61 protein-coding genes and 4 pseudogenes (1 of these 65 only partly in view) are annotated in these 54,065 nt (G+C 64.9%); 39 read left to right on the top strand and 26 right to left on the bottom strand.

Going from position 1 to position 54,065, the window contains the following annotated elements; all coding sequences use genetic code 11:
- From ASV56_RS17670 to ASV56_RS17640, 7 genes are all read right to left on the bottom strand, one after another.
- Positions 1–901, bottom strand: the 5' portion of a protein-coding gene (locus ASV56_RS17670) for a hypothetical protein (RefSeq protein WP_062563260.1). The gene continues 8 nt to the left of window position 1, outside the view; 901 of the gene's 909 nt are visible here — the first part of the coding sequence; its start codon is at positions 899–901; the stop codon falls past the left edge of the window.
- Positions 898–2,751, bottom strand: a complete 1,854-nt coding sequence (locus tag ASV56_RS17665; protein WP_082724901.1) for a hypothetical protein — start codon at positions 2,749–2,751, stop codon at positions 898–900. The genes ASV56_RS17670 and ASV56_RS17665 overlap by 4 nt, the downstream gene beginning before the upstream one ends.
- The gene (locus tag ASV56_RS17660; protein ID WP_253880137.1) at positions 2,751–3,734 is read right to left on the bottom strand and encodes a PD-(D/E)XK motif protein; all 984 of its coding nucleotides are present in this window, start codon (positions 3,732–3,734) and stop codon (positions 2,751–2,753) included. The genes ASV56_RS17665 and ASV56_RS17660 overlap by 1 nt, the downstream gene beginning before the upstream one ends.
- 19 nt (positions 3,735–3,753) lie before the next feature.
- Entirely contained in the window at positions 3,754–6,363 is a 2,610-nt protein-coding gene (locus tag ASV56_RS17655) for a Z1 domain-containing protein (protein ID WP_216635409.1), read from the bottom strand.
- Positions 6,364–6,500: 137 nt separating this feature from the next.
- Entirely contained in the window at positions 6,501–6,878 is a 378-nt protein-coding gene (locus ASV56_RS17650; RefSeq protein ID WP_062563257.1) for a hypothetical protein, read from the bottom strand.
- Positions 6,875–8,200 carry a recombinase family protein gene (locus ASV56_RS17645; protein ID WP_062563256.1) on the bottom strand — a complete coding sequence of 442 codons (1,326 nt, stop codon included), beginning with the start codon at positions 8,198–8,200 and terminating at the stop codon, positions 6,875–6,877. The genes ASV56_RS17650 and ASV56_RS17645 overlap by 4 nt, the downstream gene beginning before the upstream one ends.
- A complete protein-coding gene (locus ASV56_RS17640) occupies positions 8,197–8,652 on the bottom strand; it encodes a DUF2924 domain-containing protein (protein ID WP_062563255.1) in 456 nt (151 codons plus the stop codon). Before ASV56_RS17640 ends, ASV56_RS17645 begins: the two co-directional genes overlap by 4 nt.
- 337 nt (positions 8,653–8,989) lie before the next feature.
- Here ASV56_RS17640 and ASV56_RS17635 point away from each other — a divergent pair, with 337 nt between their 5' ends.
- The 3 genes from ASV56_RS17635 to ASV56_RS17625 all read left to right on the top strand — a co-directional run bounded on the left by ASV56_RS17635 (position 8,990) and on the right by ASV56_RS17625 (position 12,322).
- Positions 8,990–11,179 carry a hypothetical protein gene (locus ASV56_RS17635; protein ID WP_062563254.1) on the top strand — a complete coding sequence of 730 codons (2,190 nt, stop codon included), beginning with the start codon at positions 8,990–8,992 and terminating at the stop codon, positions 11,177–11,179.
- An 89-nt stretch (positions 11,180–11,268) separates the two neighbouring features.
- Positions 11,269–11,508 carry a hypothetical protein gene (locus ASV56_RS17630; RefSeq protein ID WP_062563253.1) on the top strand — a complete coding sequence of 80 codons (240 nt, stop codon included), beginning with the start codon at positions 11,269–11,271 and terminating at the stop codon, positions 11,506–11,508.
- Between the two features lie 97 nt (positions 11,509–11,605).
- Positions 11,606–12,322, top strand: coding sequence for an RNA polymerase sigma factor (locus tag ASV56_RS17625; protein WP_062563252.1), 717 nt, complete (start codon positions 11,606–11,608; stop codon positions 12,320–12,322).
- Here the strand turns inward: ASV56_RS17625 and ASV56_RS17620 are convergent.
- Both ASV56_RS17620 and ASV56_RS17615 read right to left on the bottom strand, forming a co-directional pair.
- Complete coding sequence (locus ASV56_RS17620; RefSeq protein ID WP_011748362.1) at positions 12,310–12,744, bottom strand: type II toxin-antitoxin system VapC family toxin; 435 nt, start codon at positions 12,742–12,744, stop codon at positions 12,310–12,312. The genes ASV56_RS17625 and ASV56_RS17620 overlap by 13 nt on opposite strands.
- Complete coding sequence (locus ASV56_RS17615; RefSeq protein ID WP_018000085.1) at positions 12,741–12,980, bottom strand: FitA-like ribbon-helix-helix domain-containing protein; 240 nt, start codon at positions 12,978–12,980, stop codon at positions 12,741–12,743. Before ASV56_RS17615 ends, ASV56_RS17620 begins: the two co-directional genes overlap by 4 nt.
- A 123-nt stretch (positions 12,981–13,103) precedes the next feature.
- Here ASV56_RS17615 and ASV56_RS17610 point away from each other — a divergent pair, with 123 nt between their 5' ends.
- The 11 genes from ASV56_RS17610 to ASV56_RS17560 all read left to right on the top strand — a co-directional run bounded on the left by ASV56_RS17610 (position 13,104) and on the right by ASV56_RS17560 (position 22,256).
- Positions 13,104–13,304 (top strand): hypothetical protein, encoded by a 201-nt coding sequence (locus tag ASV56_RS17610; RefSeq protein ID WP_062563251.1) that lies wholly within the window; start codon positions 13,104–13,106, stop codon positions 13,302–13,304.
- Positions 13,301–15,526 carry an AAA family ATPase gene (locus tag ASV56_RS17605; RefSeq protein ID WP_062563250.1) on the top strand — a complete coding sequence of 742 codons (2,226 nt, stop codon included), beginning with the start codon at positions 13,301–13,303 and terminating at the stop codon, positions 15,524–15,526. Before ASV56_RS17610 ends, ASV56_RS17605 begins: the two co-directional genes overlap by 4 nt.
- A 342-nt stretch (positions 15,527–15,868) precedes the next feature.
- The gene (locus tag ASV56_RS17600) at positions 15,869–16,069 is read left to right on the top strand and encodes a hypothetical protein (protein WP_062563249.1); all 201 of its coding nucleotides are present in this window, start codon (positions 15,869–15,871) and stop codon (positions 16,067–16,069) included.
- Positions 16,062–16,439: a DUF6362 family protein gene (locus ASV56_RS17595; RefSeq protein WP_062563248.1), complete on the top strand. Its 378-nt coding sequence runs from the start codon at positions 16,062–16,064 to the stop codon at positions 16,437–16,439. Before ASV56_RS17600 ends, ASV56_RS17595 begins: the two co-directional genes overlap by 8 nt.
- A 139-nt stretch (positions 16,440–16,578) precedes the next feature.
- On the top strand, positions 16,579–16,935 hold the full coding sequence (locus ASV56_RS17590; protein ID WP_062563247.1) for an HNH endonuclease: 357 nt from the start codon (positions 16,579–16,581) through the stop codon (positions 16,933–16,935).
- Between the two features lie 103 nt (positions 16,936–17,038).
- Positions 17,039–18,415, top strand: coding sequence for a site-specific DNA-methyltransferase (locus ASV56_RS17585; protein WP_062563246.1), 1,377 nt, complete (start codon positions 17,039–17,041; stop codon positions 18,413–18,415).
- Positions 18,412–18,657, top strand: coding sequence for a DUF7220 family protein (locus ASV56_RS17580; protein WP_062563245.1), 246 nt, complete (start codon positions 18,412–18,414; stop codon positions 18,655–18,657). The genes ASV56_RS17585 and ASV56_RS17580 overlap by 4 nt, the downstream gene beginning before the upstream one ends.
- Before the next feature lie 51 nt (positions 18,658–18,708).
- Positions 18,709–19,179 carry a phage terminase small subunit P27 family gene (locus tag ASV56_RS17575; protein ID WP_062563244.1) on the top strand — a complete coding sequence of 157 codons (471 nt, stop codon included), beginning with the start codon at positions 18,709–18,711 and terminating at the stop codon, positions 19,177–19,179.
- Positions 19,163–20,161 (top strand): terminase large subunit, encoded by a 999-nt coding sequence (locus ASV56_RS17570; protein WP_082724899.1) that lies wholly within the window; start codon positions 19,163–19,165, stop codon positions 20,159–20,161. Before ASV56_RS17575 ends, ASV56_RS17570 begins: the two co-directional genes overlap by 17 nt.
- A gap of 31 nt (positions 20,162–20,192) precedes the next feature.
- Positions 20,193–20,933: a terminase TerL endonuclease subunit gene (locus tag ASV56_RS17565; protein ID WP_062563242.1), complete on the top strand. Its 741-nt coding sequence runs from the start codon at positions 20,193–20,195 to the stop codon at positions 20,931–20,933.
- Positions 20,934–21,125: 192 nt separating this feature from the next.
- Entirely contained in the window at positions 21,126–22,256 is a 1,131-nt protein-coding gene (locus tag ASV56_RS17560; protein ID WP_216635408.1) for a phage portal protein, read from the top strand.
- 30 nt (positions 22,257–22,286) lie between these two features.
- Here ASV56_RS17560 and ASV56_RS23045 read toward each other — a convergent pair whose 3' ends face one another.
- The gene (locus ASV56_RS23045) at positions 22,287–22,730 is read right to left on the bottom strand and encodes a hypothetical protein (protein ID WP_082724897.1); all 444 of its coding nucleotides are present in this window, start codon (positions 22,728–22,730) and stop codon (positions 22,287–22,289) included.
- 149 nt (positions 22,731–22,879) lie between these two features.
- Here ASV56_RS23045 and ASV56_RS17555 point away from each other — a divergent pair, with 149 nt between their 5' ends.
- The 8 genes from ASV56_RS17555 (at position 22,880) to ASV56_RS17520 (ending at position 27,961) form a co-directional block, all read left to right on the top strand.
- On the top strand, positions 22,880–23,746 hold the full coding sequence (locus tag ASV56_RS17555) for a head maturation protease, ClpP-related (RefSeq protein WP_062563241.1): 867 nt from the start codon (positions 22,880–22,882) through the stop codon (positions 23,744–23,746).
- Between the two features lie 10 nt (positions 23,747–23,756).
- Positions 23,757–25,043 (top strand): phage major capsid protein, encoded by a 1,287-nt coding sequence (locus ASV56_RS17550; RefSeq protein ID WP_062563240.1) that lies wholly within the window; start codon positions 23,757–23,759, stop codon positions 25,041–25,043.
- A gap of 80 nt (positions 25,044–25,123) precedes the next feature.
- Complete coding sequence (locus ASV56_RS17545; protein ID WP_018000068.1) at positions 25,124–25,564, top strand: hypothetical protein; 441 nt, start codon at positions 25,124–25,126, stop codon at positions 25,562–25,564.
- A 68-nt stretch (positions 25,565–25,632) separates the two neighbouring features.
- Positions 25,633–26,172: a head-tail connector protein gene (locus tag ASV56_RS17540; RefSeq protein WP_062563239.1), complete on the top strand. Its 540-nt coding sequence runs from the start codon at positions 25,633–25,635 to the stop codon at positions 26,170–26,172.
- Between the two features lie 2 nt (positions 26,173–26,174).
- On the top strand, positions 26,175–26,495 hold the full coding sequence (locus ASV56_RS17535) for a phage head closure protein (RefSeq protein WP_036744610.1): 321 nt from the start codon (positions 26,175–26,177) through the stop codon (positions 26,493–26,495).
- 25 nt (positions 26,496–26,520) lie between these two features.
- A complete protein-coding gene (locus tag ASV56_RS17530; RefSeq protein ID WP_062563374.1) occupies positions 26,521–26,796 on the top strand; it encodes a DUF6127 family protein in 276 nt (91 codons plus the stop codon).
- 73 nt (positions 26,797–26,869) lie between these two features.
- Positions 26,870–27,544 (top strand): YcbK family protein, encoded by a 675-nt coding sequence (locus tag ASV56_RS17525; protein ID WP_062563238.1) that lies wholly within the window; start codon positions 26,870–26,872, stop codon positions 27,542–27,544.
- Between the two features lie 162 nt (positions 27,545–27,706).
- Positions 27,707–27,961, top strand: coding sequence for a hypothetical protein (locus ASV56_RS17520; protein WP_062563237.1), 255 nt, complete (start codon positions 27,707–27,709; stop codon positions 27,959–27,961).
- 161 nt (positions 27,962–28,122) lie between these two features.
- Here the strand turns inward: ASV56_RS17520 and ASV56_RS24835 are convergent, their stop codons facing one another.
- The 4 genes from ASV56_RS24835 to ASV56_RS17505 form a co-directional block, all read right to left on the bottom strand.
- Positions 28,123–28,257, bottom strand: coding sequence for a hypothetical protein (locus ASV56_RS24835; protein WP_088623886.1), 135 nt, complete (start codon positions 28,255–28,257; stop codon positions 28,123–28,125).
- 107 nt (positions 28,258–28,364) lie between these two features.
- Positions 28,365–29,993 carry a chaperonin GroEL gene (gene groL, locus ASV56_RS17515; protein ID WP_062563236.1) on the bottom strand — a complete coding sequence of 543 codons (1,629 nt, stop codon included), beginning with the start codon at positions 29,991–29,993 and terminating at the stop codon, positions 28,365–28,367.
- Between the two features lie 44 nt (positions 29,994–30,037).
- Positions 30,038–30,325 (bottom strand): co-chaperone GroES, encoded by a 288-nt coding sequence (locus ASV56_RS17510; RefSeq protein WP_062563235.1) that lies wholly within the window; start codon positions 30,323–30,325, stop codon positions 30,038–30,040.
- Positions 30,326–30,457: 132 nt separating this feature from the next.
- Complete coding sequence (locus tag ASV56_RS17505; RefSeq protein WP_062563234.1) at positions 30,458–30,694, bottom strand: hypothetical protein; 237 nt, start codon at positions 30,692–30,694, stop codon at positions 30,458–30,460.
- Positions 30,695–30,844: 150 nt separating this feature from the next.
- On the opposite strand from ASV56_RS17505, the gene ASV56_RS17500 reads away from it, so the two are divergent.
- Positions 30,845–31,579, top strand: coding sequence for a Crp/Fnr family transcriptional regulator (locus ASV56_RS17500; protein WP_062563233.1), 735 nt, complete (start codon positions 30,845–30,847; stop codon positions 31,577–31,579).
- Positions 31,580–31,637: 58 nt separating this feature from the next.
- Here the strand turns inward: ASV56_RS17500 and ASV56_RS17495 are convergent, their stop codons facing one another.
- From ASV56_RS17495 to ASV56_RS17485, 3 genes are all read right to left on the bottom strand, one after another.
- Positions 31,638–31,826, bottom strand: a complete 189-nt coding sequence (locus tag ASV56_RS17495; RefSeq protein ID WP_062563232.1) for a hypothetical protein — start codon at positions 31,824–31,826, stop codon at positions 31,638–31,640.
- Between the two features lie 212 nt (positions 31,827–32,038).
- Entirely contained in the window at positions 32,039–32,452 is a 414-nt protein-coding gene (locus ASV56_RS17490; protein WP_253880135.1) for a hypothetical protein, read from the bottom strand.
- Entirely contained in the window at positions 32,449–32,874 is a 426-nt protein-coding gene (locus ASV56_RS17485) for a hypothetical protein (RefSeq protein ID WP_062563230.1), read from the bottom strand. The genes ASV56_RS17490 and ASV56_RS17485 overlap by 4 nt, the downstream gene beginning before the upstream one ends.
- Before the next feature lie 278 nt (positions 32,875–33,152).
- On the opposite strand from ASV56_RS17485, the gene ASV56_RS23035 reads away from it, so the two are divergent.
- The 8 genes from ASV56_RS23035 to ASV56_RS17455 all read left to right on the top strand — a co-directional run bounded on the left by ASV56_RS23035 (position 33,153) and on the right by ASV56_RS17455 (position 38,200).
- Entirely contained in the window at positions 33,153–33,461 is a 309-nt protein-coding gene (locus tag ASV56_RS23035) for a hypothetical protein (protein WP_082724895.1), read from the top strand.
- The gene (locus ASV56_RS17480) at positions 33,458–33,844 is read left to right on the top strand and encodes a hypothetical protein (RefSeq protein ID WP_062563229.1); all 387 of its coding nucleotides are present in this window, start codon (positions 33,458–33,460) and stop codon (positions 33,842–33,844) included. The genes ASV56_RS23035 and ASV56_RS17480 overlap by 4 nt, the downstream gene beginning before the upstream one ends.
- Positions 33,841–34,314, top strand: coding sequence for a hypothetical protein (locus ASV56_RS17475; protein WP_253880134.1), 474 nt, complete (start codon positions 33,841–33,843; stop codon positions 34,312–34,314). Before ASV56_RS17480 ends, ASV56_RS17475 begins: the two co-directional genes overlap by 4 nt.
- A 200-nt stretch (positions 34,315–34,514) precedes the next feature.
- Positions 34,515–35,297 (top strand): hypothetical protein, encoded by a 783-nt coding sequence (locus tag ASV56_RS17470; RefSeq protein ID WP_062563227.1) that lies wholly within the window; start codon positions 34,515–34,517, stop codon positions 35,295–35,297.
- 34 nt (positions 35,298–35,331) lie between these two features.
- On the top strand, positions 35,332–36,138 hold the full coding sequence (locus ASV56_RS17465) for a transglutaminase-like domain-containing protein (RefSeq protein ID WP_062563373.1): 807 nt from the start codon (positions 35,332–35,334) through the stop codon (positions 36,136–36,138).
- A 90-nt stretch (positions 36,139–36,228) separates the two neighbouring features.
- The gene (locus ASV56_RS23750) at positions 36,229–36,408 is read left to right on the top strand and encodes a hypothetical protein (protein ID WP_100526073.1); all 180 of its coding nucleotides are present in this window, start codon (positions 36,229–36,231) and stop codon (positions 36,406–36,408) included.
- 77 nt (positions 36,409–36,485) lie between these two features.
- Positions 36,486–37,019 (top strand): hypothetical protein, encoded by a 534-nt coding sequence (locus tag ASV56_RS17460; protein WP_062563226.1) that lies wholly within the window; start codon positions 36,486–36,488, stop codon positions 37,017–37,019.
- Positions 37,020–37,276: 257 nt separating this feature from the next.
- Positions 37,277–38,200, top strand: coding sequence for a transglutaminase family protein (locus ASV56_RS17455; RefSeq protein WP_074970957.1), 924 nt, complete (start codon positions 37,277–37,279; stop codon positions 38,198–38,200).
- A 414-nt stretch (positions 38,201–38,614) separates the two neighbouring features.
- Here ASV56_RS17455 and ASV56_RS17450 read toward each other — a convergent pair whose 3' ends face one another.
- Positions 38,615–39,328 (bottom strand): phage tail tip fiber protein, encoded by a 714-nt coding sequence (locus ASV56_RS17450; protein ID WP_062563224.1) that lies wholly within the window; start codon positions 39,326–39,328, stop codon positions 38,615–38,617.
- A 38-nt stretch (positions 39,329–39,366) separates the two neighbouring features.
- Positions 39,367–41,856, bottom strand: coding sequence for a hypothetical protein (locus ASV56_RS17445; protein ID WP_156429222.1), 2,490 nt, complete (start codon positions 41,854–41,856; stop codon positions 39,367–39,369).
- Positions 41,857–42,155: 299 nt separating this feature from the next.
- On the opposite strand from ASV56_RS17445, the gene ASV56_RS23030 reads away from it, so the two are divergent.
- Positions 42,156–42,524 (top strand): hypothetical protein, encoded by a 369-nt coding sequence (locus ASV56_RS23030; RefSeq protein ID WP_082724894.1) that lies wholly within the window; start codon positions 42,156–42,158, stop codon positions 42,522–42,524.
- Positions 42,525–42,536: 12 nt separating this feature from the next.
- On the opposite strand, the gene ASV56_RS17440 is transcribed toward ASV56_RS23030, so the two are convergent.
- Positions 42,537–42,809 (bottom strand): hypothetical protein, encoded by a 273-nt coding sequence (locus ASV56_RS17440; protein WP_062563222.1) that lies wholly within the window; start codon positions 42,807–42,809, stop codon positions 42,537–42,539.
- 60 nt (positions 42,810–42,869) lie between these two features.
- Positions 42,870–43,088 carry a hypothetical protein gene (locus ASV56_RS17435; protein ID WP_062563221.1) on the bottom strand — a complete coding sequence of 73 codons (219 nt, stop codon included), beginning with the start codon at positions 43,086–43,088 and terminating at the stop codon, positions 42,870–42,872.
- 130 nt (positions 43,089–43,218) lie between these two features.
- On the opposite strand from ASV56_RS17435, the gene ASV56_RS17430 reads away from it, so the two are divergent.
- On the top strand, positions 43,219–43,476 hold the full coding sequence (locus ASV56_RS17430) for a ribbon-helix-helix domain-containing protein (protein WP_062563220.1): 258 nt from the start codon (positions 43,219–43,221) through the stop codon (positions 43,474–43,476).
- 90 nt (positions 43,477–43,566) lie between these two features.
- Here the strand turns inward: ASV56_RS17430 and ASV56_RS24590 are convergent.
- Positions 43,567–43,749, bottom strand: a pseudogene (locus ASV56_RS24590) (IS110 family transposase); the annotation flags it as partial.
- Between the two features lie 40 nt (positions 43,750–43,789).
- Positions 43,790–44,282: pseudogene (locus tag ASV56_RS23020) on the bottom strand (transposase); the annotation flags it as partial.
- Between the two features lie 264 nt (positions 44,283–44,546).
- Between ASV56_RS23020 and osmF the strand changes: the two are divergent.
- Genes osmF through ASV56_RS17405 form a run of 4 tightly spaced genes read left to right on the top strand, consistent with a single transcriptional unit; the run spans position 44,547 to position 48,278 of the window.
- Complete coding sequence (gene osmF, locus ASV56_RS17420; protein ID WP_062563218.1) at positions 44,547–45,452, top strand: glycine betaine ABC transporter substrate-binding protein OsmF; 906 nt, start codon at positions 44,547–44,549, stop codon at positions 45,450–45,452.
- A 2-nt stretch (positions 45,453–45,454) separates the two neighbouring features.
- Positions 45,455–46,606 (top strand): ABC transporter permease, encoded by a 1,152-nt coding sequence (locus tag ASV56_RS17415; RefSeq protein ID WP_062563217.1) that lies wholly within the window; start codon positions 45,455–45,457, stop codon positions 46,604–46,606.
- On the top strand, positions 46,603–47,535 hold the full coding sequence (locus tag ASV56_RS17410) for an ABC transporter ATP-binding protein (protein WP_062563216.1): 933 nt from the start codon (positions 46,603–46,605) through the stop codon (positions 47,533–47,535). The genes ASV56_RS17415 and ASV56_RS17410 overlap by 4 nt, the downstream gene beginning before the upstream one ends.
- Positions 47,532–48,278 (top strand): ABC transporter permease, encoded by a 747-nt coding sequence (locus tag ASV56_RS17405; protein ID WP_062563215.1) that lies wholly within the window; start codon positions 47,532–47,534, stop codon positions 48,276–48,278. The genes ASV56_RS17410 and ASV56_RS17405 overlap by 4 nt, the downstream gene beginning before the upstream one ends.
- A 343-nt stretch (positions 48,279–48,621) precedes the next feature.
- Here ASV56_RS17405 and ASV56_RS17400 read toward each other — a convergent pair whose 3' ends face one another.
- From ASV56_RS17400 to ASV56_RS17390, 3 genes and pseudogenes are all read right to left on the bottom strand, one after another.
- Complete coding sequence (locus ASV56_RS17400) at positions 48,622–50,721, bottom strand: OmpA family protein (protein WP_062563214.1); 2,100 nt, start codon at positions 50,719–50,721, stop codon at positions 48,622–48,624.
- A gap of 165 nt (positions 50,722–50,886) precedes the next feature.
- Positions 50,887–51,287 (bottom strand): annotated as a pseudogene (locus ASV56_RS23015) (IS5 family transposase); the annotation flags it as partial.
- Positions 51,286–51,717: a hypothetical protein gene (locus ASV56_RS17390; RefSeq protein ID WP_156429221.1), complete on the bottom strand. Its 432-nt coding sequence runs from the start codon at positions 51,715–51,717 to the stop codon at positions 51,286–51,288. The gene ASV56_RS17390 and the pseudogene ASV56_RS23015, both read right to left, overlap by 2 nt.
- A 47-nt stretch (positions 51,718–51,764) precedes the next feature.
- Between ASV56_RS17390 and ASV56_RS23010 the strand changes: the two are divergent.
- A pseudogene (locus tag ASV56_RS23010) lies at positions 51,765–52,572 on the top strand (IS5 family transposase).
- Between the two features lie 339 nt (positions 52,573–52,911).
- A protein-coding gene (locus tag ASV56_RS17370; RefSeq protein ID WP_156429039.1) for an IS3 family transposase occupies positions 52,912–54,014 on the top strand; the annotation gives its coding sequence in 2 pieces (ribosomal slippage) (positions 52,912–53,173 and positions 53,173–54,014; 1,104 coding nt in all).
- Positions 54,015–54,065 lie beyond the last annotated feature (51 nt).

The raw sequence follows: 54,065 nt of genomic DNA, 5'->3' as shown, positions 1-54,065 counted from the left end.
CAAGCCCCGGCTCGGCGAGCGCAAGCATGGTGGAGCGGAACACGCCCGGACGGCTTTCCAGGACGGAACGGATGAAGGCCGCGTCCTTGCCGGGCCATGCCTTGCGCAGCCATGTCGCGGCCTGGGCGCCGAGCGACCCGGGCTCCGCTGCATCCATCATCGTCTCGGCTTCGGGGTCGGCAAGAAAACGCTCGCAGATCTGACTCATGACATCGCCAAGCAGGAACTGGATCGTGGCCGGGTCCTCGTCCTCGATCCGCTGAAGGGTCTCGCTGGACTTCGCGTTAAGGTAAAGGCGAACCGCTCCATGGAAATCTCGCGTCCAGTCCCCCGGCGACCAGTGCAGGTGCCACGGCGCAGCACCGGCAATTCCGCCACCGAGCATCTGTGCGAGGTCCACCGTCTCGATGGGGAAGCGCGGCTCTTCGCCCTCGAGCCTGACCCGAACGCTCTCCGACCAGAGCCGGTCACCAGGATGGACGGGTGACAGCGCCGAGGCCTCTGCGGGGGCATTCGCCAATAGGAACTCCGTCTGCAGATCGAGGATCATCGAAAGCCGGCGCCCCTCGACGGTCTGAACGAACTCCCAAGACGTGTCGTCCGGTCGGAGCTCCCGGCGCGTGCGGGAGAGGATCAGGCGTGGCAGCCTGCCTTGACCCGTCCCGATCCTAACCGAGGCGGCCAAGGCGAGCTGATCGACGGGAATGCCGAGATCGGACGCTGCCAAGTCGTAGTTCAGGCGAATCGTCCTGCGAACTCGGATGTCGGTCGCGCTGTCCCAGTGAGGAAGGAACTCGCCCGACGCGGACCATTCGACACCGTCCAGCGAAATCTCCCATGCCGACGCTTCCACGGCCGCCTCGGAAAGCGTGAGGAACGGAAACGCGACCCGGCGGTTCATGCGGCGGCCTCCGGGATGACATCCGCATCCGCCGTCACCGCGCAGTCATCCGGCACACGGACACGGATCTCGAACCATCCCTCCCGGCCGCCGAGATCGAGCGTGTTGCCGGTGGTTTCCGCCTCTCCGTCCAGCCACCTGACGGACAGAACGTCAGGCCTGCCGACGGTGTCGTCGGCCGATCCGAGCGTAGCCCCTTCCACGGCGACAGAAGCCGAGGCAATCAGCTTCGCGCCGCTTCGCCGCGTGTCCTGCGTTACCTCCGTCAGGAAGACGGCAATCCGCCCGGCATCGCCCGCTTCGAGACGCTGGAAGACGGGACGACTTGCCCGCACCCTCGATGGGCGCCCACCGCCGGAACCTCCGAAACCTCGCCGCCGACCGGCACCGTCGCCCCCGACGTTTTCGAGCACCGCCCCGAGACGCCCGGCAAGGCGGGCGAGCGGAGGGCCGGATCCGTCCCCCGGCCTAGGGGAGACCGGCACCATGCCCATCTCGGCGGCGATTTCCCTCAGGCGCTTCAGCGCGATGTTGACGTAGCGCTTCTCGTTGCCTCGCGGCAGGTTGTCGGGAACCCAGTCGTCATGGGCAGGCGGTTCGGAATCCGCGAAGGCCTGCTCCACCTCGTCCTCGTCACTGGCGATGAACACGCCCGCCCATTCCAGCCTGGCGTCGGGGAACGGATTGCCCTCGAGATACTTCACGACGAGTTCGACAGGCCGCATCAGCGCAATGTGGTGCATCTGCTCGGGGACAAGCCGAACGTCCTCATCTTCAGTCAGGTGACGCCTAGGCAACCGCAGGCCCTTCTCGATCGCGAGCGTGCCGAGGAACTTCTGTGGCCTCTGGGACTCGATCCGCCGAATATCGTTGCCCGTGCGGGCCCGCGCAGCGCTCATCGCCTTGCACAACAGATCGAACGGGGCGAAGTCCTCAGGCGTCGGAACGGGAATTTCCCGATCCCCCACCATCACCCTGCAGGCGAACCGGTGCTTCGCGGGAGCCTCGCGCATCATCCGCGGCCAGAAATTCCAGAGAAGAGTCTCGATTACGCGGTTTCCGGTCGCCGTCAGATCGTCCTCGTCGGTCTGGAATCCGAGGATCATTATCGACGTCCCCGACCGGCCGGAGCTGCGTTCCGGCAGGCCGAGACTCCCTGCCAGCGTAGAGGCGGCAGCACCCATCACCGGATCGGCGATTCCGTCCTCCGGATCCCTGACGCCCCACCAGTGACGGCCCGTGAAACGCCGCCGCATTCCGTTTTCCGGCTTCTCGAACGAGCGGCCGACATGGCACGCCATGAGCCGCCGTCCCTCGGGTCCTTCACCGAAGGGCAACGTATCGACGATGATGGTGCTGCAGGAGCTGGCACGGTAGAGTGCCACCTTGCCGAAGCCGTAGGTGCCCCCTCCCTGTTCGGTATCCCGTGCGGTGCCTATGTTGCGCAGGAAATCGATGAAATTGGTCCGTTCGGTTCCGACCGGTATGCGGTCCGACCGTGTCGGGCCGCCAAGGCCCACTGTGCCGAAGTCGCAGATCTCGAGAACCACCGCATGTTCGGCCGTGAGAAAGGTCGAGATCGTGGCGGAAGACCCCGGTTCATCCGGGATCTGGGAAAGGATGAAGCTGCGAAGGACGCCGCGCTGGGCATCCGAAAGTGTCCGCAGCCTGATCGTGATCTCGGGCCCGACGCCCGATTGCGCGGCGTCGGCGATGTTCTGGACCGCTTCCCGGATAACCGTCTGCAACGGATCGAGCGTTGGCGCACCGAGCAGACGTCGGAAGTTGTCGCCGATGTTTCCGGTCGAACCGTAGGGCTCGGAATGGAGCTCGAGCGGGCTCAAGGTCATCAAGACAATTCCTGAAGGAGTGAGACGAATTCCGCTGGCGGGCATTCTGCGTCGGAGGCATGCCCGAGATCGATCCTGTAGGTCGCATCGACGATACCTGCAGGGATCATTCCTCCGATAAAGCTCGAAGGCGCTATCCGGGGAAGACCTGGGCCGACACGATAGAGGCGTTCTGCCTCCGCCCTGAATGCGAAACGGTTCCATGCGGCGTCATGCACATCCGTGCAGCCGACGGCCGCGAACAGTGCCCGCAGTCCCGCGGGGTCGTCGGCCCGCAGCAAAGCCCTGTCTCCGAGCGAAGCCACGGTGAGAAGCCCGCCCTCGACCGCTTCGAGGATCAGATGCGCAAGGTGCAGCGATCCGCCCGCAGGCGGTTCCAGCTGATCGATGCCGTTGATGGTGACCTCGCAGGCCCCTACGCCGAGCGATGCCTTGACCTCCAGCGAGACGTCTCTCGCCCGGAAGTCGTGTCGGTCTCCGGCCGGCCCGCGCCAGCAGCGCCAGGCTGACGGCGAGTTGTCCAAGAGCCGGTTCAACACGACCAGCTCGGCCACGAGGCCGACAACCCGCGATCTGTCCATCTCGCTCCCTGTCGGCGGGACGAGCAGTTCGCGGAAGTCATCGAGCGCACCTGCCACCGCCACGACCCCGTCCTTCCGGTCGGCCAGACGGCGGACGATGTCATCCACGACCTCGCCGAATACGGCTTCGAGATCCGGCGACTTGCAGATGACGTCGAGAAACCGGATCGCGCGTTGCCTTTGCGTGAGTGTCGTAACGGCGATCTTCAAGGCATTGCCCGTCTCGAGGGCACCGATCTTCTCGCCCGCCGCAAGCGGCACCAGCAGCCGCGCCTCTCCGCCGGAACCGACGGCCAGCCGAACGGGCCCCGCCTTCGTAGTTGCGCCAAGAGGCAACGAGGGTATGCCGAGACCATCTCCTTGGATGTGACCTGCCCGAAGGACGTTCCAGCGTCCCTGCACCGGGCTCTCCTGCTCGGGTCTAGACACCTGCTGCCTCCGTCTGCGCGGCCTCCTCTTCCTCGATCGCGGCAACTTCCTCGGCCGACAGCGGCTGCAGTTCTACCGAGACGAAGCTCCCGCCTTCCGTGACCGATCCGGGGAAGACGATCCCGATGCCGAGCACGTCATGCACGGCATCGAGCGGCACTCTCGCCTTGCTTTCGCGCTCGGGGCGCGAGTCCCGCGCGATGGGATAGAGCAGGAGAAGTGGAACCTGTCCCAAAGCGTCCAGCCTCGCCGCCTTAAGTTCATCCCACGTTCCGTTGCCTCCGACATCGTCGCCACAGTCAAAAACCACATCGCGTCTCGACATCAGCGCTTTGATGTCCGCGATCCCGTTTGTGTCCTTCAACCGCGCGCGGTTGACCGTCATGACAGCACCGATCGTACCAAGAGGAGTTTCTGAATCGCGACCGCGGCTGGACTCGACGATACCGACGTTCCATCGAGACAGGCGCGGATCGGCCCCGTCGACGAAAGGCAGCAACATTGCGGGCAGAAGATCGGCCTGGGTGGGCTCGACGAAATAGGCCTCAAGGAATCTGCGGACCGACGACTTCGGTACGTTGCGCCAGAGCTTGCGGTCCGCCGTTTCCCGATCACGCAGGCCAAGCGCCTCGATACGGCTGACCAGTTCGCTGCCTGCTGCCCAGTTCCTCTCGAGCAGTCCCCCGTCAGTGTGAACGAAACGGAACGTCTGGCGGTGGGTTCCCCAATAGCTGACCGCGCAGCGCCTCGCGGCACGCATCTTGTTTGCCGCCGTAATCGCCATACCGGGGATTGCCCTGATCCGGACCGCAAGGTCCATCGGCGTTAGGTCGCGAAGCCGATACTGTTCGATGTCGTCCCTGATTTCCTGCTCGACGGAGGCAAGTTGCCTGAACCTCAGCTTCAGGCCGCGCGGCATCCAGATCCGCGGAAGATCCTCGTAACCGGGCCGGTAGCCGAACCACCGTCCCATCTGGAGGAGCGTGTCATACTGGTTCGCCGTTCGCAGGAAATAGCTGACCATCAGGCCTTCGAGGGTCAGGCCCCGAGCGAGGATGGAGCCGCCCACCACGATATAGGTTCTTGCCTTGCCGGAATAGTCGATCCTGTCGTCGCTTGCGCCGTTCTCAACCGGGAACTCGATCGCTTCAAGTACTTCCGGCAGATACTGGAAGACCTCTTCCAAGGTGACCGGATTGGCATCAGTCAGGTCGTCCGGCAGTCGTCCCTGTTCCTCGTCCCAGACCCGACCGAGCTGGGAACCGATGTCGGATGCCTGATCGACCAGATCCCCGCGGTGCACGTCGACCCAGCCTTCGATCAGTGCCGCGACCCGCTCGTGCGCACGAACGTAGGCCGACGTATGCACCAGCATCGTCATGTGCTGGTCCCCATGTCCGCGGGCGCGCCGAGCGGCGCAGCACGCGAGGAAGTAGAGGATGGCGGCCTCGAGGCTCGGCGTCATGGCAGGCTGGAAGGCGTCGCGCTCCTTCCTGCTGCGCGGCTGCAGCCCCGCCTCGTCCTCATCCGGCACGTCGCGGATCATGTCGAGCCCTTCCTCGTCGGGCCGCACGTCCTCCGGATCGATGGGCGTCTTCCCGAACAGACGCTCTGTGCCGAAGTACCGATCGGGCTTCGGCAGTGCCGTGATGAAATCCCGTGGATAGAGATCGTCGAGCTCCTGGCCGTCGACACGGTATGGGTTGATCAGCACATTCGCGAAGGGTGTGGCAGTGTAGCCGACGTAGGTAACCGAAGGGAGCAGACCGAGAAGCTCGCGGATGCGCTGGTTGATGGCCGTCATGTCGAGCTCGCCCCGCGCCGAGTTGACGCTTGCCTGGTCGCATTCGTCGTCGATGACCAGAACCCGGAGCTGCTGCAACACAGCCGGCAATGTCTCCCTGATGGCCTTACGCAATTCTCCAAGGGGCGAGACGTTCTTCTTGATGACGGCCAGCTGCGCCTTGTCGGAATGGGAGAGGAAACCGCCCTGAGGCGGTGCCCGGAAATCCCTGTCCACCTCGTTCGACGTCAGGACTTGCCAGTTCAGGGGATTGCGTCGCACCAGGTCGGAATACAACCTGAGCTGGGTCTGGTGGCGCAGCTTGTTCGTGAGACCGGCGAGGACGATCACGGTGTCGTAGCCAGCATCGAGCGCCTTCGCGATAACGGCCGTCATGTTGGCCGTTTTGCCCGACTGGACGTGGCCTACGACCAGTCCGCGACACGAGAACTGGTTCCTCGCTGGATCCCGCGGGTTCTCGAGAAGAGAGACCACCTCGTTCGAGGCGTCATCGATGCCGCGCACGTCGTCCTTGTGCCACTTCTTCTCGTTGAGAAGGAAGGACTTCACGGCAGGCCAGTGCAGGTCCGACGGCCTTGGGCCGAAGTACCATTTCGGCCGTTTCCTGATCACCGAATGGCTGTGGAGTATCTCGATCTGTTCGAACTCGCGGGCGACGATGGCAGCGGCTTCGTCGATTTCAGCAGACAGATGAGCCGCAAGCCCCGGGGAAAGGAGGTCGAGTTCGGCGCGAACAGCAGCAACCGCGCTTTCGAGATTGCCATGCCGAGGCAGCGCCTGGCGAATGCGTTCAATCAATCCATCAACCTGAGGCCCCGGCACAATGCCCTCCCGATCACCATACGAGCAATCTCCAGAAGAACTGGATCAAGCCCAAGCAATCACGCGATGATTTCGGGATCAAGTCGAAGATTGGACTGGAAGTGCCGAAAATGTCAGAAAGACTCCAGCTGCCTCTCCCATTCCTCCGGGAACCCGACCATCAGTCGGGCCAGCGTCACGTCCGGCCCTTGCTGCCCTTCCAGAATTGCCTCGACGATGTCCGGCGCGAGCAGCGTCAGGCGCAGGACGCGGGTGAGGTAGGACGGGGCGATGCCTTCCTGCGCGGCGAGGTCGGCAATGGTCGCGTGCCGACCGATGTCGATCATCCGCTTCCAGCGGAACGCGCGGGCCAGCGCCTTGACTAGAGCGTCGTCGGGGCGCCGGGGCGGCGCGATGCCTTCGGGCAGGTGCATCTCCTTTCGCCCGCCGCGCTTCGCGAGCCGGAACGGGACGCGCAGGGTGACGGTGTCGGCGGAGGCGGAGCGGGTCATGCGGCCTCTCCGATTTCGCCCGCGAGCATCTCGCGCGCGAGGCCGCCTAGGCCGTCGATGCGCAGGCGCAGGTCGAAGCCGTCAGGGCCGATGTCGATCCGCTCGACAAGCAGCGCTACGATGCGCGCCTGCTCGGCCGGGAAGAGTGCGGCCCAGAGCGCGTCGAGGTCGCCGAGCGCGCGGCGTGCGTCGGCTTCGACGAGGTCGCGGTCCTGCCCCCGAGCGGCCTTCCAAGTCCCCGCAACAATCTCTGGCTGCCGGAACACGGCACGGAGTTGGTCGATGACCGCGGCCTCGATCTCCGCTGCTGGCACGCGGCCGATGGGGCAGGATCCAGCGCCATGCTTCAGCACCGTCTGGCTGACATAGTAGCGGTACAACCGCCCGCCCTTGCGGGTATGCGTCGGCGAGAAGGCCGCGCCATCCGGGCCGAATAGCAGCCCCTTCAGCAGTGCGGGCGTCTCAGCGCGGGTGCGCGCGGCGCGCTTGCGCGGGCTCTCCTGCAGTATGGCGTGGACGCGGTCCCACGTCTCGCGGTCGATGATGGCGTCGTGCTCGCCAGGGTAGCTGTCGCCCTTGTGCACCGCCTCGCCGATGTAGGCGCGGTTGCTCAGCATCCGGTAGATGTATTTCTTGTCGATCCTGTTGCCGCGCGGCGTCCGGATGCCGCGAGCGCCGACGTCTCGCGCCAGTTCCGTGCAAGACCCGATCTCGAGGAAACGGGCAAAGATCCAGCGCACATGCGCGGCGGCGGCTTCTTCGACCAGCAGTTTCCGATTTTCCACCCGATACCCGAAGGGTGGCACCCCACCCATCCACATGCCCTTTTTCCGGCTGGCGGCGACCTTGTCGCGGATGCGCTCGGCCGTGACCTCGCGCTCGAACTGGGCGAAGGAGAGCAGGATGTTCAGCGTCAGCCGTCCCATCGACGTGGTGGTGTTGAGGGACTGGGTTACCGAGACGAAGGTGACGCCGTTCCGGTCGAACACCTCGACCAATTTGGCGAAATCCGCCAGCGAGCGGCTGAGGCGGTCGATCTTGTAGACCACCACCACGTCGACCAGCCCGTCCTCGATGTCTGCCATCAACCGTTTCAGGCCCGGCCGTTCCAGCGTGCCGCCGGAGATGCCGCCGTCGTCATACTGATCGCGGACCAGCACCCAGCCCTCGGACCGCTGGCTGGCGATGAACGCCTCGCAAGCCTCCCGCTGGGCGTGGAGCGAGTTGAACTCCTGCTCCAGCCCTTCCTCTGAGGATTTCCGGGTGTAGACCGCGCACCACAGCTTGCGGACGACCTTTGATTTTTCCATGGGCTTCGTCATGTCCGCCCCCTGTGGTTCTTGAGCCCGAAGAAGACCCACCCGTTCCACCGCGTGCCGGTGATCGCCCGGGCGATGGCGGACAGCGACTTGTAAGGGCGGCCCTGCCATTCGAACCCGTCGGCAGTGACGGTGACAATCTGTTCGACGCCCTGCCATTCTCGCAGCAACCGGGTGCCGGTGATGGGACGACCGCGGTCGGCACGAATGCTGCGCTTCTTCCGGTCGCCGCCGTCCAGTTCCTCGCCCAGCCGTTCCAGCCGCCGGACGGTCTCGGGCTTCAGCCCGCCATAGGCGAGTTCCTGGATCCGGTAGGCCAGGCGGCTTTCCAGGTAGCGGCGATTGCACGGCGGCGGCTCGCTGTCGAACAGGTCGCGCCATCGCTTCTTCAGGTCGGGCGTCGGGGTGGTCTTGAGCGCGGCGAGGCGCGCGGGGATGGGATCGGGCTTGTTCATGCAGTTCTCCGGTGCGTTGGAGTTGCATGACTGCATTGGTCGGGCGGAGAGTGTAGGCAACTTTCTCCGGTATCGTCAGATACTTCGCCCGCCTCCCGCATCCGCAGCCGAACCAGCCCGAGCGCCAGCAGGCCGCACAGCTCGGTGCGACGTTCGGCGGGTGTCATGAGGGAGGGTGACAGGGGATTGGGGCGCTTCATCTCGGGCTCACGGGCTTCTCGAAGATGAAATGCCACCCGTGCCGGCGGATCGGGACACGGTCCACAAAAATATTGCCACAGCGCGCACGCCTGCGCTGTAATCACGCGAGCGTTATCATTTGGCGGTGAGGCAACCGATGAGCCGGAAGTTCCGCAATCTCGGCCCTGAAACCTTCGACTTCGTGGAAACGGCGCCGATACCGCTCTTGCGCGAGATCCTCGAATACCGGGGGTCCGATAGCGAACCTGAAATCGCGATCGACTGGCCGACGACAGACAATAAAGATGACTGGCGCGCGGAATTGCTCGGCCGACTGGACGCCTTTGCGGCCGATGATTTGCGCCCAGTGGAGGACCGCTGCAGGCGGATTCGCTCCCTCGCGGTGGGCAAGGGACCGACATCGCTCGAGCATGTGGCCGTCGACCGCAGATCGCACGAGGAAATGGAGGAGCTTTATGACCAGCCGGACGCGCTCTGCCGAAGCACATGGCTGTTCCTGCGTCACCCAGAAGATTTCGAGGACGCCGAAGCGTTTCACGCGGCACGCCAATACCGCGACTTTGGGAAGATGTACGATTCGTTCGAGGCGACGGCGGGAACGGCTGAACGGATCGATGCCGGCAAGATCGATGAAGAGGCATTGGCATCGCTGCTGACGGCCCGGCTTGAATTGCCCTCCCAGGTTACAATCCGCAGTATCGATCTGCCGGGGACGCAGACCCATCCCCCGTCGGTGATGGTGATTGTTCGTCACGGTGGCCCCTTGTCCAGCGTTCTCAACTACAAGGGCAACGGAATACGGATGCCGATCTATTTTCGCCCGCCGAATGAAGCAACGCTGATCTGGACGCCGGCGGAACGCACCATGGAAATCTGCGGGCCCGCGCCCAAGGTGCGCAAGATTCTCGGCGATGCATTTGCAGAAGTGGTTCTCAAAACTGACCTCTCCAGCAAGCCGTTGAGCTGGCGACGATACGATCTGTCGCGGTTCAGAAAATCCCTGACGCTACCCTTGCCGTCCTGGGACGATGTGGATGTGTCCGCTGCGCGCCTGATCGAAGTGGAACTGCGCCTCGGCAACTGGTCGCGTCGCCTTGCGCTGCGCGTCACCATCGACGACCACATCGAGGCCATAGCACAGCGTTATCTCGGGGGTGATCGGATCCTCAAACACGCCGAGGGCTTCAGCCGGCTGGCAGTGGCGGTGCATTACGCCCGTCCGGGCAGCAAGAAGGGGCGATCGCTCGAGATTTCTTTTGGCGATACCCGTTCGAACCTGCAAAGCAAGCCTGATCCGGAACAACGCGACCTGGGCTATCGTCTGGTTAAGTTCTGGGGCATCCTTGATCGGCTGCAGGTTCTTGACGACCGCGAAATAAGCCAGTTCCTGCCCGTTCTCCTCGCCCTGCACGATTTTCCCGAGGATGAAATCGCTGGCGGGATGATCCGGCGGCACGGGCTCGACCCCAAGCGTCTGATGCAGGCCGGTGTCCTAGAACTCCGGAAAAAGCAGAACATCGTCCTGATCGACGAAGATGACGATTTCGGCGATGTCAATATTGGCCCGATGGCTGAGTCTGGGCATGCTGCGGCAGTCGGTCTTCATGGGGAAGACCTCGGCAGCGTCTCGCTGGAAGACATCAGGCAATATGTGATCAGGCGCGAATGGCTGGAGGAAATCCTCGTGACTGCGCTCAAGCCGCTGATCGGCCGCGTCGGGGTCGAACAACTGGATGGTGATCTGATCTATGTTGGCCGGTGGCGGACGTCGGATGCAGAAATTCCCATCTATTTCGCACGACGTCTGGATCAGGCAAACACGCTGCAGCGCCTCGATGTCATACTGCGCAGCCGCCAGGACGGGGGGATCGGGATCGTCCTTACGGCCGGACCCACCCCGTTTACCCATCTCGGTCCCAACGTGGTGATGCCACTCGGTGATCTCCTGAGCGATGGGAAGATTGATGACGCTGCGCAAGCAGCAATGCTCGAGCGGTTCAAGATCGGTCGACGGCTCGCCTTGGGCGGGAGTGAGGTCACGCTGGCCCGGTTCGGGCCGATGTCCGCGATGCTGTATATTCCAGGCCTGACGCCTCTGGCCGTTTCTGGGGTGAAGCAAATTCGGATCATAGAACGCCTCGTTGCAGCGCATAGGTCGGGCGTCGCAGAAATTCGAACTGGCACCCTGATCGAAGGAACTGGCGCCCGGAGCCCGCGGGATGCGTGGCCCTCCCATGCGCGCGCCAGTGTTGCGGGCGTTTATTTCGAGAACCACAGGCAGAATTACTGGCGACTGAAAACGGGGCATTTGCCCGGCTCGACGTAAGAGTCGGATGCAGATCCGAATCTTGACGGGCGCGGGTCCGACATTCGGGTGATTATTGGAAAGGCTCCACCAACTGAGGAGCATTCCAAATGCCGAACTACATCTCCCGCCCCATCCGCAAAGCCACCGCTGTTGGCAGCGCGCGCAAAACCGCCAGCGCATCTGACGCCTGGTGCTGCAGCTGCTGCGGCAAGATGCTGGGCATCCACCGCGACGGCCTGATGCATGTGAGCTTCGCGCGCGGTCACGAATATCTGTTCAGCTATCCCGCCACGGCGACCTGCCGGCGCTGCGGGACCATGAGCCAGACGAAGGGACCGGCGCGTTAAGCCGCGCCGTTCGCCTGAATTTCCCGATCATCAGAGGCGCACGACGCCCTGAGGCCCGAGAGAGGCGCTGGACGCCCGGCCGGAAGGCTGGCGTCCCGTGTCTTTCTCCTGGTTCGCGATCCGCGAGGATCTCGCCCGTTCGTCGTCGACCCTGCAATCTCAACGCGATTATCGTGCCGTCCGGTCGGCCGAACCGTCGCTTCGGCCTTACGCCGATATCGTCGGGCTGCTCGGCGCCCTGCATCATGGGCATCTCGATTTCGATGGGCGAAACGCCATTCTCGCCGCCCTCGTGCGCAGGTCACAAGGCCGCGATCGTCCCGCGGGATTGGCCCTGCACGTCATGCTGCTTTCCCTGTGGCCGGGGCTCGATGCGATCCGCAACCGCTGCCTGCGTCGTCGTGTCGGCACTGCTGACGAGATCAGCTCCGACCTCCTGGCCCGCAGCACGGAAATCATCCGGACCCTTGATCTCGGTCGCGTCACCAATATCGCCGCCACCGTGCTGATGAACACCGAACGCGATCTGTTGCGCGCCCATCGACGCGAGATCGACCGCCAGCAATCTTGCGCGGAGGTAGAACCCGACTGGATTGCCGCGCCGCCGTCATGGGCGGAACGGGCCCGGATGCGGGCGGAATTGCGGGCTGATCTGTCGGCGGTAATCGGGTCAGATGCCGATCTGGTCCTCGGCGTCGCGGTGGACGGCTTAAATCAGATCGAGATGGCAAGCGCGCTCCGCCTGTCCGATGGGGCGGCGCGGAAACGTTATCAACGCGCCGCTGCGCGCCTGCGAGGCCATTACCGGCCTTGAGCCGCCTCGTGCCACGGATCCACCACCTCCACGCCCATGGCGGCGAAGGGCGCGGTGTCGCGGCTGGCGACGGGATAGCCCTGTGCCGCGGCAATGGCAGCAATCGCGCCATCGGCAAAACTCACGGCCTGTCCCTGCCGGCGCGCCGTTGCCATCAATACTCCGAAGGCACTGGCAGCGGCCTCGTCGAACGACAGGATACGTGCCGGAAATACCTCGGCCAGCATCTGCTCGAGCCGCGCGTCAAGATCGTCCCGACGCCGCCCAGCGTCCAGGCATGCAATGCCGAACCGCAACTCGGCCAGGCTGATGGTGGTCAGGTGCAGGGTGGTCAACTCTTGCCGGTTGAGCCAGTCGATCACCCGCGGCTCTGGCGCCGGCTTCATCGTCTCCGAGACGACATTGGTGTCGAGGATGATCATTCGAAACCGGCCGGCTCCGCGGGCGTCCGGTCGCGTTCGACCGAAAGGTCGTCCGTCTCGGCGCCGGACCAGATACTGCGCATCAGATCACCCGCGCGCGGGCGCGACTGCGGCAGCACCGCGCGGGCAATGATCTCGCGCAACTCGGCCTCGGCGCTGCGACCATGCGCGGCGGCCTGCGCCTTCAGCGCGCGATGCACCTCTTCCGGGATCTGACGCACGACGATCTGGGCCATGATGAAGCTCGCTCGATATCAATTTTAATTATAGATATCACATTTAATCGCGGCTTCAATGTCCCGATCGGCGTGCGGGGGTGGCTTTTGAACAGGTGAAGCCCCTGTTCACGAGCCCGATCGATGACACTGCCGCCCATTCCGCCGCCTGATCTCCTGAAACGTCTGCCGGGGTATTACCGCCGCTGGGAGCTGACCGAGCTGGTGATGCCAGACCGGTATTACTTCTTCGAGGCGGCCGGCCAGCATGGGGACGGCGAAGACTTGTTCGCGGTCTATATCCAGCCCGCCGATCTGGCACGGGGCGAAGGGGGGCTGCAATGAGCGGCCTCCGGGTTGATCACGCGCAGATCGCGCTGTTCCTCGATGTGGTCTTCTCCTGGTGCGACGGGTTGATCCCGCTCCGCGGGCTGCCCGAGAAGGCGGTCGTGCCGCCACCGCCCCATGATCTGCGCTGGCTGCCAGCCGATGCGCACGCGCCGGCGATCATCACCGCCTGCGCCGGCACAGCCGCCCCGCTCGGCCGCGCCATCTATGTCATCCCCGGAACCGTTGCCCGACAGGGTGAGGCCCGGGCCGAGCATGTGCTGCAGATGCAGGCAGTGATCGTCGATCTCGATGAGGGCGACATTGCGGCCAAACGCGCGCACCTGGTTCGTCACCTTGGTCCGGCGACGCTGACCGTGGCAAGCGGCGGGATGACCGGGGACGGCCAGCCCAAGCTGCATCTGTGGTGGAAGCTGACAGAGCCAGTCGAGGGGGAGGATATTAACAGACTGTGCCGGTTACGCGCCACGCTCGCACGGAAGGTCGGCGGAGACGACAGTTTCGGCTCAGCGCATCAGCCGGTCCGTGTGCCGGGCACGGTTCATGGCAAGTACGGACTGAAGTCACAGGTCCGGGTCATCGATCATCAGGCGATCGAGGTGGATCTGGCCGAACTCGAGACCCGCGCAGCCGCGATGCCGGCTTTGGCGGAGATGCCGTCGCCTGACGCCCCGCGGGCCGCAAACGTCACGGACAAGCCGTCGGTCGACGCCGTGCTGACCACGCCGGTGCGCGAAGGCGCGGTGGACGACTGGACCCGGTTCCAGGGGGCCAGTGCCGCGATCGGTCATTACCTGCGCCAGGCCCATGAGGGCCGAATGTCGCTGGACGAGGCCTGGGACGCGATCCGCGGCTATAATGTAGCGATGCTGCGGCCAGCATGGCCTGAGGCGCGGCTGAAGGCCGAATCTCGTCGCTTGTGGATGCGACATCTCGAGCGCAATGGTCCGCCGGTGCCGACGCGGGTGACCCCGCCGCCCGCGCCACTGGACTGGATCAGCCTTGGTACGCTGCTCGACGACACCAGTCCGCTGCCCGATGATCTCATCGCCCCACGGGTGCTGACGCCGGGCGGCCTGCTGGTGCTCGGTGGCGCGCCCAAGGTCGGCAAGAGCGACTTCCTGATCTCCTGGCTTGTCCACATGGCCGCAGGGGTGCCGTTCCTCTGCTTCGCACCGCCACGGCCGCTGCGCATCTTCTACCTGCAGGCGGAGTTGCAATACCACTATCTGCGGGAACGCATCCGCCAGATCGCATTGCCGCCCGAGGTGATTGCCGCGGCCCGCGAAGGGTTCGTGGCCACGCCGCGCCTGAAGTTGCTGCTGGATCAACAGGGGGTCGAGCGCGTCACCGACGCGATCCGTGCCGCCTTTCCCGACGCGCCGCCCGACATCATCTGCATCGATCCGATCCGGAACCTCTTCGACGGCGGTCCCGAGAGCCGCGGCGAAAATGACAACAGCGCGATGATGTTCTTCCTGAAGGAACGCGTCGAGGCGCTGCAGGCCGCGATCAATCCCGATGCCGGGATCATCCTCGTCCATCACACCAGGAAACTCGCGCGTCAGCAGATCAAGGACGATCCGTTCCAGGCGCTGTCGGGTGCCAGCGCGCTGCGGGGCTTCTACACCAGCGGTCTGATCCTGCACCGCCCGGACGAGGAGGCCAGCACGCGCCGCCTCGAGATCGAGCTGCGCAACGGTCCGGCGCTGGCCCCGATGCTCGTCGACAAGATCGGCGGCCAATGGGTCGAGATCAACCCGATGAACGATCGTCTGGTGCGCAAGGAGGTCGGGGCCCGTCTCGACGCCGAGCGCGACCGCAAGGCCGAGGTGATCCTTGACCTGCTCTACGAGGAGGCTGCGGAAGGCCGGCTCTACACCTCGACGCAGTTCGCCTCGACCTTCGAGAACCGCGCGGGGCTCGGCAGCCATCACACCATCCAGGACCGGCTCAACGTCCTCGCGACCAAGGGCTTCATCAAGTACCAGCGCAACGGCGCCCTTTATGGACTGCCACTGGTCCGGTCACGGTTCGGCTACATGTGCGTCGAAGTCATGCGCTTCGGCCGCGCGGAGCATGTCGATCCCGAGACCGGCGAGGTGACTGCCTACGGGATCCCCGTCTTCCCGAGCCACTATCGCTGCGCCTCCTCCGGTGCCGCACTCGAGGTGGAGAACCCCTCCGTCTGGGTCTGGCCGGAGGTGGCCGATGTCTGACAAATCCCTTGTCCGACATAAGTCGGGAATGTCTGACTTCCGCACCTGTCTGACTGATTGCTTGATTATCAATGGCTTACATAAGTCGAAGTCAGACATGTCCGACTTCCTTGTCCGACTTCTGCAGAGCAGGAAAGGTAAGCAATATCAATGTCATGAGCCACTGAATAAGTCGAACAATGATCCCCCCCATACTACGTATGGGACCGCCCGCCGTCAGGCGGGGCGGCCCATACGCTGCGTCCGTGCCCGCGGTCCTCCGTCCGTCCTCGTCTCTGCCTCACCCGATCACAGCGGCCCGAACGACAGGAGATGACAATGGCCCGAATGAAACTGACAACGATGCGCTACGCGCCCCCCGGCTACGGTGGCACGCGGCGCAGCCCCGATGAGGTCAAGCGCGACGGCTGGCAGGAAATGGGCCTGCTGGCGGTCAGCGTGAATGATCCGCGGCTGACCTGGCCCGAGCGCGAAATGGTCGCGCAACTGGGTCGCAAGCTCTACGGCCCCCGCGCCGGCGAGGGAGGGCGTGGCCATGGCTGATCGGGACTGGACCACTGACGATGTCGCGGATCACTTCGAGGAGGCGTTCCGCACCCTGCGCAAGCTGCCGCCGGTGAAGGCCCAGGGCTACTTCGGAGCCTGGCCGCAGGTGCTGCGGACGAAGCGCGAGATCGCTGCCATGGAACCCGAGCCGATGCGGGTCTGGCCGCCGGCGGCGGCCGTCACCCGGCTGGAGCGGACCTTCGACTGGGTCCTCTGGATCGAGGAGCCCGAGCGCAAGCTGGTCTGGTCGCGGGCGGCACGCGTGCCGTGGAAGGTGATCGCGGGCGAGATGGGCTGCGACCGCACCACCGCCTGGCGACGCTGGCAGCTGGCGCTCACGAAGATCGCCGCGCGGCTGAATGCTTGAACGAGTCCAGAGTGTTGCAACACATTCATGTTCGACACGTGCAACAGATCCGTGCTACAAGCAGGGCATGATCGGGAGAAGAGCGCCAGGAGCGCCACCGATCGTTCCCCCCTCCGTTCCACCCTTTTCGCGAGGCCCCATGCCGCAGCGTCCGTCCATCCATCGCCCGGTGGGGCGGCGCGACAAGCGGGAGCGTGACCGCGACACCGACCGCCGGCGTGATCCGGTCATCCGCGCGCTCTATCGCTCAGCCCGATGGCTGGCAGAACGGCGGCTGTTTCTGGCTCGCCACCCGCTCTGCGCCGAATGCCAGCGCCAGGGGCGCCTGACCACCGCCAACACCGTCGATCACATCACCCCGCATCGCGGCGACACCACCCGGTTCTGGGACCAGACCGGATGGCAGCCGCTCTGCGCCCCCTGCCACAGCCGCAAGACTGCGGCCGAGGATGGCGGCTTCGGCAATCGGCGGACCGTGCGCGAGCCCTGCGGCTGACCCCGGGGGGACATCGAATCTCTGGGCGGTTCGACGTCAGGACCGCGCGCCAAGCTTTCTGCATCTGTGGCCAAAATGGCGAGGGGGGGGGGGGTAGCGGCCCATGCAACAAGGAAATACAGCCGTGTCCGATCGCGAACTTGTCATCGAATATCATGGGCTTGATCGCCTCGTGCCTTACGCGCGCAACGCCCGTACCCATTCCGAGGCGCAGCTGGCCGAGATCGCCGGCTCGATCCGCGAGTTCGGATTCGTGAACCCGGTGCTGATCGCCGAGGACGGCACCATCATCGCCGGCCATGGTCGCGTACTGGCCGCGCGCCTGCTTGGCATGGACGCCGTGCCCTCCATCAGGCTGACCGGCCTCAGCGACAGCCAGTGCCGGGCGCTGGTGCTGGCCGACAACCGCATCGCGCTGAATGCGGGCTGGGACGAGGCGCTGCTGGCGCTGGAACTGTCCGACCTGAAGGAGGCTGGTTTCGATCTCGGGATCATGGGCTTTGAGGACGGCGAACTGGACCGACTGCTGGCCGGCGCGGAAGCGGAGGACGAGACGTCGACGCCACCCGTCATTATCCCCGAGCCTCCGCGTCATCCGGCCTCGCGCACCGGCGATCTGTGGTTGCTCGGCACCCACAGGCTGCTCTGCGGTGACAGCACATCCCACGACGATGTGCGCCGGCTGATGAACGGCGAGCGGGCCGTGCTGTTTGCGACCGATCCGCCCTATCTGGTCGATTACGATGGCTCGAACCACCCAACCCGCAACAAGGATTGGAGCCAGTCCTATGGCACGACCTGGGACGACAGCAGCCAAGGCGCAGAACTCTACGACGGCTTCATCGGCGCGGCCATCGCAGAGGCGATCACCGAGGACGCCGCCTGGTATTGCTGGCACGCCTCGCGCCGCCAGGCGATGCTGGAAGCCTGCTGGGAAAAGGCCGGGGCGTTTGTGCATCAGCAGATCATCTGGGTGAAGGACCGCGGTGTTCTCACCCGGTCGCATTATCTCTGGAAGCACGAACCTTGCTTCATGGGCTGGCGTCGCCCGAACCGGCCGCCCAAGGTCGCCGAGCAGACGCTGCCCTCGACCTGGGAGATGCCATCCTTCGCCAAGGACGAGCGGCCCGATCATCCGACACCGAAACCGCTCGACGCCTTCGGCATTCCGATGCGCCAGCATGTGGCGCGGGGTGGGCTCTGCTACGAGCCGTTCTCGGGCTCCGGCTCACAGATCATGGCCGGTGAGGCTAACGGGCGGCGGGTCTTCGCGATGGAGATCAGCCCCGCCTATGTCGATGTCGCCGTGGAACGCTGGCAGGCCGAGACCGGCAAGGACGCGATCCTCGATGGCTACGGCCGGACCTTCGCGCAGATGAGGACCGAGCGGCTGGGCGATGATGCCGGGGCCGAGAAAGCGGATGACGACGCTGAGGGTGACGCAGCCCCCCGCAAGCGCCGCCGGAGCAAGGCAGCATGAAACAATCACGCCTCATGTCGCTGGTCGAGTCCATCGCCAATGTCATCGTCGGATATGGCGTTGCCGTCGCCACGCAGATCCTGATCTTCCCGTTCTTCGGGCTGCACGTCACGCTGACGCAGAACATGGCGATGGGCGGGATTTTTACCATCGTATCGATAGTGCGTTCCTTCGCCTTGCGGCGGGTGTTCGAGGCTATGCGGGTCGGTGGCGGCGAGCACGAGTCCGACTCTCGGGGATAAGCCCGATTCATCAGCATTGCGGGAGGAGAACAGCCGGAAAGGACAAGGATCATGGCGGGTCGCAAGCCACTGCCGACGCAGCTCAAACTGGTCAAGGGCACGGCCCGGTCGCACCGGCTGAACCCGGATGAGCCGCAGCCGGTGGTCGCGACCCCGGACCCGCCCGAGCATCTCGACGAAGCGGCTGCCGCGAAGTTCACCGAGATGGCCGCGCTGCTGGCGCGGCATGGGGTGATGACCGAACTCGATGTCGGCGCGCTGGCCCGTTACGTGGTGATCTGGCGCCGCTGGCTCGAGGCGGAGGCCGAGGTCAAGCGCCGCGGCCCGGTGGTGAAGACCGTGGGCGGGAATATCATCCAGAACCCGTTCCTGGCGGTGGCCAATAAATGCCTCGCGCAGATGGGCCAGATCGAGAGTGAGTTCGGGATGACGCCATCTAGTCGCACCCGGGTGCGCATGGCTGAACCGACTGACACCCGCGACCCGTTCGAGGATTATCTGAACCGTGGCAGCAGCGCGTAAATCCGGTGCGGGGCGAAAGGCACCGGCATGCCCGGTCACCGCCTATGCAAAGGCAGTCACCGGCGGCAAGATCACCGCGGGCCGGCTGGTGAAGCTGGCCTGCGCACGGCATCTGGAGGACCTGAAGACCGGCAAGACCCGTGGCCTCTCCTGGGACCGCGCCGCCGCGCTGCACGCGATCGAGTTTTTCGGCCACCTGCGGCACTCGACCGGGGAATGGGCCGGCCAGCCCTTTGTGCTGCAGCCGTGGCAGGCCTTCGCGGTCGGATCCGTCTTTGGCTGGAAACGCGCCGATGGACTCAGGCGGTTCCGCACAGCTTACGTCGAGGTGGCGCGCAAGAATGGCAAATCCGCGCTGCTCGCAGGCATCGCGCTCTACGCGCTGATCGCCGATGGCGAGGCCGGCGCGCATGTCTATGCCGCGGCCACCACTCGCGATCAGGCGCGCATCGTGTTCGGCGAGGCCGAGCGCATGGTCGCTTCCAGCCCGGCGCTGGCAGCGCGGGTGACGCGCACCGTGAACAACCTCGCGGTGCTGCCCACCGCGTCGTGGTTCCGGCCGCTCTCGGCCGATGCCAGCAAGATGGACGGGCTCAACGTGCATCTGGCCGCCGTGGACGAGGTGCATGAACATCCCGGACCGGAGATCATCCAGAAGCTCAACACCGCCACCGGTGCCCGGCGCCAGCCGCTGATCGTCGAGATCACCACCGCCGGCCATGACCGCCATTCGGTCTGTCGCCAGCATCACGAGTTCTCGGTCAAGGCGCTGGAAGGGTCTGTGCCGCATGAGACGGCCGATAGCTGGTTTGCCTATATCGCCACCATCGACGCGGGCGATGACTGGACTGATCCTGCGGTCTGGGTGAAGGCCAATCCGAGTCTTGGCGTGACGGTGAAGCCGGACGACCTGAAGCGCCAGATCGACGAGGCTCGCGAGATGCCGGCAGCAGAACGCCATCCGGCGGCTGCGGCTGAATGAATGGACCGAACAGGTCACCCGCTGGCTCGACATGGGCGTCTGGGCCGAGGGCGGGCCGGGTGACGGGGCTGATTGGCGAGATATCCGCGTCGGGCTGGATGATCTGGAACAAAAGCTGTTGGGCCGGGAGTGCTATGGCGGGCTGGATCTGGCCCGGGTCAACGATCTCTCGGCATTCGTGCTGCTGTTTCCGCCGACGCTGGATCCTGCGCTCGGCGTTCTCGCCGAGAAATGGATCGTGCTGCCCCGTTTCTGGGTGCCGGAGGAGGACATCCTGCGCCGCGGCAAGCGCGACCGGGTGCCCTACGATACCTGGCACTACCAGGGCTTCCTTGTGGCCACCCCCGGCAATGCCACCGATTTCGCCTTTATCGAGGCCGAGATCATCGCACTCGCGGGGCGCTACGATCTGCGCGAGCTCTCTTACGACCGCACCTTCGCCGGAGAGATCGTCCAGCATCTGCAGGATGAGGGGATCAACCTGGTGCAATTTGGGCAGGGCTTTTTGAGCATGGCGGCACCGACCGCGGAACTTGAGCGGCTCTCGGTGTCGCGGCTCTTGTGGCATGGCGGCCATCCGGTGCTGCGCTGGAATGCCTCGAATGTCGCCGTGCGCCATGATCCTGCCGGCAACATCAAACCGGACAAGGAACGCTCCTCGGAGCGCATCGACGGCATTGTCGCGATCTGCAACGCCCTCGGCCGGGCGCTCCTGCGCGACGCCAATGCCGGCCGCTCGGTCTATGACAGCCGCAGCATCCTGGTGCTGTAGGCCACCCGCCTTGCAGAAAGAATGCCCATGTCCTTCTGGTCCCGCTGGTTTGCAGGCGCCCCGCCTGCGGCCTCGCCTCCGCACGCCCCATCACCGCGCGCGTCCGTCCAGGAGGCGGGTGGCGGGCTGGTCATCACCTCCGCTGCCGAGCTGGAGGCAGCGCTGAGAGCCGGGGCGGTCAGCGGCTCCGGCATGGCGGTGACGCCGGACAGCGCCATGCGGGTGGCGGCAGTCTATGCCTGCGTGCGCATCATTTCCGGCGCGGTGGCAACGCTGCCCTTGCATATCAAGCGCCGGATCGATGCCCGGACCCGCGAGGATGCCTCGGATGCCCCGATCTGGCAGCTGCTGCGGCGAAGGCCCAATCGCTGGCAAACGCCATCGCAGTTCCGCCGGATGCTGCAGGCGCATCTGCTCTTGCGCGGCAATGCCTATGCCATGATCGTGCGCTCGCGCGGCACCGTGCAGGCGCTGATCCCGCTGCATCCGGATAGGGTCGAGGTGGTGCAGGACAAGGACCTGGCGCTGAGCTTTCTCTATACCCGCCCCGATGGAAGGCGTCTGCGGCTGGCGCAGGACGAGGTGCTGCATCTGGTCGGGCTGACGCTGGACGGGGTGCGGGGTGTCTCGCCTATCGCCTATGCCCGCGAGACCATCGGCCTGGCGCTGGCAATGGAGGATCACGGCGCCACCACCTTTCGCAATGGCGCCCGGGTCTCGGGCGTGCTGAGGCACCCGCAGAAGCTCGGACCCGAGGCGGTGGCCAATCTCAAGGCCGGGCTCGAGGCATTCCGCGCCGGCGGTGACCAGGAAGGCAAGCACCTCATTCTCGAGGAAGGTATGGATTACGCCCGTATCGCGATGACCGCCGAGGATGCGCAATGGATCGAGAGCCGCAAGTTCAGCCGCAGCGACATCGCCATGTTCTTCGGGGTGCCGCCGCATATGATCGGCGATACCGAGAAGTCCACCAGCTGGGGCACCGGCATCGAGCAGCAGTCGATCGGCTTCGTGGCCTATACGCTCGAGGATCACCTGACCATGTGGGAGGAGGCGATCGACCGCGACCTGATCGGCGCGGATGACCTGCTCTATGCCCGTTTCAACCGCGCAGCCCTCGTCAAGGGCGATATCAAGGCCCGCTGGGAGGCCTATGTGAAGGGTCTGCAATGGGGTGTGTGGAGCCCCAACGAGATCCGCACCCTCGAAGACCAGAATCCACGTGATGGCGGTGATGTCTATTATCCGCCGCCCAACATGACCGCAGAAGCCGGGAAGGCGGAGAACGAATTTACCGATCCCGACGCCCAAGCCGATCCCTGATCTCGGGGCTGGAATGCAGCCGGCGCTGCCTCAGTTCGTAAAGGCGTCGATCAACTCGATGACCGAGAGAATCTTCCGGGTTTCGCGATCAACCTGATAGGCGCGATGGCCATCGCGGTAATAGCGCCAGTCGTCACGGGTCTCGAGATTCATCCTGCGAGGATCGCGAATGACCCGGTAATCGTCGATCCGCAGGATATCGCCGATCCGGACCCCGTAGCGGTCATGGTGCCGCCGACGCTCATGGTGCCGGTGACGATCATAATCCCTGCGATCGTCATATTTTCTGGCCTGGCCGGGCGGAACACAGGGCGGGTTCTTCTTAGCCAGCCCCGGCGGGCAGTGTTTTGCCTGGCTGGTCCGGAAGTGGTCACGATCATGGGTTTTGCCCCGTCCCGGGTCTGCCGAGGCCGGCACAGCGGCCACAGTGGCGGCGGTGACGGCCAATACGGCCAGTTTCTGGAAAATACGCATGGGTCTGCTCCGTCATACTCTTGGTTGAGCAGATAAACGACAACCGCCGCTGATTATCCATCACAAGCGCCTGAGGCGCGGAGAGCGGCAGGAAACTGCCGGTCTTTCTTGCTCAGCCATGAGCCGCACACATCCGAAAGGACCATCTGATGAGCCTGCGTGATCTTCCGGCCGGACCGGTCTTGCCGCGCCCCGCGGCGTTCCAGGCCGATGCGCCATCGGACGCGCTGGTCCGCTGGGCCGAGATGCCGGTCGCCGTGCAGGTCACTTCCGTCACCGAGAGCGACAGCACCATCACCATCTTCGACGTGATCGGCGAGGATGATATGGGCGGCGGGGTGAGCCTGCGCGGGATCGCAGCGGCGCTCAGCAGGATCGGCCCGCAGGCGGTGACGGTGCAGATCAACTCGCCGGGCGGCGACATGTTCGAGGGCATTGCCATCTACAACCTGCTGCGCGCCCATCCGGCCGCGGTCACCGTTGAGGTGCTGGGGCTCGCGGCCTCGGCGGCCTCCATTATCGCCATGGCCGGCGACGAGATCCACATGAGCCCCGGCAGCTTCCTGATGCTGCACAATGCCTGGGGCGTGGTGATCGGCAATCGCCACGATATGGCTGAGGCCGCTGCGCTCTTCGAGAGTTTCGATGCCGCGCTGGCCGGGATCTATGCCGCCCGCAGTGGCAGGTCACAGGTCGAGATTGCCGCGTTGCTGGATGCCGAGACCTTTCTCGGCGCCGAGGAGGCCATCACGGCCGGGATGGCCGACGGCATGGTCGAGGGTTCGGCCGCCGGCCCGCTCGCGCGGTCACCGCAGAGCGGCGCGCAGTCGCGCCCCGACATTCAGGCCCGGCGCCGCATCGGCGCGGCACTGGCCCAGCAAGGTATCCCGCGATCCGCGCGGCGCGCGATGCTGAGAGACCTCACCGGCACGCGGAACGCTGCCGAACCCGCCACGCAGAACGCTGGCATCCCCCTGAGCGCCATCCGGCAGCTCATCGATACCATCCGCTCATAAGGAGAAGCCCATGGGCATCCAGAAATCCCCCCGCATCCACGGGGCCGTTCGCGTGCGCGCCGAGACCGGCGACGCGAACGCCATCCTTGCCGATCTGAACCGCGCCTTCGCCGCCTTCAAGGACGAGCATCAGGCCGAGATCAGCAGCATCAACGCCCGCTTCGCCGATGTCGTGCAGGCCGAGAAGGTGGAGCGCATCAATGCAGAGATCACCCGGCTTCAGGGCGCGCTCGACGAGACCAATGCCGTGCTGGCGGCGGCCAGGCTCGGCGGCGGTGGTGGCAGCGCGGATCGGGCGGACAGCCCCGAGACCCGCGAGCACGCCCGCGCCTTCAACCAGTTCTTCCGCCGCGGGGTCGAGGCCGGGTTGCGGGAACTGGAGGTGAAGGCCGCGCTCCGCACCGACAGCGATCCCGATGGCGGCTATGTCGTCCCCGACCAGATGGAACAGATTATCGACCGGGTGCTGGGCTCGGTCTCGGCCATGCGCGCGATTGCCAGTGTCATCTCGATCTCGGCCGGCAGCTACAAGAAGCTGGTCAATCAGGGCGGCGCTGCGGCCGGCTGGGTCGGCGAGCGTCAGGCTCGCCCCGAGACCGCCACCCCGAGGCTCGCTGAACTGGCTTTCCCGGCGATGGAGATCTACGCCAACCCGGCCGCGACCCAGATGCTGCTCGACGATGCAAGGGTCGATATCGCTGCCTGGTTGGCCGAAGAGGTCTCGACCGCCTTCGCCGAGGCCGAGGCTGCCGCCTTCATCACCGGCGACGGGGTGAACAGGCCCCGCGGCATCCTGGCCTATGACACGGTCGCCAATGCCTCTTACGCCTGGGGCAAGATCGGCTACACCGCCTCGGGCGTCGCGGCCGCATTGACCGATGCCAGCCACAACGGCGTCGATGCGCTGATCGACCTCGTCTACGGGCTGAAGCAGGGCTACCGGCAGAATGCGCGCTTCCTGATGAACCGCTCGCTGCAGGCGGCGATCCGCAAGCTGAAGTCGAAGACCGAGGAACTCTATCTCTGGCAGCCCCCGGTCCAGGCTGGCCAGCCGGCAACGCTGCTCGGCTATCCGATCAGCGATGACGACAACATGCCCGATATTGCCGTCGGAGCTTTCCCGATCGCCTTCGGGGATTTCCGGCGCGGCTATCTGATCGTCGACCGCTTCGGCATCCGGGTGCTGCGCGATCCCTTCACCAACAAGCCCTATGTGCATTTCTACACCACCAAGCGCGTCGGTGGCGGGGTGCAGAATTTTGATGCCATCAAGCTGCTGAAGATCGCGGCCAGCTGATCGCCCGGCTGAACCAAGGCGCGCGCGCGGCAGGGTTCAGCCCGCGTCTTCCCACCCACATTCCTGCACAGGAGGATCCGATGAAGGATCTGCATTCCAGTCTCTCGGTGGCCGCGGCCATCGACGTGGCCACGCTCACCGACGACAGCACCCCCGTGGCCATTGATCTGCGCGGTCATGACGGTGCCGAGATCATTCTCGCCATTGGCGCGGGCGGCATCACCTTCACCTCGACCAACAGGATCGAGTTCATCCTGACCCATTCCGATGACGACAGCAGCTATGAGGCGGTGACCGCAGCCGACCTGCTGGGTGTCCCGACCGTGGGCGAAGGCGGCATCATCAAGGCGCTGGTCGAGGCCCACGCCACCGCCGCCGTTTACCGCTTCGGCTATGTCGGAACCAAACGCTACCTGAAGCTGCTGGCGGCGCTTGAAGGCACCCATGCCACCGGCACGCCGATTGCCGGCCTGGTGATCAAGGGTCACGGCCGGATCAACCCGCAGGCCGATCAGGCCTGAGGTCGATGCTGCAATAACTGCGCGGGCGGTGAAGACCGCCCGTGCCCTGCCTCAGGGGGTTTTTGCCCATGTTCACGCTGACCCGCATCACCGCGCCCGCGGCCACGCCGATCACGCTGGAAGAGGCCAAGGCGCAGCTTCGGGTCGATCACGAGGACGAGGACCTGCTGATCCAGCGTTATATCGATGCTGCCACCGCCTGGCTCGACGGGCCGGCCGGCATCCTCGGCCGCTGCCTGGTGACCCAAAACTGGCAGATGGGTCTGGATGCCGTCACCGGACCCATCCTGCTGCCGTTTCCCGACAGCGAGATCGACAGCGCCGTGTTCACCGATGCCGCGGGCGGCGATCTCGATTACTGGATCGACCGGCGGGACCAACGCCTGTTGTTGCGACCCCTCGCGGGCTTTGGCCGTCCTGCGGCGATCACCTTCACCGCGGGCTATGGCGCCCCCGCCGAGATCCCCGTCGCCATCCGCCAGGCCATGCTGCTGCTAATCGCCCATTGGTATGAGAACCGGGCGGCCGTCAGTCCGGGCACCAGCCCATCGGCGCTGCCCGTGGCCGTGGATGCGCTGCTCGCCCCCTATCGCAGGATCAGGCTGTGAGCATGGTTGCCGGGCGCCTGCGGCGCAGGGCCACCTTCCAGGAGGCGGTGATGATCCGCGATCCGGACGGGATGCTGATCCAGGGATGGGAAGATCGCTTCACCCTGTGGTGCCATGTCCATTACCTGCGCGGCTCCGAGGCTGTCATGCAGGCACGGCTGGTCTCGAAGTCGCCGGCTATCCTGACGGTCCGTGCCAGCGCCGAGACCCGCGCCATCACCTCCGAATGGCGCGCCGTCATCGATGCGGTGATCTTCGACCTGAAGGAAGACCCTCGGCCCAGTGAGGGCGGCGCCTATCTCGAGATGCTGGCCGAGGCGTGAGAGGCGTAGGATGCGGGAGGCGCCGATGACACCGCACAGTTCTGATCGGTCGGATGCCGAACTGGAAGCATTGTTGGCCCGGGCCGCCGAGCAAGGCGCGAAACGGGCCCTCGCTGACCTTGGCCTCGACGGCGACGAAGCCGCGCTCGACATCCGCGATCTGCGCTCTCTTGTAGACTGCATCCGGCTGGTGCGGCGCACCGCGATGCAGACCGCCGTCCGCATCATCACCACCGGTGTCATGCTGGCGCTGCTCGCAGGCATCGCCATCAAGCTCAAGATCTTCGGCGGCGGCCCGTAGCCGCGCTCCATCCCCTTTCATCAGCCCGCAATGACCCGCCCTCAAGGCGGGTTTTTCGTTTCTGGAGGACCCCATGACCACGACCTTCCATCGCCATTGGCGCGACGTGCCTGAGAGCACCTGGCGCTGGCCGAATTTCTCGCCCGCCGAGATCGCATGCCGGGGCACCGGCAAGCTGCTCGTCAACGAACCCGCGCTCGACAAGCTGCAGGCGCTGCGCGACCGGCTGGGCAAGCCGCTGATCGTCCGCTCGGCCTATCGCAGCCCGGGACACAACCGCGCCGTCGGCGGTGCGACCCGCTCCAAGCACCTCGATGGCGCCGCCTTCGACATCGCCATGGCGAACCATGACCCGGTGGCCTTCGAGGCCGCGGCGCGGGAAGTCGGCTTCCTCGGCTTCGGGTTCTACCCGCGCTCGGGATTCATCCATGTCGACCTTGGCCCCGCGCGTCAGTGGGGCGAGCGGTTCCCGGTCCGGGCGACGGCCTTCGCAGCCGAGACGCCGCCCGCCCGCGAAGTGCTCGCCGACAGCCGCACCATGAAAGGTGGCGGGGCGGCCGGCGTAGCGACGCTGGGTGCTGCCGGGGTCGAGGTGGCGCAGAGCGTCCTGGCCGAGACCCAAAGCGCCATCCTGCCGCTCGTGCCGTATCTCGACACGCTCCGTTGGGTGTTCATTGCCGTGGCTCTCGGTGGCATCGCGGTAACCATCTATGCTCGCCTCGATGACTGGCGCCGGGGGCGGCGGTGATCGGCGGGCCGCTCACCGGGATCGCCACGCGCCCTTGGATGCGGGCGGCGCTGCGCTACGGCGCCTTCGCGCTCGCGGTGCTCCTGTTCCTGCTTGCGCTTCGGCGGTCCGGCGAGCGAGCGGGACGCATCGCCGAACGCCTTGAGACCACGGAGAAAGCCAATGATGTCCAACGACGGATGCTGGAGGCCGCGGCTCGCCGCCCTCGCGATCGCGATGAGCTGGCTGAGCGGCTGCGCGACGGTCGGTTCTGATGCGGACAGGCTCGGCGCCTGTCCGCCGGTCGTCGAGTACAGCCGGGAATTCCAGGCGCGGGCCGCGGAAGAACTGGCTTTGCTGCCGGAGAACTCGGTGCTCGCGGATATGCTGTCAGACTATGCGGTGATGCGGGATCAGGCGCGAGGTTGCTTTAACTAACTCGCCGCTTCTCGATCAAATACGCATGTCGAGCATTCTCTCCGGCAACTCTTCATCGTCGTTTTCTGGCGAGCCAGAGGCTTTCCGACGCAGCAAGTCGCCGCGTATCCCTCTGCCATCTGGCTCTGCTTTCGATGCTAAATAATCAGTCGGACCGCTACTTATTTCTTCTTTTGCTCGCCAAGATTGGTCAGGGCTTTGCCCTTCGTGAAGTCGGCTGTTGCAACGACCTTTTCCTTCACCTTCTTGGGCTTCTTCGCTTCACGGTTGCCGCGTTGCTTGTCACCTTTGGACATTTCGATTCCTCCTGGTTCCGATTTTTTCTGAAGCACTGCTCGGTGTTTGTTTTCATGAAACACCGTGGATTAGTGTCGCGGAGCTCCTGCCCGCGGGACGCCGCCCTTCACATCATTCCACCCATGTCGGACATTTCGCTGTCGGCGCCGGCCTTCTCGAGCTTTTGCGCGACCATCGCTTCGGTCGTGATCAAAAGCCCGGCAATGGACGCGGCGCTTTCGAGTGCGATCCGAACTACTTTCGTCGGATCGATGACACCGGCCTTCAGCATGTCGCCGTATTCTTCGGCCTGTGCGTCGAAACCGAAGCTCCGACTGTCGTTCTCGATGACCTTGCCAACAACGACCGATCCGTCGACCCCGGCATTTCCGGCAATCTGGCGCAGCGGTGCCTGGATCGCGCGCCGGACAATCTTGATGCCGGCATCCTGATCGCCGTTCTCGCCCTTCAGCGATGCCAGCACCTTGCCGGCATGAACCAGGGCCACGCCGCCGCCGGGCACGACACCTTCCTGAACCGCAGCGCGGGTGGCGTTCAGCGCGTCGTCGACGCGGTCCTTGCGCTCCTTCACCTCGATCTCGGTTGCCCCGCCGACCCGGATTACGGCAATGCCACCGGCAAGCTTGGCGAGCCGTTCCTGCAGCTTCTCCTTGTCGTAGTCCGAGGTGGTGTCCTCGATCTGCGCCCGGATCTGCGTGACGCGCGCCGCGATCGCGCCTTTGTCGCCGGCACCGTCGATAATCGTCGTGTCATCCTTGGTGATCATGACCTTTCTGGCGGACCCGAGCATGTCCAGGGTGACATTCTCCAGCTTGGTGCCCATTTCCACGGAAATCACCTGACCGCCCGTCAGCACGGCGATGTCTTCCATCATCGCCTTACGGCGATCCCCGAAACCCGGTGCCTTGACGGCCGCCACCTTCAATCCGCCGCGCAGCTTGTTGACGACCAGCGTCGCCAGCGCCTCGCCTTCGACATCCTCGGCCACGATCAGCAGTTGCTTCTCGGCCTGAATCACAGCCTCCAGCAACGGCACCATAGATATGAGAGAGGTCAGCTTCTTCTCGTGAAGCAGGACGACGCAGTCATCCAGCTCGACGACCATTTTCTGAGCATTCGTGACGAAATAGGGGCTCAGATAGCCGCGGTCGAACTGCATGCCTTCGACCACTTCGGTCTCGGTCTCCAACCCTTTGTTTTCCTCGACGGTGATCACGCCTTCCTTGCCGACCTTCGCCATCGCGTCGGCGATCTGCCGGCCGATCTCGACTTCTCCATTGGCCGAAATGGCGCCGACCTTGGCAATCTCGTCACTGTCGCCCACAGGTCGGGACATGGTCTTGATCTCGGCCACGACTGCAGCGACGGCTTTGTCGATCCCGCGCTTGAGATCCATCGGGTTCATGCCGGCCGCAACCGACTTCATGCCTTCCCGGACAATCGCATGGGCGAGTACGGTTGCCGTGGTGGTTCCGTCGCCGGCCTCGTCGTTCGTGCGCTGCGCGACCTCCTTGACCATCTGGGCGCCCATATTCTCGAAATGATCCGAAAGCTCGATCTCCTTGGCGACGGTCACACCGTCCTTGGTGATGCGCGGCGCACCCCAGGATTTATCGAGAATGACGTTTCGGCCCTTGGGGCCGAGGGTGATCTTGACGGCATTTGCCAGCGTGTTGATGCCTTTCAGCATTCGGTCGCGGGCATCGGTACTGAAGCGAACTTCCTTGACGGACATGGTGTGAGTTCCTGATACTGAGGTTGATGTGAAAGGTTTCGGACTCAGGCGATCACGCCGAGAATGTCGCTCTCCTTCATGATCAGAAGGTCTTCACCATCGAGCTTGATCTCTGACCCGGACCATTTTCCGAACAGGATCCGGTCGCCGGCCTTGACGTCCATCGGGATGCGCTCGCCGTCCTCGCGCCTTCCTCCGGCGCCAACGGAGACGACTTCGCCTTCTTGAGGCTTCTCCTTGGCAGTATCTGGAATGATGAGGCCGCCTTTGGTCGTCTCGTCGCCTTCGATACGGCGAACGAGCACCCGGTCATGGAGGGGAGTGAATGACATCGATGTGCTCCTTGTCGAGGATTGTCGGGCGTAAGTGCCTTTTTCGAATGCCCGGCTTCGATGCGCGCAAGGCGGCGACAACTTGGCGGGGCTATTCTTCGAGATTGCGGATCAGACTGCCGCGGTATTGCATCACGGGCGTCGAACGGAGTTCCCGCCAGCTATGATCGAATTGATCATTTCGGCGACGGCCCGGTGCCTTTCCATTTCGAGTTCGGTGCCAACGGCATTCTCATGGGTCGCCGCGGCGTCGCGAAGAACCCCCACAATCTCGTGCTCCGGCAGCAACCCGCGATCGTTCAAGGCAAGGAGGAGAGCCTCGCAGATTGACAGGGCGGCCTGGCCTGCATGTTCGCTCGCGGTCGACATCTGGCGTCCCTTCCTTGGCATCGTGATCCCCGTGGAAGGCGAGTTTCAGATACATCCGTACTTCTCGCAGGAAGTGCTCTATGCTGGACTGATCCAGAGCAGTGTCCGGACCGATTTCCGCTCCTGGGTCACGGCACGCCGGGAGCCTTTATGACATCAGCCGAACACAGCCCCCTGACACGCAAGCTCTCCGCCTTCGTCGCCCTGTCGGAGGTCGAGCTGGCCGTGCTTGAACGACTGCAGGAGCGTCGTCGCTCATTCGTCGCGGGGCGTGACATGGTGCATCAGGGGCAGTCGGCTCAAGCCGCGTACATTCTGTCTTCGGGTTGGGTCTGTTCCTACAAGCTCCAGGCCGACGGGACGCGGCAGATCGTGGATTTCCAGGTGCCGGGGGACTTTCTGGGACTGCGCAGCGTCCTCTTGCGCACGTCGGATCACAGCTTCGAACCTATCGTCGACATTGAGGCCGCCGAGGTGCTGGCGAGCGATCTTCTCGATGCCTTCGCGCGTACGCCGCGCCTAGCGACCGCCATGCTCTGGGCAGCGTCAAGGGACGAAGCGATGGTCGTGGAGCATCTCGTCGGGATCGGTCGGCGTGATGCGGACGCCCGAATGGCGCATTTCCTGCTCGAACTGGGATCGAGGCTTGCGCTGGTTGGAATAGGCAGCAAGGAAGGATTCGACTGCCCTCTGACGCAATACCACCTCGCCGATACGCTAGGGTTGAGCGCGGTCCATGTGAACCGCGTCCTGCGGCAGCTTCGCGAGAGTGGGCTGGTCACCTTTCGGGACGGCCGCGTTACGTTTCACGACTATGGCGGGCTGGTGGAACTTGCTGAGTTCGATCCTGAATATCTGGACCAGACTGGGCCGCTACTGAAATGAGAGGGCCGCCCTCCCTTGCTCGGCAGGCGGCCCCAGTGTTCACGTCAGACGCCGGAGGTTACGCGAGGGCGTGGGTCGCCGCATCGAGTTCCTTGTTGGTCTCGGCGTCGTTCTTCGCGGTGTTGGCCTTCTCGGCTGCTTGGTAGTGCTTCAGCGCTGCATCCTTCTTCGGACCAGCGGGTGCCTTGTCCCATGCGGCCTTCACGGAGGTCATCTTTTCGGCGGTCTTGTTCTGTTCGGGAGTCATTGGGATTGTCCTTTCCTGGACACTCCGAGAATAAGAAGCGTGTCGACATGCCGTCCTTTTTGGGATCGGCACGCCCACACGCTTCTCGGGTACTCGGAAAAATGCACCACCGAATGTTCGGCGGCACTTCTCACCTAAACGGAGTCGGCGCCCCGCCGCACTGACGCAGGTTAGCTCCGACGCCTGCGGCAGGTCGATTACCTCTGCGCTTGTCAAGCCACCGAAGTTTGCTGATGGGAAATCCTCAGCCATCTGTCGTCATCGTTGAGGTAGGTAGAGGCACAGAGGGCCTTGTAGATCGGCACATCGGGTTTTTCTGCCGAGACGCGATAGGTGAGAATGGCGATATCACGACACCGGGTGACGCGCCGCTCGGCCATCGAGACGGACCGCCAGCCGGTTCTCTGTTGAAGATGGGTCCAGATTTGGTCGCCCTGGAGGATCCCGGGCGGATAGGGGAAGACCATGACGGCGTTGGTCGCAGTCGTTGCCCGCGCGTTGTCGGCGCCACTGGTCCAGAAGTGTTCCTCCATGTGCCAGAGAACGCCCTGTTCGCGAGGCGATAGCGTGCCGGACTTGTGTGCCGCATGTGCCGATCTGCCCATGGTTGCGGTTGAGACGGTCATTCGCCTGACCCCGACCCGCCAAGCATGAACATCTGAAACAGCACAAAGACGATCCCGAGCACCGCCCAGATCGCTCCGCTTGTGCCCGGCCGGCCGCCGGCCACCGTCGAGGCGGTTCGCTTCAGACTACCTGACGCCCGGTCTTCGGGGAGCAGCTGGCTCAGGTCTCGTGCGATCCTGCCGTGATCGCTGGCGAGCGCAGGAACGTCCCGAAATCGGGCAAGCAGCGTTCCCAATCGTCCCCCCGCGGCGTCGCGCCCGAGCGTGACCAGTTCAGCGGTTTCCTTCCATGGATCGAGGCCAAGCCGTGCGAGCGTGGAGAGGACAGTCACGGCATAGCCGTTCCGGTCCTCGCCGACGGAGGCATGGAGAAACCGATCGAACTCGGGCGGGTGCGGGTTGAGAACATTGGGGTCGGCCATCGCCAATCCTTTCAAGGGTTGCAGGAATGCAGATCATCCCTGTTTCCCAAAGAATACGCGCAGGTCGGTCTCGCCGCCCTTACACAGGTCAGTACGGGCGACTGCCCTCAGGAAAGTCGCAGCCGTTTCGGTGCCCGGGACTAACATGCGTCAGCGCCAGGCGAACGATCCCGAGGTACAAGACACTCAATCGTTCGACTGGTCGGTCCCGCACTCCAAGGGGCCGTCAACAGTGGTGAGCGACGGATCTGCCAACATCGCGGAGACCAGAGATGAACATGCGGTCGACCAGATCGACGGTGACATTTTCGAACCCGTTCGCGTTGCCGGGATACCCAGGCAATTTGCCCCCGGGCGACTACGAGGTTCTTGTCGAAGAAGAACTTTTACAAGGGCTCAGCTTCGAGGCGTATCGCCGGACTGCGACCTACCTGACGGTGCGCGGAAGGGGCGGTCATGCGGGACGGACAGAGTTACGCGCGATTTCCGACAGCGACCTGAAAGAGGCGCTGAGCCGGGATCGGGCCGCGACTGAGAAGAACAATCACGGCGAGGCAGCGCCTTCTCCGCAGGAGGACTTGAAATGAATACTCCCGAATGGCTCAAGCCCGGCATCTATGGTGCGGTGATCGGTGCGGTTTTCGTCGGCGTGGTCGGTTTTACTTTGGGCGGCTGGGTGACCGGCGGAACCGCGCATGACAGGGCAATGGCGATGTCCCAGGACGATGTCGTCGCTTCCATGGTGCCGGTCTGCCTTGAGATGGCACAGTCTGACCCAGCACGGGCCGAAAAGCTTGAAACGATCCGGGCCGCCTCGACCTATCAGCGGCGCGATGCCCTGATGGAGGCGGGCTGGGCGACGGTGCCCGGAACAGATGCTCCGAACCGCGATATCGCGCAGGCCTGCCTCGCAGCCCTTGATGTTGACTCGTTGCCGGAGCGCCCGGAAAGCGCGGTCGATGAAGGATGAACCGCGCCATGCCGATAGCTTCACCCGAGACCACCGACCTCGAACGGCGTGTGCTGGCTCATGAACGGATCCTGCAAGCTCTGATCGCCTACATGGCCCGTACCGAGCCGCGTTTCGTGGACCACCTTCGAGAACGCTTCGTCGAGCCGATGAGTATGGCCAGGCACGAACACGACCACCGCGAAACCGACGACTACGCGGCAGAATTCATTCGCGCCGTGATGCTTCTCGGAGAAGCGCGCGTGCCAAAGGCGAAGGAGCCGGAAATGACCGACATGAAACCCGTGCCGCCGAAAAGCAGAGGATCACAAGATTCTTCCATGAACCGGCCGACGCAGCGCAGTGGGGTTCAGGTGCGCGAAAGAAACGGCATCTGGGAGGTGCAGGTCGACGGCAAGTTCCGCGGCGACTACCACCAGAAGGAACATGCTCTTGCCGCTGCAGCCTTGCACAAATTGTCGCCCCGATGACCAGCAGCACCCACCCGACACTCCCGCAGGACTTCGCGATCCAGGTGGCTGAGAACGAAGGCATGCCAACGAGACCGAATTCCAGAGCCTCCCCGCTACCGGCCGCGCCCACTCGACGGCTGACCGGAACGCTCACGCTTGGGCTATTGAGGACTCGCGCGGCAACCAACGGGCTCTGGTCCGCCAAGGAACAAGCTGCGATGAGACATCCCTTGGCGAGGCTGATCGCGCGGACGGCAGCCATAGCCGGTGTGATCGCCTCTTTCGCCTTTCCCGTGCTTGCGCAGGATGGAACCGGCCCAATGCCGGAGAACGCCCAGCCGCGCAGCTATGGCGGCGGATGGGTCTGCGACATCGGTTACCGGGTAGAGGGCGCCGAATGCCTGCCTCTCGATATCCCCGAGCATGCCTATCCAACCGGGCGCTCCTACGGGACGGGGTGGGAGTGCAACCGAGGGTACGAGGAGGTGGACGGGACGTCCTGCAATCCCATCCCGGTGCCCGCCAATGCCTTCCTCCGGTCTTCCGGTTACGATTGGCAATGCGAACGCGGGTTCCGGCAGGAGGACGAGGCATGCGTGCCCATTGTTCTGCCCGAGCGTGCCTACCTGACGGACGATGCCTCGGGGAGGGGATGGACCTGTGATCGTGGCTATGAGGCCGCTGCAGAGACATGTTCGCCGATTGCCGTGCCAGAGAACGCGTATCTGACCAACGCAGACTACGGCGCCGCCTGGGCTTGTGAGAGAGGCTTCGTCAGAATCGACGACCGATGCGACGCCGTTGTCGTGCCATCGAATGCTTATCTGGACGAGGCATCCTATGAACCGGGCTGGAGGTGCGAGCGCGGATACGAGGTGCTGAATGGCGCCTGCGTCGCCATCGATCTGCCGGAGAACGCCTATCTCGACCGATCCGGCAACCGGTGGAGCTGCAATCGAGGTTTCCAGCTTTCGGACGGGGCGTGCGTCCTTGGAAGATGAGGGTGACAGAACGATGCGCAGCCGCGTGTCCGGCATGCGCGTCAGCATAGGGTGTCGTCTCCGATACAGCTTCCCGCAGTCGACGCCGCTGATTGCGATGCTGAACGTCCACTACTCGCGCTTCGGCGATCTGGAGCGTGCCGACTATCTTGTGACGTCGCCGAGCGTGCCGCTTGAAAGCTACCGGGATGGCTTCGGCAACTGGTGCACGCGCGTCCTGGCTCCGGCGGGCGACTTCTGCCTGTCGACGGATGGCATCTTTCGCGACACGGGCCAGCCTGATCCCTCCATGCCCGGCGCGCGGCAGCACGCGGTTCAGGATCTTCCTTTCGAGACGCTCGTGTTTCTGCAGGGCAGCCGGTATTGCGACACCGACCTCCTATCGGAGGAGGCGTGGCGCCTGTTCGAGACCACGGACCCCGGATGGTCACGCGTCCAGGCGATCTGCGATTTCGTGCATGGACATGTCCGCTTCGACTATATGCAGGCAAAGGCGACGCGCACAGCGTCGCAGACCCTCGCCGAGGGGCAGGGTGTCTGCCGCGACTTTGCCCATCTCGCCATCGCCCTGTGCCGATGCATGAACATTCCGGCCCGCTACTGCACCGGATACCTGAGCGACATCGGGGAGCCTCTGCCTCATCCGCCTGGGGATTTTGCCGCGTGGATGGAGGTCTTTCTCGCTGGGGAATGGCACATGTTCGACCCGCGGAACAACAAGCCGAGGTATGCGAGAATTCTGATCGCGCGCGGTCGCGATGCTGCCGATGTCCCTCTGACCCAGACATTCGGCCAGAACACGTTGATGGAATTTAAGGTCTGGACGGATGAATTGGCCTGACTGACCTCGGCTTCTTTTTCGATGCACCATCGCAATTCGAGTCGCCAGCCCCCATATGTACAGTGCCGATGCGAAGTATCCCGGTCCGACATGGACGAGGAGTTGGCGTCGGATAATCAAAGGATCGATGAAGTGTCCTTCAAGGACCTGACCGCCAAGGCTGCGGCTGCGTTAAAGCCGAAGCCTGCGAAAACAGCAACGACCCCTGCCAAGGAGACCGAGCCCAAGGCTTCTGGCAAGGATGCACCCGCCAAGTCCAAGACATCTTGAGGGTGTACACCGGTTGCGCGCCTCATTCCCGTGAGGGGCGCGGACCGCCCACAGCACCATGGGAAAGGAACGCGCCAATGGAAGATCTGACGAGCAAGACCGTAGCGGTTTTTTCCCGGCCCTTCACTGTTCCGGGCTTTGACGAGACGCTCCCGGCGGGAGAGTACGAGATCGAAACGGAGCTGGCTTCCCCCCCTGATGAACGGGAACCCGCAGCCTGGAAAGCCTCCGTCCTTGTGAAGCTTCATCCCCGGATATCTCATCCGGGACTTGCGCGGACTCTGACCGTTTCCCTTGCCGACCTCGACCAAGCACGTGCCAAGGACAAGCTGACCGGCAGGGAGTTGTCCGACTTTTTCCTTGAAGAAATGCTGGCCGATCCGATGGTACAGCTCGTGATGAAGGCCGACGGGGTCTCCGAGGCGCACCTGCGACATCTCTATTCCGGGTCTGGGACATCCGATTCGAACCTGGCTGCGCCGCCTTCGAAGACGACCGCCCGAGGAGCGCCGGACGAAGAGTCGATCCGGACCGCCGAAAACGAAGGCATGCCTTCACGACCGGACTCGCCGCCGTCCTCACGCGCCCGTCTGGTTGCGGGGAACACGTAATGGCGGACGAGGCCATCGCCGAGGGTGACGTACCGGACATCGCGACCCAAAGGGCCGTAGGTGATGTTCCGCAAGAACGCCGATGCCTGCGATGCGAAACCTCGTTCTGGAGCGAAGGCTTCGGAGAACGGATTTGCCGACGCTGCAAGGGGTTGAATGCCTGGCGGAACGCCGCGCCCGTCAGCGCGGGCGCGTCTCGCCGCCGCTGATCCCCGCAGTCGCGCGCCGTCTTCCTCAATCCTAACTGGAACATCATTTTGGCCTGCCTCGAGATCGTTCACACCACGACCTACAGATACCGTCAAAAGGTCCCTCTCGGGCCCCATCGGTTGATGCTACGTCCCCGAGAAACAAGGGAACTGCGACTACTTGCGCATGCACTCTCCATTTCTCCAACGGCGACGGTGACCTGGGCGCATGACGTGGCCGGCAACGCTGTCGCCACCGCGGTCTTTGACGGCGTGACGGATCATCTGGTGATCGAGAGCCGCGCTTCCGTGGAACTCACCTCGCCGGCCTGGCCGGTCTTTACCATCGCCGCCTCGGCGGCCCAGTACCCCTTTGTCTACACCGCCGACGAATGGACGGATCTGGGCGCGTTGACGGTTCCGCAATATCCCGACCCGGACGGTCGGCTTTCCCTATGGGTCGAGGGCTTTGTCATGGCGCGCCCGACAGACACGCTGTCCTTGCTGAAGGACATCAGCAATGGTGTGTTCACCCAGATTTCCTACCAGAGCCGCGATACTGAAGGCACCCAGTCACCGATCGAGACGCTCGACCGGCGATGGGGCTCGTGCCGTGATCTTGCGGTCCTGCTCGCCGAAGCCGCGCGCACGCTTGGACTAGGTTCCCGCATCGTATCCGGCTATCTGTCAGATGCGGAAGAATGCCTTTTGGGTTTTGCGGGTTCCGGGTCCACCCACGCCTGGGTCGAGATATTTGTCCCCGGTGCCGGATGGATTGCCTTCGATCCCACGAACAGAAGCTTCGGGTCCCGGAACCTGATACCACTCGCCGTGGCCCGAAACATCGCACAGGTGACCCCGGTGGCAGGCAACTTTGTCGGAACGAACGTCGATTTGCTCTCGATGGAGGTGCTCGTAAGAGTGGAGAGTGCTTCGGCACAAGACAACTCGCTCCTGGTCCAAGGAGGTGAGGCGGACATCGCGCTTGTCTGATGGCGTTTCGGTGGGACTGGCTTGCGCCTGCTGATCTAAAACTATCAATAACAATATCTTAATGACCGGAGAAGGTTGGACGTCAGGCCCATCCCCTCCGCCACTTGCCCCCGCGAAAGCGTTCTCCCGATCCGGCTGCGGCCGGATTTTCCGTTGTTTTCGAGGGTTATGCGGGTTGGGCTGATAACCGGCCTACGCGCCAAGAGCCCCGGAAGTGGTCCCTCGGGGTCGATATTCTCCGGACCTGTTGCCTGCGTCATTTCGGTGAAGTTTTTACAAGCACCTGATAAAACAAGGTTCTATCAGATGTCCCGTTGAACGCTTCGATTTCAGGGGCATTTGCCGCGTGGAATAGAAGTCGAACGTTGCCGGGTGGCGACAGTGAAGAACCCGGATGAGCTACTCGCGCATGCGTCACCTCTTGAAGGTCAGAAGGTCGAGTTTGTAGCTGACGGCCTGGGTGTTCGTGCCCCAAAGCCGGATCACGTTGTTCCCATGGGACAGGGTAATCAGCCGGAGCCTTGAGGCCATGGTCGTATCCTGGCTGCGATCGGGGCGTCGCGCTGTCACGAGCGACCCGCTTCCGGGGACACCGACCCCATTCACCTGCACGCCAACGCTGCAGGAGGCAGTGCCGTCGTTGGACTCGATGTTGGTGCACTCGTAGAACAGGATGCCTCGATAGGCTTCCGGCAGGTTGACCGTGAAGCGGGCGATTTCGGCATGGGTGTTCCAGCTCGGGTGCGCGCCGCTGAGCGTGGTGGTATAGCCCCCAACCACGGCCCCGTTGGCCAGGTGCAGGGTGCCGATCGTCGCCTCTTCGATGAAGGCGGTGGTCATGTAGACCGCGCTGTTGCGGACGTAGAACGGCACGCTGCGCACCGGATCGTTCGCGGCACCACCGACCACGGCGAACTGGCTCGCCACCACGTTGACCCGGCTGTTGCCGTTGGTCAGCGCCTCGATGAACAGCGCGGCGGTGGCGCCGTTGCGGCTGGTGTCGGCCCAGGCCAAGATCCCGATCCGCGCCCCGGCATCGGCCCCGGTGCCCCAAGCGCTGACCCGCAACCGGCCATAGGCCGAGGCCTCGTTGGTGATGACCGAGACCTGCTGGACGCTGTCCGACATCGCCGAAATGCCGTCCTCGGTGTCGTCGACACGCGAGGTCAGTGCATTGAGCGCGGTGGCGTGGCGCGGCCGTTGATGCGGCTGTTCAGCGTGGCCTCGGTGCTGGTGATCGCTGACGAAATGGCGCTGTCGGTCTGCGCCTTGGTGTAGCGATTGTCGATCTGTCCGGCCATGGTGCCGGCGCCTGTCTCGAGGTCGCCGACCCGGGAAGTCATCGTGATCTTGTACTGCGTCAGCGCATCGTCGGTATCGGCCGCGGTGCGCTTGACGGTCTCGATCTCGGCACTGGTCAGGAATTCCGAGCCTGCCGGGTCAGGGTCAAGCCGGTGATCAAGGCGAGCCCACCCGTCCCGCAACCATCGGCGGAAGCGCCTCGCGTCCTTCTTGGTCAGCAGCCCGCCCGGCGCAGTTGGCGCACCGCTTCCCGGCTGTCCATCATCAGGCCCAGAGGTGGTCGGAACGGCAAGCAGCGCGGAATCTCGCGCTTCAGCTGCATCTGATGGTTCAGCATCGTTCGGCGCCTCCTGCTTGGGCGCGGGAAGGGCTTTCGCTGCCTGCTTGGCCTCTTGCTCCGCGCGTTTCCGTTCTTCCTCGATCGGGCCAACCGCATCGCGGCCCGCGTCGAACTGCTCGGGGGTCAGGTCGATTTCCCGGCCTTGGACACGCACCCGCGCGCCGGCCTCGGTCTCGCCGAGGAACACTCCATCGATGATCTGGCCCGATGCCGCGTCGCCGAAGCGAACCGCGCTGCCGGGCTTCTGATCCGGGAAACGGGCGGGCAGCGCCGGCGGCGTTGCCGCCGCGATGCCCTGCGCGATCCGTTCGACCGGGCCGGCGTGGCGAATGGGCGGCAACTTTACGATGCCTTCCGGTGTCTGTCCGCCATAGAACTCGGGCGGGAAGCCCGCCAGCGGCTCGGAATTCGTCGCTGCCGCGCCGGGCGGGGCCGAGAGGGAAGATACACCCCCCGGCGCGGCAACTGCACCAGCCCCGCTGCCGTCAGGGCCGGTATCGGAAATCAGCGGAATCTCGGTGAACTCGCCATCGACCTCGGGCGGGATCGGCGCATCTGCCGGCAGATCCATGGTGTCGGGCTGGGCGCGGAAGATGCGCTCGGCCTCGGCCACAGCATCGGGACGGGAATCGCCGACCGGCGGCGGCCCTGCGGGACGGAACTGCGCCCCTGCCCCGGACTGATCCGCCGCGGCGCGGTTCGGATTGCTGGGATCGCGGTCGAAGCTGTCGGGCTCCTGCCGGGCCTGCGACTGGCCGAAGATCGTCCCGCCATTCTCGGGCGCGGGCAGCGCCAGGGGTGTGCCGCTGCCACCTGCCGGCTCGGCCGGGTCAGCATCGCCGGGCCCGGGCGCTGGACCATCCTCGGCGCCGCCGGTGTCCTGCCGGCCGCCCAGCACGCCAGCGCCAGCACCCATCGCGCCGCCCGACAGCGCGCCCAGGACGAAGTTCCCGAACGAATCCTGTTGCGTGTTCACCTCGGCGCCCGTGGCTGCGGCAATGCCTCGCTGGGACGCCATGCCCTCGGCCGCTTCCTGGGCGCCTTCCTCGATGGCGCCGGCGAGGCCCTTCTTCGCGGCCCGCGCCGCCCGGCCGCCGGCATTCAGCACGCCCTCTGCCCGGCTCAAGATCTTGCCCATGGCCGCGCCGCCCACCGTGCCGGGGATGGCCTGCCATGCCGCGGACTCGGATTCGGCCAGACCCGCCAGCTCTGCCGCCGCCTCGTCGGGCGACAATCCCTGATCCAGCAGCGCGCGGAACGCCGGCATCGCCTCGAGGGCGGCCGGGCCGGCCTCGCCCTCGCGGCCCCGAACGGCCTGCACGAAATCCCGACCGGATTGCGCACCCTCGCCCGCCGCACCCAGCCCGCCCATGACGGCGGCGCCGGCCGGGCCTGCCACGGCCGAGGCGGCCGCAACCGGGATCATGGAACCCAGGCCTTGCGCCGTGTGGCCGAGGACGCCACGGACCGAGGGGTCATCCCCGGCGCCCCATGTCGAGGGCGAGAACAGCTCACCCTCGAACTGCGTCCCTTCCATGGCCTGCTTCATGCGATCCGAGACGCTGCCCGCCAAGTCATCGCCAACGCCGCGCACAGCATCGGCGGCGGCCCGCGACCCGCTGCGCACGATGGATTCACCCCGGACCTGCGCGGGGTCGCCGCCCGAGGCTTCAATCTCGGCCCGCGCGCCGGCGCGCATGGCGTCATCGGCGAAGGCGCCCAGGGCCTGCATGGCGCCGCCGGTCATCTTCACGGCCCCGGCCGCGCCCAGCTTGCCGAGGTCTTTCAGGTCGGTGCCGATGCCCGGCTTTTCCTCGGGCGCCGCCGGCTCGGGATAGAGTTCGTCGGCAAGCTGATAGCTGCGGTCCATCACGATTGCGGCACGGGCTGGATCGCCCGCGAGTTCCGACACCGCATCCTCGATTTTCGCGCCACCGGCGAGCCGCTTACCGAGGAAATCGGCATTGCGACGCGCGCGGTCCAGATCGCCCCCGTCAGCCTCGGCCAGCGCCATCAGCACGTTCGCCGGCGAGCCGGTCTGGCGCGCAAGATCCTCGATAGCGGCCTTCGGGTCGGGCGCGGGCGGCGGCGCGGGGCGCTGGACACCGAGAGATTGCAAGGCATGGGAAAGCGGCGAGACGCCAGAAACGGAAGCGGCCATAGGAACCCCGGGAAAAGGATGCTGGGTTCGGCGCACTTCCTATGTGCCGTGCCTCGGTTATCGCACGGGGCCGGTATCCACTCAAGGGCGCGATGGTGATTGACAAATCAGAGGGGCGTCGATCACATCATCACGCATCTGCGAGGATCATCATGCGCTTTCCGATTTTTCTGCTCGCCCCGACCATTGCTGTCGCTGTTTCCACCCCGCCCGCTGCAGCCGACTGCTTCGGCAGCGGCAGTTTTAGAACGTGCAGCGATGACGCTGGGAATAATTACACTGTCCAGCAATTTGGAAACCAAACAGTTGTAGATGGCTATAACACCCGAACCGGGTCTCGCTGGTCACAGGATACGATGGACCTGGGTGGTGGTATGACCACGACCACCGGCAGAGCAGCAGATGGCAGCCGTTGGACGCAAGACACTATGGACTTGGGCGGCGGCATGACCAGCGTGTCTGGGCGGGATTCAAATGGAAATCGATATTCCGTGACCTGCGACCAGTTCGGCTGCAACTGACTCTGAAGGCCGCTACCGCGGCCTTCTCGCTACCGGCGGCGCGGTCTGCGGCGCTTCATCAGCTGGTGCCAAGCGCGGACCCTCTGTCATCAGCCGCTGGGCCTCAGCCATGGCTTCGTCCCAAGTGAGACGCTTCGGCGGCTCTGGCAACGGCTCGCCTTCCTTCGCTCCCATGTTCATCGGATCGCCGGTGAACGTCTCGATATCCTCGACATTCTCTGCCATGATCTGCCGAGCAAGGCCGATGGTCTGCTTGTAGTTTTCCTCGATCAGCCTGTTCCCCATGCTTGCCCGTTCTTCCTCGGCCTTCAGCAGCGCCTCTTGCTGTGCGGCCAGCCGGGCCTGCTACGCCTCGAAGGCCTTCTCGGGCGACGTGATCCATGCCGCCTTCTGGATGAAGCCGTCGATGCTGTCGGTCTGGGTGATTTCTTCACCCGTGGCCTGGTTGCGCATGGTCAGGGTGACGCCGACGACATCGCCCGCGTCGTTCTTGATCAAGGTGCTCTTTTCCTTCACCACGTCCATGCCATCATCGAAATAGCCCGAGGCATTGTAGGCAGCCATGGCCCGCTTGACGCTCTTGATGATGGTCGAATTGGCGAGCCGTCGTTTTCAAACTGCTCCGCGCACACCTTCCTTGATGTGTAGTAATTTTTGGTTATATTGAATACGCGCCGAGCCACAGGAGCCTGCCATGTCCCGCACCAGGACCATGACCGTCCGCCTCAGCGGCGCGCTCAGCGACTTCGTTGCGGCCAATGTCGGCGAGAACGGCTCCTACGAGAACATCAGCGAATATGTCCGCGACCTGATCCGGCGCGACAAGGAGCGGGCCGAGCAGGAGGCGTTTGACCGGCTGAAGGCCGAGCTGACCCGCGCCTTCGCCGCGCCCGAGACCAGCTACAAGCCGCTGACGGCGGCTGAAGTCATCGCTCGCAACCGGGCCTCCTGACCGGATGGCTGTCCGCATCCAGGAGGCGGCCTCGCTCCGCCTCGATGACATTTATCGATACACCCGTGGGCAAGCAGCCGTTTGCGCATTTCAACCCAGTTGCGCGCTTTTGGACGTCAAGGCTCTGAGAAGGCGAAGATTTTCTACAGGAAGCATACGGCCCGCTTCGGGTCGGCAGACAAAGAAGCGGGCAATGCGTTCTGCATCGATCCGGTCGGTCTTGGCGCCTGTGCCACGACTTTGCGCAAACGCCTTCACCTGAGCAGGAGGCACTTGGCGGGCTGCAACCCCTTCTGCCTCCAAAAGCGCCCATGCGGGAGGCAACCCGGTGCCCATCTTTCAGCCTGCCGAACATGATCTCGATCCTGTTGCGCCGCTTGTCGTGCTTGACGGGCTCGCCACGCGTCTTCCGGCCTGGAATGCAGGGCCTTATCCCCTTGTCTTTCGATGCATCCCTGATGCCAGTCGGCATCGTAGCCCCGGTTGGCCAGAAGCCACTCCGCCTTTGGCAGGCTGCCCGGAAGGGCGGCGGCACCCGTATAGTCACTGACCTGGCCTGCGGTCATGAGTTCGAGGGATGAGGCCATGATCCAGGGGATCATGTCCCCCGAGAACGCGGATCGGGCGGCCTTCGGCATCGGTTACGGCATGCAGCTTGGTGTTCATGCCGCCCGTCCTCGGGAAAACAGTTCCCCGGACTGTTTTCTGGCCCTCGGGCTACGACCGATCAGACGGCCCCTTTTTCGACCGCAGGCTGGTCGCCGAGCGGGCACCTTCAGGGAGGTCGCGTCGATCATCACCGTCTTCGGAACGGTCAAAAGGTGCGGCAGCCAAGGGCATAATACTTTGACTCGAAACGTCGAATATGGCTGACAGGGAATTGTGCGAACAACACCCGTGTTCTCGGTCGGGAAACCGGCGAAACTCCTGCGCATGGGGTGTGGAACAATACCTGCCGGCGCAATGTTCCGAATGAGCCAACCATCTCAAGGCCATGCCGACGTTGAAATGCGGCCCATCTGCGTGTTCACTTCACATACAGAGCCGGCACGAACCAAAAGGGAAATGCAATGCTGAAGCCTGTCTTGCTGTCGCTCGTCGCCTTCGCCGCCGGTCTCGGCACCGCCCAGGCCGAGGTCGTCGTGTCGTCAAAGATCGATACCGAGGGCGGGGTGCTGGGGCAGATCATCCTTCAGGTGCTGGACCATGCGGGCATCCCGACGCGCGACCGTATCCAGCTGGGCAGCACGCCGATCGTTCGCGAGGCGATCCTTGCGGACGAGATCGACATCTATCCCGAATATACCGGCAATGCCGCCTTCTTCTTCAACCGCGCCGACGAGCCGATCTGGCAGGATGCGCGCGCGGGCTTTGCGGCCGCGAAGCAACTGGACCAAGAGGCGAATGGCATCGTCTGGCTGAGCCCCGCACCCGCCAACAATACCTGGGGCGTCGCCCTGCGCTCGGATCTGGCCGAAGAGGCGGGCGTGGGCACGTTCTCGGAGTTCGGGAAATGGGTGGCGGGGGGCGGCCAGGTCAAGCTGGTCGCCTCGGCCGAGTTCGTCAATTCGGCCCCGGCCCTGCCCGCCTTCCAGAAGGCCTATGGCTTTACGCTGACGCCGGACCAGTTGATCGTGCTGTCGGGCGGGGACACGGCCGCCACGATCCAGGCGGCGGCAAACGGCACCAGCGGGGCGAATGCGGCCATGGTCTATGGCACCGACGGCGCGCTTGCCTTTTCCGGCCTGACGGTGCTGCAGGACGACAAGACCGTGCAGCCGGTCTATCAGCCCGCGCCCATTGTCCGGGCCGAGGTGCTGGCCGAATATCCGCAGATCGCCGAACTGCTGGAGCCGGCTTTCGCGGGGCTGGACCTTGAAACCCTGCAAGGGTTGAACGGGCAGGTTCAGGTCGAGGGCCTGCCCGCCGCCGAGGTCGCCCGCGCCTATCTGACCAAGGCCGGGCTGCTGGACTGAGGATGTCGGTGCCGCGCATCGACCGGCTGTCGGCCGTCATGGCTCTGCCGCTGCTGGCGTCCCCTGCGCTGACGGCATTCGGCTTTCGTCCCAACCGGATCGCGCCGCCGCAGCCCCGGACCTGGGCCGAGGCCATCGGCTGGCCCCTGACCGGCGCGCTGCTGGCCGGGCTCGTTCTGCTGGCGGTCGCGCTGCTGTTGCTGCGACGCCCGGGAATGCGGCTGCTGCTGCTTGCCGGCGCATTGGCCGCGCTGGTGGTTCTGCTGGGGCGCGGGGCGGTGCTGCTGCTGGAGCAGGCGGCGCCTGCGGCGCGGGTCTCGCCCGGTGCGGGGTTCTGGCTGGCCGCCGGGACGCTTTTGCTGCTGCTGGTGGACGCCTTTGCGCGGATGCGGCCCGGCCCGGCGGCACGGGCGGCGCTGCTGGCCTGCGCCGTGGCGGGGGTCGCGGTGCTGCTCGGCTCGGGCACGCTGGCCGGTCTTTCGGTCGCCGCCGAGTTCCGGGTGCGCGCGGACGCCTTTCACCGGGCGACCGCGGACCACCTGGTCCTGGCCTTCGGCTCGTTTCTGGCGGCGCTGGTGTTCGGCCTGCCGACGGGGCTTGCCATCCAGCGCCATCCGGGCTTGCGCGGTCCGGTGCTGAACCTGCTGACGCTGATCCAGACCATCCCCTCGATCGCGCTGTTCGGAATACTGATCGTGCCGCTGGCCTGGGTCGCGGCCCATGTTCCGGGGGCAGCGGATGCAGGGATCAAGGGGATCGGCACGGCGCCGGCACTGATCGCGCTGTTTCTCTATTCGCTGCTGCCCATCGTCGCCAATACCGTTGCCGGGCTCGATGCCGTGCCGCGCGCCGTGACCGAGGCGGCGCGCGGCATGGGCATGACCGAGGCCAGGCGGCTGTGGTGGATCGACCTGCCGCTGACCCTGCCGGTCATTCTGGCCGCCGCGCGCATCGTTCTGGTGCAGAATATCGGGCTGGCCACCGTGGGGGCGCTGATCGGCTCGGGCGGCTACGGCACCTTCATCTTCCAGGGCATCGGCCAGACGGCCACCGACCTGATCCTCCTGGGCGTGATCCCGACGGTGGCGCTGGCCTTCCTGACATCCTCGATCATGGACCTGCTGATCGCGCTTTCCGGGGGACAGCCGCAATGATCGAGCTCCAGGCCCTGACCAAGACCTATGGCGGCAGGCCGGTGGTCGACGAGGTCAGCGCCCGATTTGCGAGGGGCACGCTGACCGCCATCGTCGGCAGTTCCGGTTCGGGCAAGACGACGCTTCTGCGGATGATCAACCGGCTGGTCGAACCCACATCGGGGCGGGTGCTGATCGACGGCCAGGATGCCGGCCGCATCCCCGAAGTGTCGCTGCGTCAGGGCATCGGCTATGTCATCCAGGGCTATGGGCTGTTTCCGCATTGGACGGCGGCGCGCAATATCGGCGTCGTCCCGACCCTTCTGGGCTGGCCCGAGGCCCGGATCGCGGCCCGCGTCACCGAGCTGTTGCAGATGCTGCAGCTCGACCCGGCCGAGATCGCCGGCCGCTATCCGCATCAGCTTTCGGGCGGGCAGGCGCAGCGGATCGGCGTCGCGCGCGCCTTGGCCGCGCGCCCCGATGTGCTGCTGATGGACGAGCCTTTCGGCGCGCTGGACCCGCTGATCCGGCGCCAGGCGCAGCGCGATCTGGCCCAGATCCGTCGCCAGCTCGGCACGACGATCGTCCTGGTCACCCATGACATGAACGAGGCGCTGTATCTGGGCGATGCCATCGCCGTGATGCGGCACGGCCGGTTCGAGCAGTTCGACACTCCCGACCGGATCATCCGCGCGCCCGCCACGGCCTTCGTGGCCGATCTGGTGGGCGAAACGGGCCGCGCCCTGCGCCTGCTGGCGCTGCACCCGGTCGGCTCGCTGTCGCGCGCGGGCGAGGCCGAGGGCGAGCCGGTCGACGTGGCCGCGTCGCTGTCGGACGCGCTGGCCGAGATGATCTGGACCGGGCGCGACCGGTTGCCGGTGACCGATGCGCAGGGGCAACGGCTTGGCATCGTCACGCGCGAGGACATCCTGGCACGGGGCCGGGAATGACGGCGCTGCGCTGGATCATCCTGATCGGCGTGACGGGCGGGCTGATCCTGTTTCCCGCGCTGTTCGAGCCGCTGCTGCGCCCCTTCGCGCCCGCGGGCGGGCCGGCGATCTACGACCGCGCATCGCTGGCCAGCCTGACCGTATCGCATCTGGCGCTGGTGGCGCTGGCGATGATCCCCTCGACCCTGATCGCGCTGTCGCTCGCGATCCTCGTCACCCGCCCCGCCGGGGCCGAATTCCTGCCCATGGCGCGGGTGCTGGCGAATATCGGCCAGACCTTTCCGCCGGTCGCCGTGCTGGCGCTGTCGGTTCCCTTGCTGGGCTTCGGCGCCCGGCCCACGGTGCTTGCCCTGTTCCTCTATGGCCTGCTGCCGATCTTCGAGAACGCGCTGGCGGGGCTGCGGGCGGTGCCCGGCTCGGTCCTGCTTTCGGGCAAGGCGATGGGCATGACGCCGCGCCAGGTGCTGGCGCAGGTCGAGATGCCCCTTGCCTTGCCCCTGATCCTGGAAGGGATCCGGATCTCGATCGTCATTGCGCTGTCCACGGCGACCATCGGCTCGACCGTCGCGGCGCGCAGCCTGGGCGAGGTGATCATTGCCGGGCTGACCTCGAACAACCCGGCCTATGTCATCCAGGGCGGGGTGCTGACGGGCTGCATCGCCGTGCTGCTTTACGATGCCTTCGGGCTGCTCATCGAGATTGCCAAACGCCTAACCGGCAGAGAGCCCCAGCAGGCAGCCTGAAGGAGCCTTGCGCCCCTCCGGAAGCTGGATCCGGCCAGCAGGATCGGCGGCTGATCTTCGCCCCTCGTTTCCGACGAGATCCAATGAAGGCACGGACCTTGCAGGTGGCGGCGCGGGAGATGGGCCGACATCTGTCTGTATGGGCGTCCAGTCGTCCAGAACTTTCAAAGGCTTGCACGAACCTGTCGACGCGAAGAAGCATCAGCGGGTTCGTCCAACGCATGACCGGGTTTCGAGCACTCCCCGAACCCAACGCCCTGTCACGGCCACGGGCGCGCGTTGCGAAACGGCGCGTTTGCGGCACGGGGCCGGGCCGGGATGGTTCCCGTGCCCGGCCGCGCCCTTATTCCTGCTCCAGCAGGTCGGTGATCCGACGCACGGCAACGCGGCGGTTGGCGCGGTCGTCGCCCTCGCCCGGGACCAGCAGGAACTGCTCGCCATAGCCCTGCACGACCATGTTCTCGGGCGGGACGTCGTAATATTCGGTCAGCGCCAGCGCCACCGATTCGGCCCGCCGGTCCGACAGCGCAAGATTGGCCGCGGGCGAGCCGACCGCGTCGGTATAGCCCTCGATCATATAGACCTCGTTCGGATTCTCGTCGATGGACTGGCGGATCACGCTGCCCAAGGTGGCCAGCTGCTCGGCCTGCTCGGGGGCCAGGGCGGCCGAGCCGCTGTCGAAGGTCACGTCGGCCACATTGACCGGAGCCACCAGCGAGCGGACCTCGGGGATGTCGCGGATCTGGCCCAGGGTAAAGCGGCGATCGACCGCGCTTTCCTGAAGCAGCGCCTCGCGCAGCGCCGATTCGTCCAAGGGGCGGCTGGCATATTCCACCGGCGCCGGCGCCGGCAGGGTCGAGATCTGGACCGGCCGCACCGCGCTGTCGCCGATCAGCCGGGTCTCGCGCCCGTCGGGGCCGATCAGCGTGCGGCGCAGGATGTTCATGTCGGCGTCGCGGATCGTCACCACGCGGCTGCCGTCGGCGCGCAGCACCGTGGTGCGGGACGAGCCGTCGGCGAAATTCTCGGTGCTGACGTCCGAGCCGGGGCGATACAGTAGCGCGTTGTCGTCGCGCACGATCTGCTGGCTGCCGTCGGGCAGAGTCAGCACCGCGCGGTCGCCGCTGTTGAAGGCGACTTGGCGGTTGTTCGACATCATCTTGCCGACCGCAAAACCCGCGACGCCCGCCAGCAGCAGCTTGGCGATGTCGCTGCCGTGGTCGTCGTCATCGTCGTCCCTGGAGTCGTAATAGCGGCGGTCGAGGTCGCGCTCTCGGCGGTCGAGGCGCTGCTCCTCGCGGCGCAGCTCGCGTTCGCGGCGTTCCAGGATCCGGCGCGTCTCCTCGGGCGAGAGGGCGCGGCTGCCGTCGCGGATCGAGGTGCGGAACTCCTGGTCCGGGCGGCGGAAGTCGTCGCGCCCGATCTTGCGCCGGATCACCGTTTCGTCATCGTCGCGCCTGCGGTCGCTGTCCTTGCGGTCATCGTCACGCCTTGCCATTGCGGCAAGTGCGGCGGCGGCCGGCGCGTGGTCCTGCGCAGCGGCGCGGCGGGCCAGGTCGTTGGGGCGAAAGCCGCGCTCGGGCGCCGGCAGGCGCGCGGCGCCGTTCCCCTGCCGCAGCCGTTCGCGAAGCTCTTGCGGAGAGCGGGGTGCGGTCAGGTCCTGTCTGTTCCCGACCCCGTTCGCCGCATTGCGCGGCGGCTGGCCGTCCGGGCCGCGGGCCAGCGGCTGCGGGGACTTGCGGTCGCGTTCTCTCATCTTCTCGCGCAGGGTGTCAGCATCCATCGGCGCCGGCCGCGGCTGCCCGCCCTCGGCGCGCGGAGGCTGCTTCCTGCCCTCACCATTGCCGTTGCCGGCGTTGCGGGTCGGCTGGCCGTTCTGCTGCGGCTTGGCGAGCTGTTGCGGCTTTCGGTCCTGTTGCTGCCTTGCGGCCGGCTGCGCGGGCGGCTTGGGCGCGGCCATGGGCTCTTGCGTCCGGCGGTTCCCGGGCTCGGCGTCGCGGCCGCGCTGCGGCGCGGGTTTCGCGGCCTGCTGCCGGTCCTTGGCGGGGGCGGGCTTTTGCGCCGCCTTCGGGCCGGGATCCTGCCGCTTGGCGTCCTGCGCCCGGGCGTTTTCCTGCGCGGGTCTGGGCTGCTGCGCCTCTGCCGGAGGCTTTTGCTGCGGCTGCGGCTTCTGCCGCTGGGCCTGAGCCTTGGGCTGCTGTGCGGCAGGCTTTTCCGGCTGCTTCCGGGCGGCCGGCTTTTGCTGCTGCTGGCGCTTTTCAGGCTGCTTTTGCTGGGCGGCGGCCTTCTCGCGCTGCTGCTGTTTCTCCTTGGCCTGCTCGGCCTTGCGCCTGATCATCTCGGCCTGAGCCAGGCCCTGGTTGTCCTGGGCCAGCACGAGATCGGGGGCGATCAGCGAGAGGCAGGCCAGAATGGCGGTTGTCGTCTTGAAGATGCGACGCATGTCGGTTTCTTTCGGTTGGCGCGAATGCAGGGTCGCAAGCTAACATGTCCTGCCGCGCGCAGTTCCCGAACAAGCCTGTGATCACAACGTGAACGGCGGATTTCAGCCGCCATGTCGCCATGGCCCGCCTATGGGGGCGGGCACCCTAGGTTCTGTGGACACTTCCTTGGTCCACAGGACGATGGCAGCGATGGTGATGACGGCGAGGTGGTTTCTGGCGGTTTTCTCGTATCGCGTGGCGACCCTTCGGAACTGCTTGAGCTTGGAGAAGCAGCATTCGATCGGATGTCTCCGGGCACAGAGATGCTTGTCGAGGGGATGCTTGCGCGCCCGGGACGGGTTGTTTAGGGATGACGGCAAGAGCTTTCTTGCTTAGCGATCGCCTCACGCAGGCGGTCGCTGTCATAGGCGGTGTCGGCCATGACGACCTCGGCAAGGCAGGTCGGCGATCAACGGCTCGGCCTGCGGGGCGTCGCCCTTCTGCCCGGCGGTCAGGGTGAAGCGGACCGGGCGCCAAGGCCTTGCACTGCCAGGTGGAGCTTGGGGCTCGGCCCGCCGCGGCATCTAGCGCTGCGCGTCCGCCTTGTCGCCCATGCGGATCAACAGGTTCACCAGCATTCCGAAAAACCGCTTGGACGGGGCAATCGCCAGGCTCTTGCGCAACTCGACCAGTGCAGCCTGCCGATCCGTCGCGATCAAGCTGCGTTCTCGCTCGCCGTGATAAATGGCGGTGCCCTCGGCCGGCGGGTCGAATGCGATGACCTCGTCTCGCTCGATGATGCCCAGGACGATAGGCTTCAAGAGCCGCGTTTGAGACAGCGTGACCAGGACGGTATGACCACCATAAGGCACCTCAACGGCCCGGAAATTGGGATAGGCCGGTGCCACCAGATCCCTGAGATGGGCATCGTTCTTGACGTTCGGATCGAAGATCACCACGGGTTGGTGCTCCGAGAGCGGGCCATCCTTGATATCGCCAGAAGGGTCAGGACCCATTGATTTTCCACCTTCGTATGATTCAGGCACCGCAAGGAGACCTGATGATGAGCAATCCTTTCTGGCTGATCGAAGCGCAGATGACGCGGCTTGGGCCCTTCTTTCCCAAGAGCCACGGCAAGCCGCGCGTCGATGACCGTCGGGTGTTGAGTGGGATAATCTTCATCAATCGCAATGGCTTGCGGTGGCGGGATGCGCCCCGAGGGAATACGGCCCGCCGAAGACCCTCTGCAACCGCTGGAAGCGATGGAGCGACAAGGCTGTCTTCGCCCGGATGATGGACAGTCTGGCGTCCGAGGCGGCCGTTCCGAAGACGGTGATGATCGATGCAACCTCCCTGAAGATGCACCGCTCGGCGACCAGCCTGCGGTCGGAAAAGGGGGACCCGGCGATCAAAGGAGCCGTCTGATCGCGCAAAGGGCGGCATGAACACCAGGCTGCATGCCGTGACCGATGCCGAAGGCCGCCCGATCCGCGTTCTCGGGGGCCATGATCCCCCGGATCATGGCCTTATCCCTCGCATGACCGCAGGCCAGGTTAGTGACTACACGGGGGCCGCCGCCCTGCTGGGCAGCCCTGCCAAAGGCGGACTGGGTGCTGGCCGACCGGGGCCATGATGCCGACTGGTTCATAAATGCGTTGAAAGACAAGGGGATAAGGCCCTGCATCCCGGGCAGGAAATCTCGTGGCAAGCACGACAAGCACGACAAGCGACGCTACAAACGCCGAAACCGCATCGAGATCATGTTTGGCAGGCTGAAGGATTGGCGCCGGGTCGCCACCCGCTACGACAGATGCCCGAAGGTCTTCCTGTCTGCCGTCGCTCTCGCCGCCACCGTCATGTTCTGGCTATGACACGTGAACGAGATGCCGTAACGGGGCCTGCGTCGCGACCCGCCCGTTACCGTTGCAAGATTGAGGGCAAGCTGGCGCCATTCCCGTATCGGATCTACATGGAGGACTGCGGGATGAAGCTGTTTGTCGGGCTGGATGTGTTGGAGTGCCCCCACTGAAGTGGTCCACCCACTGGGATAGAAATATCCTGTTCAGGAGGACCATCAGATGGCAGGCAAGCGAGACAAACCGGAAGACATCGTTCTGAAGCTTCGACAGTGCTCTGCCCCCTCGAAACTGGATCGTTTAGAGCTGGAGTTTTCGGCTAACCTTCCCCGGCTGGGACAGGAGCTGAAAACGATGAAGGCATCGAAGTTCACGGAAGCGCAGAAGGCGTTCATTCTGAAGCAAGGCGAGGAAGGCACGTCGGTTGCCGAGATCTGTCGGAAGGCTGGGATCGGCCAGTCGACCTATTTTGCCTGGAAGAAGAAGTATGGCGGGCTGCTGCCCGACGAGATGCGGCGGTTGAAGCAGCTTGAGGACGAGAACGCGCGGCTAAAGCGGATCGTGGCGGACCTGACGCTCGACCGGCAGATGTTGCAGGATGTTGTGCGGCGAAAGCTCTGAAGCCGGCGCGGTCGCGTGAACTGGTTCGCGGGATGTGTGCAGACTGGGCGGTTTCGATCCGTAGGGCATGTGGGGCCTTGCGATTTGACTGCTCGAGCTACCACTACAAATCCCGCCGCACCGATCCGGCAGAGCTGAAACGGCGGATCCGGGAGATCTGTGAGACGCGTGTGCGCTATGGCTATCGCCGCGTTTACGTTGTCCTAGACCGGGAGGGCTGGGAGGTCAGCATTAAGATGGTCTATAACGTTTACAAAGCCTTGGGACTGCAGCTGCGGAACAAGACCCCAAAACGGCGGGTGAAGGCCAAGTTGCGTGACGACCGTGCGGAAGCCGTCGGGCCGAATGATGTATGGGCCATGGATTTTGTCCATGACCAACTGGCCTTGGGTAAAAAGCTGCGGATCCTAACCATTGTCGACACCCATTCCCGCTATTGCCCCGCCACGGACGTGCGGTTCCAATATCGCGGCGAGGACGTGGTCACGACGCTGGAACGGATCTGCACAAAAGTCGGCTACCCGAAGACAATCCGGGTCGACAACGGCAGCGAATTCATCTCGCGCGACCTGGATCTCTGGGCCTACGCCAAGGGCGTGACGCTCGACTTTTCACGCCCCGGCAAGCCGACAGACAACGGCTTCATCGAGGCTTTCAATAGTAAGCTCAGGTCCGAATGCCTGAACGCGCACTGGTTCATGAGCCTTGCGGACGCGGCCGAAAAGCTGGAGGATTGGCGCAGACACTACAACGATGATCGACCCCACAGCGCCATCGGATACAACGTCCCGAGCGCGCTGCACTTTCCCGACGGCGTCACCAGCCCGCCGCCGTGACAAAGGCCGGAAACTCCGGCTTTAGATGGTCCAAAATTGGTAGGCAGGGCA

The organism is Paracoccus aminovorans, from assembly GCF_001546115.1.
GTDB lineage: Bacteria > Pseudomonadota > Alphaproteobacteria > Rhodobacterales > Rhodobacteraceae > Paracoccus > Paracoccus aminovorans_B.
This window is presented reverse-complemented; position numbering and strand designations above follow the sequence as displayed.

Coding starts and splice junctions, on each gene's coding strand:
- ASV56_RS17665 (WP_082724901.1), bottom strand. CDS start 2,751: ATGACCTTGAGCCCGCTCGAGCTCCATTCCGAGCCCTACGGTTCGACC.
- ASV56_RS17650 (WP_062563257.1), bottom strand. CDS start 6,878: ATGACCCGCTCCGCCTCCGCCGACACCGTCACCCTGCGCGTCCCGTTC.
- ASV56_RS17645 (WP_062563256.1), bottom strand. CDS start 8,200: ATGACGAAGCCCATGGAAAAATCAAAGGTCGTCCGCAAGCTGTGGTGC.
- ASV56_RS17640 (WP_062563255.1), bottom strand. CDS start 8,652: ATGAACAAGCCCGATCCCATCCCCGCGCGCCTCGCCGCGCTCAAGACC.
- ASV56_RS17635 (WP_062563254.1), top strand. CDS start 8,990: ATGAGCCGGAAGTTCCGCAATCTCGGCCCTGAAACCTTCGACTTCGTG.
- ASV56_RS17630 (WP_062563253.1), top strand. CDS start 11,269: ATGCCGAACTACATCTCCCGCCCCATCCGCAAAGCCACCGCTGTTGGC.
- ASV56_RS17620 (WP_011748362.1), bottom strand. CDS start 12,744: ATGATCATCCTCGACACCAATGTCGTCTCGGAGACGATGAAGCCGGCG.
- ASV56_RS17615 (WP_018000085.1), bottom strand. CDS start 12,980: ATGGCCCAGATCGTCGTGCGTCAGATCCCGGAAGAGGTGCATCGCGCG.
- ASV56_RS17610 (WP_062563251.1), top strand. CDS start 13,104: ATGACACTGCCGCCCATTCCGCCGCCTGATCTCCTGAAACGTCTGCCG.
- ASV56_RS17605 (WP_062563250.1), top strand. CDS start 13,301: ATGAGCGGCCTCCGGGTTGATCACGCGCAGATCGCGCTGTTCCTCGAT.
- ASV56_RS17600 (WP_062563249.1), top strand. CDS start 15,869: ATGCGCTACGCGCCCCCCGGCTACGGTGGCACGCGGCGCAGCCCCGAT.
- ASV56_RS17595 (WP_062563248.1), top strand. CDS start 16,062: ATGGCTGATCGGGACTGGACCACTGACGATGTCGCGGATCACTTCGAG.
- ASV56_RS17590 (WP_062563247.1), top strand. CDS start 16,579: ATGCCGCAGCGTCCGTCCATCCATCGCCCGGTGGGGCGGCGCGACAAG.
- ASV56_RS17585 (WP_062563246.1), top strand. CDS start 17,039: ATGCAACAAGGAAATACAGCCGTGTCCGATCGCGAACTTGTCATCGAA.
- ASV56_RS17580 (WP_062563245.1), top strand. CDS start 18,412: ATGAAACAATCACGCCTCATGTCGCTGGTCGAGTCCATCGCCAATGTC.
- ASV56_RS17575 (WP_062563244.1), top strand. CDS start 18,709: ATGGCGGGTCGCAAGCCACTGCCGACGCAGCTCAAACTGGTCAAGGGC.
- ASV56_RS17565 (WP_062563242.1), top strand. CDS start 20,193: ATGGGCGTCTGGGCCGAGGGCGGGCCGGGTGACGGGGCTGATTGGCGA.
- ASV56_RS17560 (WP_216635408.1), top strand. CDS start 21,126: ATGGCGGTGACGCCGGACAGCGCCATGCGGGTGGCGGCAGTCTATGCC.
- ASV56_RS23045 (WP_082724897.1), bottom strand. CDS start 22,730: ATGCGTATTTTCCAGAAACTGGCCGTATTGGCCGTCACCGCCGCCACT.
- ASV56_RS17555 (WP_062563241.1), top strand. CDS start 22,880: ATGAGCCTGCGTGATCTTCCGGCCGGACCGGTCTTGCCGCGCCCCGCG.
- ASV56_RS17550 (WP_062563240.1), top strand. CDS start 23,757: ATGGGCATCCAGAAATCCCCCCGCATCCACGGGGCCGTTCGCGTGCGC.
- ASV56_RS17545 (WP_018000068.1), top strand. CDS start 25,124: ATGAAGGATCTGCATTCCAGTCTCTCGGTGGCCGCGGCCATCGACGTG.
- ASV56_RS17540 (WP_062563239.1), top strand. CDS start 25,633: ATGTTCACGCTGACCCGCATCACCGCGCCCGCGGCCACGCCGATCACG.
- ASV56_RS17535 (WP_036744610.1), top strand. CDS start 26,175: ATGGTTGCCGGGCGCCTGCGGCGCAGGGCCACCTTCCAGGAGGCGGTG.
- ASV56_RS17530 (WP_062563374.1), top strand. CDS start 26,521: ATGACACCGCACAGTTCTGATCGGTCGGATGCCGAACTGGAAGCATTG.
- ASV56_RS17525 (WP_062563238.1), top strand. CDS start 26,870: ATGACCACGACCTTCCATCGCCATTGGCGCGACGTGCCTGAGAGCACC.
- ASV56_RS17520 (WP_062563237.1), top strand. CDS start 27,707: ATGATGTCCAACGACGGATGCTGGAGGCCGCGGCTCGCCGCCCTCGCG.
- ASV56_RS24835 (WP_088623886.1), bottom strand. CDS start 28,257: ATGTCCAAAGGTGACAAGCAACGCGGCAACCGTGAAGCGAAGAAGCCC.
- groL (WP_062563236.1), bottom strand. CDS start 29,993: ATGTCCGTCAAGGAAGTTCGCTTCAGTACCGATGCCCGCGACCGAATG.
- ASV56_RS17510 (WP_062563235.1), bottom strand. CDS start 30,325: ATGTCATTCACTCCCCTCCATGACCGGGTGCTCGTTCGCCGTATCGAA.
- ASV56_RS17505 (WP_062563234.1), bottom strand. CDS start 30,694: ATGTCGACCGCGAGCGAACATGCAGGCCAGGCCGCCCTGTCAATCTGC.
- ASV56_RS17500 (WP_062563233.1), top strand. CDS start 30,845: ATGACATCAGCCGAACACAGCCCCCTGACACGCAAGCTCTCCGCCTTC.
- ASV56_RS17495 (WP_062563232.1), bottom strand. CDS start 31,826: ATGACTCCCGAACAGAACAAGACCGCCGAAAAGATGACCTCCGTGAAG.
- ASV56_RS17490 (WP_253880135.1), bottom strand. CDS start 32,452: ATGACCGTCTCAACCGCAACCATGGGCAGATCGGCACATGCGGCACAC.
- ASV56_RS17485 (WP_062563230.1), bottom strand. CDS start 32,874: ATGGCCGACCCCAATGTTCTCAACCCGCACCCGCCCGAGTTCGATCGG.
- ASV56_RS23035 (WP_082724895.1), top strand. CDS start 33,153: ATGCGGTCGACCAGATCGACGGTGACATTTTCGAACCCGTTCGCGTTG.
- ASV56_RS17480 (WP_062563229.1), top strand. CDS start 33,458: ATGAATACTCCCGAATGGCTCAAGCCCGGCATCTATGGTGCGGTGATC.
- ASV56_RS17475 (WP_253880134.1), top strand. CDS start 33,841: ATGAACCGCGCCATGCCGATAGCTTCACCCGAGACCACCGACCTCGAA.
- ASV56_RS17470 (WP_062563227.1), top strand. CDS start 34,515: ATGAGACATCCCTTGGCGAGGCTGATCGCGCGGACGGCAGCCATAGCC.
- ASV56_RS17465 (WP_062563373.1), top strand. CDS start 35,332: ATGCGCGTCAGCATAGGGTGTCGTCTCCGATACAGCTTCCCGCAGTCG.
- ASV56_RS23750 (WP_100526073.1), top strand. CDS start 36,229: ATGGACGAGGAGTTGGCGTCGGATAATCAAAGGATCGATGAAGTGTCC.
- ASV56_RS17460 (WP_062563226.1), top strand. CDS start 36,486: ATGGAAGATCTGACGAGCAAGACCGTAGCGGTTTTTTCCCGGCCCTTC.
- ASV56_RS17450 (WP_062563224.1), bottom strand. CDS start 39,328: ATGTCGGACAGCGTCCAGCAGGTCTCGGTCATCACCAACGAGGCCTCG.
- ASV56_RS17445 (WP_156429222.1), bottom strand. CDS start 41,856: ATGGCGCTGGCCGAGGCTGACGGGGGCGATCTGGACCGCGCGCGTCGC.
- ASV56_RS23030 (WP_082724894.1), top strand. CDS start 42,156: ATGCGCTTTCCGATTTTTCTGCTCGCCCCGACCATTGCTGTCGCTGTT.
- ASV56_RS17440 (WP_062563222.1), bottom strand. CDS start 42,809: ATGGGGAACAGGCTGATCGAGGAAAACTACAAGCAGACCATCGGCCTT.
- ASV56_RS17435 (WP_062563221.1), bottom strand. CDS start 43,088: ATGGCTGCCTACAATGCCTCGGGCTATTTCGATGATGGCATGGACGTG.
- ASV56_RS17430 (WP_062563220.1), top strand. CDS start 43,219: ATGTCCCGCACCAGGACCATGACCGTCCGCCTCAGCGGCGCGCTCAGC.
- osmF (WP_062563218.1), top strand. CDS start 44,547: ATGCTGAAGCCTGTCTTGCTGTCGCTCGTCGCCTTCGCCGCCGGTCTC.
- ASV56_RS17415 (WP_062563217.1), top strand. CDS start 45,455: ATGTCGGTGCCGCGCATCGACCGGCTGTCGGCCGTCATGGCTCTGCCG.
- ASV56_RS17410 (WP_062563216.1), top strand. CDS start 46,603: ATGATCGAGCTCCAGGCCCTGACCAAGACCTATGGCGGCAGGCCGGTG.
- ASV56_RS17405 (WP_062563215.1), top strand. CDS start 47,532: ATGACGGCGCTGCGCTGGATCATCCTGATCGGCGTGACGGGCGGGCTG.
- ASV56_RS17400 (WP_062563214.1), bottom strand. CDS start 50,721: ATGCGTCGCATCTTCAAGACGACAACCGCCATTCTGGCCTGCCTCTCG.
- ASV56_RS17390 (WP_156429221.1), bottom strand. CDS start 51,717: ATGGGTCCTGACCCTTCTGGCGATATCAAGGATGGCCCGCTCTCGGAG.